The 56,933-nt window shown below is 74.5% G+C and carries 48 protein-coding genes, 1 tRNA gene and 1 pseudogene (2 of these 50 running past the window's edge); 29 read left to right on the top strand and 21 right to left on the bottom strand.

The genetic code is table 11. From position 1 onward, the window contains the following. A protein-coding gene (locus ACFQH9_RS18145; RefSeq protein WP_379567326.1) for a cation:proton antiporter crosses the window boundary here: on the bottom strand, positions 1-857 show its 5' portion. 337 nt of this gene lie to the left of the window's left edge; the window shows 857 of its 1,194 coding nt (coding positions 1-857); its start codon is at positions 855-857; the stop codon falls past the left edge of the window. A 3-nt stretch (positions 858-860) separates the two neighbouring features. Further along, positions 861-1,343 (bottom strand): cation:proton antiporter regulatory subunit, encoded by a 483-nt coding sequence (locus tag ACFQH9_RS18140; protein WP_379567325.1) that lies wholly within the window; start codon positions 1,341-1,343, stop codon positions 861-863. Between the two features lie 44 nt (positions 1,344-1,387). On the opposite strand from ACFQH9_RS18140, the pseudogene ACFQH9_RS18135 reads away from it, so the two are divergent. The 5 genes and pseudogenes from ACFQH9_RS18135 to ACFQH9_RS18115 form a co-directional block, all read left to right on the top strand. Then, positions 1,388-1,537: pseudogene (locus tag ACFQH9_RS18135) on the top strand (helix-turn-helix domain-containing protein); the annotation flags it as partial. A gap of 47 nt (positions 1,538-1,584) precedes the next feature. Further along, the gene (locus tag ACFQH9_RS18130; RefSeq protein WP_379567324.1) at positions 1,585-1,716 is read left to right on the top strand and encodes a hypothetical protein; all 132 of its coding nucleotides are present in this window, start codon (positions 1,585-1,587) and stop codon (positions 1,714-1,716) included. Between the two features lie 94 nt (positions 1,717-1,810). Then, entirely contained in the window at positions 1,811-3,601 is a 1,791-nt protein-coding gene (gene metG / locus ACFQH9_RS18125) for a methionine--tRNA ligase (protein WP_379567323.1), read from the top strand. Between the two features lie 87 nt (positions 3,602-3,688). Continuing rightward, positions 3,689-4,561: a TatD family hydrolase gene (locus ACFQH9_RS18120; RefSeq protein ID WP_379567322.1), complete on the top strand. Its 873-nt coding sequence runs from the start codon at positions 3,689-3,691 to the stop codon at positions 4,559-4,561. Between the two features lie 197 nt (positions 4,562-4,758). Beyond that, positions 4,759-6,882, top strand: a complete 2,124-nt coding sequence (locus tag ACFQH9_RS18115) for a transglycosylase family protein (protein WP_379567321.1) — start codon at positions 4,759-4,761, stop codon at positions 6,880-6,882. 90 nt (positions 6,883-6,972) lie between these two features. Here ACFQH9_RS18115 and ACFQH9_RS18110 read toward each other — a convergent pair whose 3' ends face one another. Together ACFQH9_RS18110 and ACFQH9_RS18105 are read right to left on the bottom strand one after the other, a co-directional pair. Further along, the gene (locus tag ACFQH9_RS18110) at positions 6,973-7,629 is read right to left on the bottom strand and encodes an HAD-IA family hydrolase (protein WP_379567320.1); all 657 of its coding nucleotides are present in this window, start codon (positions 7,627-7,629) and stop codon (positions 6,973-6,975) included. Positions 7,630-7,641: 12 nt separating this feature from the next. Further along, positions 7,642-8,340 (bottom strand): VOC family protein, encoded by a 699-nt coding sequence (locus ACFQH9_RS18105; protein ID WP_379567319.1) that lies wholly within the window; start codon positions 8,338-8,340, stop codon positions 7,642-7,644. 54 nt (positions 8,341-8,394) lie between these two features. Here ACFQH9_RS18105 and rsmA point away from each other — a divergent pair, with 54 nt between their 5' ends. From rsmA to ACFQH9_RS18085, 4 genes are all read left to right on the top strand, one after another. Continuing rightward, positions 8,395-9,252: a 16S rRNA (adenine(1518)-N(6)/adenine(1519)-N(6))-dimethyltransferase RsmA gene (rsmA, locus tag ACFQH9_RS18100; RefSeq protein ID WP_379567318.1), complete on the top strand. Its 858-nt coding sequence runs from the start codon at positions 8,395-8,397 to the stop codon at positions 9,250-9,252. A 66-nt stretch (positions 9,253-9,318) separates the two neighbouring features. Further along, entirely contained in the window at positions 9,319-10,797 is a 1,479-nt protein-coding gene (locus ACFQH9_RS18095; protein WP_379567317.1) for a DHA2 family efflux MFS transporter permease subunit, read from the top strand. Between the two features lie 9 nt (positions 10,798-10,806). Beyond that, positions 10,807-11,781: a 4-(cytidine 5'-diphospho)-2-C-methyl-D-erythritol kinase gene (locus ACFQH9_RS18090; protein WP_379567316.1), complete on the top strand. Its 975-nt coding sequence runs from the start codon at positions 10,807-10,809 to the stop codon at positions 11,779-11,781. Positions 11,782-11,791: 10 nt separating this feature from the next. Further along, entirely contained in the window at positions 11,792-13,579 is a 1,788-nt protein-coding gene (locus tag ACFQH9_RS18085; RefSeq protein WP_379567315.1) for an ABC-F family ATP-binding cassette domain-containing protein, read from the top strand. A 111-nt stretch (positions 13,580-13,690) separates the two neighbouring features. On the opposite strand, the gene ACFQH9_RS18080 is transcribed toward ACFQH9_RS18085, so the two are convergent. Then, positions 13,691-15,241, bottom strand: a complete 1,551-nt coding sequence (locus ACFQH9_RS18080; protein ID WP_379567314.1) for an MFS transporter — start codon at positions 15,239-15,241, stop codon at positions 13,691-13,693. Between the two features lie 306 nt (positions 15,242-15,547). Here ACFQH9_RS18080 and ACFQH9_RS18075 point away from each other — a divergent pair, with 306 nt between their 5' ends. Then, the gene (locus tag ACFQH9_RS18075; RefSeq protein ID WP_379567313.1) at positions 15,548-16,510 is read left to right on the top strand and encodes an ATP-binding cassette domain-containing protein; all 963 of its coding nucleotides are present in this window, start codon (positions 15,548-15,550) and stop codon (positions 16,508-16,510) included. Further along, a complete protein-coding gene (locus tag ACFQH9_RS18070; protein ID WP_379567312.1) occupies positions 16,507-17,337 on the top strand; it encodes an ABC transporter permease in 831 nt (276 codons plus the stop codon). Before ACFQH9_RS18075 ends, ACFQH9_RS18070 begins: the two co-directional genes overlap by 4 nt. On the opposite strand, the gene ACFQH9_RS18065 is transcribed toward ACFQH9_RS18070, so the two are convergent. Together ACFQH9_RS18065 and ACFQH9_RS18060 are read right to left on the bottom strand one after the other, a co-directional pair. After that, on the bottom strand, positions 17,319-20,450 hold the full coding sequence (locus tag ACFQH9_RS18065) for an AfsR/SARP family transcriptional regulator (RefSeq protein WP_465269534.1): 3,132 nt from the start codon (positions 20,448-20,450) through the stop codon (positions 17,319-17,321). The genes ACFQH9_RS18070 and ACFQH9_RS18065 overlap by 19 nt on opposite strands. A 107-nt stretch (positions 20,451-20,557) precedes the next feature. Beyond that, positions 20,558-21,913 (bottom strand): dipeptidase, encoded by a 1,356-nt coding sequence (locus ACFQH9_RS18060; RefSeq protein WP_379567310.1) that lies wholly within the window; start codon positions 21,911-21,913, stop codon positions 20,558-20,560. A gap of 244 nt (positions 21,914-22,157) precedes the next feature. On the opposite strand from ACFQH9_RS18060, the gene ACFQH9_RS18055 reads away from it, so the two are divergent. Beyond that, complete coding sequence (locus ACFQH9_RS18055) at positions 22,158-23,825, top strand: fatty acyl-AMP ligase (RefSeq protein WP_379567309.1); 1,668 nt, start codon at positions 22,158-22,160, stop codon at positions 23,823-23,825. 92 nt (positions 23,826-23,917) lie between these two features. Here the strand turns inward: ACFQH9_RS18055 and pth are convergent, their stop codons facing one another. The 3 genes from pth to ACFQH9_RS18040 all read right to left on the bottom strand — a co-directional run bounded on the left by pth (position 23,918) and on the right by ACFQH9_RS18040 (position 25,899). Further along, positions 23,918-24,514 carry an aminoacyl-tRNA hydrolase gene (gene pth / locus ACFQH9_RS18050; RefSeq protein ID WP_379567308.1) on the bottom strand — a complete coding sequence of 199 codons (597 nt, stop codon included), beginning with the start codon at positions 24,512-24,514 and terminating at the stop codon, positions 23,918-23,920. A gap of 3 nt (positions 24,515-24,517) precedes the next feature. Next, a complete protein-coding gene (locus tag ACFQH9_RS18045) occupies positions 24,518-25,183 on the bottom strand; it encodes a 50S ribosomal protein L25/general stress protein Ctc (RefSeq protein WP_379567307.1) in 666 nt (221 codons plus the stop codon). Positions 25,184-25,497: 314 nt separating this feature from the next. After that, complete coding sequence (locus ACFQH9_RS18040; protein WP_379567306.1) at positions 25,498-25,899, bottom strand: VOC family protein; 402 nt, start codon at positions 25,897-25,899, stop codon at positions 25,498-25,500. A gap of 73 nt (positions 25,900-25,972) precedes the next feature. On the opposite strand from ACFQH9_RS18040, the gene ACFQH9_RS18035 reads away from it, so the two are divergent. Then, on the top strand, positions 25,973-26,620 hold the full coding sequence (locus tag ACFQH9_RS18035) for a PadR family transcriptional regulator (protein ID WP_379567305.1): 648 nt from the start codon (positions 25,973-25,975) through the stop codon (positions 26,618-26,620). Positions 26,621-26,743: 123 nt separating this feature from the next. Here the strand turns inward: ACFQH9_RS18035 and ACFQH9_RS18030 are convergent, their stop codons facing one another. Continuing rightward, a complete protein-coding gene (locus tag ACFQH9_RS18030) occupies positions 26,744-27,715 on the bottom strand; it encodes a ribose-phosphate diphosphokinase (RefSeq protein ID WP_379567393.1) in 972 nt (323 codons plus the stop codon). A 5-nt stretch (positions 27,716-27,720) separates the two neighbouring features. After that, positions 27,721-29,217: a bifunctional UDP-N-acetylglucosamine diphosphorylase/glucosamine-1-phosphate N-acetyltransferase GlmU gene (glmU, locus tag ACFQH9_RS18025; RefSeq protein WP_379567304.1), complete on the bottom strand. Its 1,497-nt coding sequence runs from the start codon at positions 29,215-29,217 to the stop codon at positions 27,721-27,723. A gap of 146 nt (positions 29,218-29,363) precedes the next feature. On the opposite strand from glmU, the gene ACFQH9_RS18020 reads away from it, so the two are divergent. Both ACFQH9_RS18020 and ACFQH9_RS18015 read left to right on the top strand, forming a co-directional pair. Continuing rightward, complete coding sequence (locus ACFQH9_RS18020) at positions 29,364-29,837, top strand: L,D-transpeptidase (protein WP_379567303.1); 474 nt, start codon at positions 29,364-29,366, stop codon at positions 29,835-29,837. Positions 29,838-29,951: 114 nt separating this feature from the next. Continuing rightward, positions 29,952-30,389 carry an OsmC family peroxiredoxin gene (locus tag ACFQH9_RS18015; protein ID WP_379567302.1) on the top strand — a complete coding sequence of 146 codons (438 nt, stop codon included), beginning with the start codon at positions 29,952-29,954 and terminating at the stop codon, positions 30,387-30,389. A gap of 239 nt (positions 30,390-30,628) precedes the next feature. Here ACFQH9_RS18015 and ACFQH9_RS18010 read toward each other — a convergent pair. Further along, a tRNA-Gln gene (locus ACFQH9_RS18010) sits at positions 30,629-30,699 on the bottom strand. Between the two features lie 159 nt (positions 30,700-30,858). Between ACFQH9_RS18010 and ACFQH9_RS18005 the strand changes: the two genes are divergently transcribed. The 7 genes from ACFQH9_RS18005 to ACFQH9_RS17975 all read left to right on the top strand — a co-directional run bounded on the left by ACFQH9_RS18005 (position 30,859) and on the right by ACFQH9_RS17975 (position 41,999). Next, positions 30,859-31,530, top strand: coding sequence for a PIG-L deacetylase family protein (locus ACFQH9_RS18005; RefSeq protein WP_379567301.1), 672 nt, complete (start codon positions 30,859-30,861; stop codon positions 31,528-31,530). An 11-nt stretch (positions 31,531-31,541) separates the two neighbouring features. Next, positions 31,542-31,811 carry a DUF2277 domain-containing protein gene (locus tag ACFQH9_RS18000; protein WP_379567300.1) on the top strand — a complete coding sequence of 90 codons (270 nt, stop codon included), beginning with the start codon at positions 31,542-31,544 and terminating at the stop codon, positions 31,809-31,811. A gap of 139 nt (positions 31,812-31,950) precedes the next feature. Beyond that, a complete protein-coding gene (locus tag ACFQH9_RS17995; protein WP_379567299.1) occupies positions 31,951-35,328 on the top strand; it encodes a S41 family peptidase in 3,378 nt (1,125 codons plus the stop codon). 157 nt (positions 35,329-35,485) lie between these two features. Next, entirely contained in the window at positions 35,486-39,088 is a 3,603-nt protein-coding gene (gene mfd, locus ACFQH9_RS17990) for a transcription-repair coupling factor (RefSeq protein ID WP_379567298.1), read from the top strand. Between the two features lie 78 nt (positions 39,089-39,166). Beyond that, positions 39,167-40,276, top strand: a complete 1,110-nt coding sequence (locus tag ACFQH9_RS17985; protein ID WP_379567297.1) for a sensor histidine kinase — start codon at positions 39,167-39,169, stop codon at positions 40,274-40,276. Continuing rightward, positions 40,273-41,379 carry a hypothetical protein gene (locus ACFQH9_RS17980; protein WP_379567296.1) on the top strand — a complete coding sequence of 369 codons (1,107 nt, stop codon included), beginning with the start codon at positions 40,273-40,275 and terminating at the stop codon, positions 41,377-41,379. Before ACFQH9_RS17985 ends, ACFQH9_RS17980 begins: the two co-directional genes overlap by 4 nt. Further along, positions 41,361-41,999 (top strand): response regulator, encoded by a 639-nt coding sequence (locus ACFQH9_RS17975; RefSeq protein WP_379567295.1) that lies wholly within the window; start codon positions 41,361-41,363, stop codon positions 41,997-41,999. Before ACFQH9_RS17980 ends, ACFQH9_RS17975 begins: the two co-directional genes overlap by 19 nt. On the opposite strand, the gene ACFQH9_RS17970 is transcribed toward ACFQH9_RS17975, so the two are convergent. Further along, positions 41,996-42,724 (bottom strand): VOC family protein, encoded by a 729-nt coding sequence (locus ACFQH9_RS17970; protein WP_379567294.1) that lies wholly within the window; start codon positions 42,722-42,724, stop codon positions 41,996-41,998. The genes ACFQH9_RS17975 and ACFQH9_RS17970 overlap by 4 nt on opposite strands. A gap of 284 nt (positions 42,725-43,008) precedes the next feature. On the opposite strand from ACFQH9_RS17970, the gene ACFQH9_RS17965 reads away from it, so the two are divergent. Beyond that, entirely contained in the window at positions 43,009-43,635 is a 627-nt protein-coding gene (locus ACFQH9_RS17965) for an RDD family protein (protein ID WP_379567293.1), read from the top strand. Positions 43,636-44,094: 459 nt separating this feature from the next. Here ACFQH9_RS17965 and ACFQH9_RS17960 read toward each other — a convergent pair whose 3' ends face one another. Beyond that, a complete protein-coding gene (locus tag ACFQH9_RS17960) occupies positions 44,095-44,334 on the bottom strand; it encodes a hypothetical protein (RefSeq protein ID WP_379567292.1) in 240 nt (79 codons plus the stop codon). A 268-nt stretch (positions 44,335-44,602) separates the two neighbouring features. Between ACFQH9_RS17960 and ACFQH9_RS17955 the strand changes: the two genes are divergently transcribed. Both ACFQH9_RS17955 and ACFQH9_RS17950 read left to right on the top strand, forming a co-directional pair. Then, positions 44,603-45,514 (top strand): hypothetical protein, encoded by a 912-nt coding sequence (locus tag ACFQH9_RS17955; protein WP_379567291.1) that lies wholly within the window; start codon positions 44,603-44,605, stop codon positions 45,512-45,514. A gap of 34 nt (positions 45,515-45,548) precedes the next feature. Then, positions 45,549-46,460 (top strand): nucleoside triphosphate pyrophosphohydrolase, encoded by a 912-nt coding sequence (locus ACFQH9_RS17950; RefSeq protein ID WP_379567290.1) that lies wholly within the window; start codon positions 45,549-45,551, stop codon positions 46,458-46,460. Positions 46,461-46,488: 28 nt separating this feature from the next. Here the strand turns inward: ACFQH9_RS17950 and ACFQH9_RS17945 are convergent, their stop codons facing one another. From ACFQH9_RS17945 to ACFQH9_RS17925, 5 genes are all read right to left on the bottom strand, one after another. After that, positions 46,489-47,940 carry a hypothetical protein gene (locus ACFQH9_RS17945; protein ID WP_379567289.1) on the bottom strand — a complete coding sequence of 484 codons (1,452 nt, stop codon included), beginning with the start codon at positions 47,938-47,940 and terminating at the stop codon, positions 46,489-46,491. Positions 47,941-48,224: 284 nt separating this feature from the next. Continuing rightward, positions 48,225-49,448: an iron uptake transporter deferrochelatase/peroxidase subunit gene (gene efeB / locus ACFQH9_RS17940; protein WP_379567392.1), complete on the bottom strand. Its 1,224-nt coding sequence runs from the start codon at positions 49,446-49,448 to the stop codon at positions 48,225-48,227. Positions 49,449-49,540: 92 nt separating this feature from the next. After that, positions 49,541-50,686: an iron uptake system protein EfeO gene (gene efeO, locus ACFQH9_RS17935; RefSeq protein WP_379567288.1), complete on the bottom strand. Its 1,146-nt coding sequence runs from the start codon at positions 50,684-50,686 to the stop codon at positions 49,541-49,543. A 20-nt stretch (positions 50,687-50,706) separates the two neighbouring features. After that, the gene (gene efeU, locus ACFQH9_RS17930) at positions 50,707-51,531 is read right to left on the bottom strand and encodes an iron uptake transporter permease EfeU (RefSeq protein WP_379567287.1); all 825 of its coding nucleotides are present in this window, start codon (positions 51,529-51,531) and stop codon (positions 50,707-50,709) included. A 202-nt stretch (positions 51,532-51,733) separates the two neighbouring features. Further along, the gene (locus ACFQH9_RS17925; RefSeq protein ID WP_379567286.1) at positions 51,734-52,144 is read right to left on the bottom strand and encodes a tetratricopeptide repeat protein; all 411 of its coding nucleotides are present in this window, start codon (positions 52,142-52,144) and stop codon (positions 51,734-51,736) included. A 176-nt stretch (positions 52,145-52,320) separates the two neighbouring features. Between ACFQH9_RS17925 and eno the strand changes: the two genes are divergently transcribed. The 3 genes from eno to ACFQH9_RS17910 are packed head-to-tail and all read left to right on the top strand — an operon-like array spanning position 52,321 to position 54,621. Further along, complete coding sequence (gene eno, locus ACFQH9_RS17920) at positions 52,321-53,610, top strand: phosphopyruvate hydratase (protein ID WP_379567285.1); 1,290 nt, start codon at positions 52,321-52,323, stop codon at positions 53,608-53,610. A gap of 4 nt (positions 53,611-53,614) precedes the next feature. Continuing rightward, on the top strand, positions 53,615-54,142 hold the full coding sequence (locus ACFQH9_RS17915) for an FtsB family cell division protein (RefSeq protein ID WP_379567284.1): 528 nt from the start codon (positions 53,615-53,617) through the stop codon (positions 54,140-54,142). Beyond that, complete coding sequence (locus ACFQH9_RS17910; protein WP_379567283.1) at positions 54,139-54,621, top strand: DUF501 domain-containing protein; 483 nt, start codon at positions 54,139-54,141, stop codon at positions 54,619-54,621. Before ACFQH9_RS17915 ends, ACFQH9_RS17910 begins: the two co-directional genes overlap by 4 nt. A gap of 13 nt (positions 54,622-54,634) precedes the next feature. On the opposite strand, the gene ACFQH9_RS17905 is transcribed toward ACFQH9_RS17910, so the two are convergent. Further along, the gene (locus tag ACFQH9_RS17905) at positions 54,635-56,242 is read right to left on the bottom strand and encodes an acyl-CoA dehydrogenase family protein (protein WP_379567282.1); all 1,608 of its coding nucleotides are present in this window, start codon (positions 56,240-56,242) and stop codon (positions 54,635-54,637) included. A gap of 107 nt (positions 56,243-56,349) precedes the next feature. Between ACFQH9_RS17905 and ACFQH9_RS17900 the strand changes: the two genes are divergently transcribed. After that, positions 56,350-56,933: the 5' portion of a Ppx/GppA phosphatase family protein gene (locus tag ACFQH9_RS17900; RefSeq protein ID WP_379567281.1), read on the top strand. 361 nt of this gene lie beyond the right edge of the window; 584 of the gene's 945 nt are visible here — the first part of the coding sequence; it begins with the start codon at positions 56,350-56,352; the stop codon falls past the right edge of the window.

Genomic DNA, 56,933 nt, shown 5'->3' with positions numbered 1-56,933 from the left:
GCCCGCGGGTCGGTGTTCAGCCCGAACACCACGAAGAACACCGCGGCGAACAGGTCCCGCAGCGGCTCCAGCAGCCGGGTGGCGTTGTGCGCGGTGGACCCGGAGATCGCGATGCCGAGCAGGAACGCCCCGACCGCGGCCGAGACCTGCAGCGCCGAGGCGAGCCCCGCGACGAGGAGCGCGGCGCCCAGCACCTTGAGCAGGAAGACCTCGCGGTCCGGGCTGTCGACGACGGCCGAGACGTAGCGGCCCCAGCGCAGCGCCACCAGCAGCACGACGGCGATCACCGCGAGCGAGATGCCGACGGCCTCGAGCCCGCCGACGAACGTCACGCCGATCAGCAGGGCGGTGAGGATCGGCAGGTAGACCGCCATGACCAGGTCCTCGAACACGAGGATGGACAGCACGACCGGGGTCTCCCGGTTACCGAGCCGGCCCAGGTCGGACAGCACCTTCGCGACGATCCCGGACGACGAGATGTACGTGACGCCGCCCATCACCATCGCCCCGACCGGCCCCCAGCCGAGGATCAGCGCCACCGCCACGCCGGGCGCGGCGTTCAGCACGATGTCGAGCACGCCGCCCGTCCAGGAGCGTCTGAGCCCGGTCATCAGCTCGGCGGCCGAGTACTCCAGGCCCAGCAGCAACAGCAGCAGGACGACGCCGACCTCGCTCGCCAGCGACGTGAACTCGCCGATGTCGCCGAGCGGGAAGATCCCGCCGGTGCCGAAGCAGAGCCCGCCGACCAGGTAGAGCGGAATGGGCGACAGCCCGATCCGGCCCGCCAGGCGTCCGAGCAGGCCGAGCCCGAAGAAGACGGCGCCGAGCTCGATCAGTTCGAGCGCGGTGTGGTCCACGGGCTATCCGTTCTTGAGGATCTTGACGGCGTTGTCGAGCCCCTCGGACGTGCCGACGGTGACCAGCAGGTCCCCGGCGGTCAGGGTGTGGTCGGGCGTGGGGGACGGGTGCGCCTGGCCGGCTCGCATCACCGCGACCACCGAGACGCCCGTCCGGGTGCGCAGGGCGGTGTCGCCCAGCGTCCGGCCGTCGTACGGACTGTTCTCCAGCACCGGGATCTGCCGGGTGTGGATGCCGGGAAGGTCCCGGTGCTCCTCGTTGAGCTGCGCGACCAGCTGCGGCGCGCCGAGCAGGTTGGCCAGGGCGGACGCCTCCTCGGCGGTGAGCGGCAGCTCGGCGAGGCAGGCGTCCGGATCGTCGGACTTGGAGAGGATCAGCTCGATCTGGCCGTCGCGGTGGGTGACGACACCGACGCGACGGCCGTTGCGCAGGGCGAAGTCCTTGCGCACGCCGATCCCGGGCAGGGGAGTGACCTCCACGTTCACCCTTCCACGTTAATACGGACGATCGTGACGTCCGACCGTGGAGGATCGATCGGCGGCGCCCGCGAGCCTCGGAGCTGTTCTGCGGCTACCCGCTGCGCACCTACGCGGCGACGCGGGGCTGGTCGCCCGCGGAGATCGACGCCGCCGCGGACCGGTTGCGGGCCCGCGGGCTGGTCGAGGACGGCCGGCTGACCGAGCACGGGCTGTCCCACACGCCGAGCTCGAGCGCCGCACGGACGCGATGCAGCAGTCGCTGGTCGACGCGATCGGCGGCGAGCTCGACACCCCGACCAAGCAGCTCGGCGCCTGGTCCGACGCCCTGGTCGCGGCCGGCGCCGCGCCGCCCGACCCGGCCGAGCGGTTCGCGGGCTGATCGACGCCCGTCCGGCGACGGGGTCGCCCGCCGGCGTCGATCACCTGCCGTGGGCGGCGGGAACCCGGTTCGTGGTCGGGCCTACGCTGGTCACATGAGCTCCTCCGTGCTGACCGCCGTGGCGTGGCCGTACGCCAACGGTCCGCGGCACATCGGCCACGTCTCCGGCTTCGGTGTGCCCTCCGACGTCTTCTCGCGCTTCCGCCGGATGACGGGCGACCGGGTCCTCATGGTCAGCGGCACGGACGAGCACGGCACCCCGATCCAGGTGCAGGCCGACGCCGAGGGGCTCACCCCGCGGCAGCTCGCGGACAAGTACAACAAGGTCATCACCGAGGACCTGCAGGGTCTCGGGCTGTCCTACGACCTGTTCACCCGGACCACGACGTCGAACCACTACGACGTCACTCAGCAGATGTTCCTGTCGCTGTACAAGAACGGGTACATCGTCCCGAAGACGCAGATGGGCGCGATCAGCCCGTCGACCGGGCGCACGCTGCCGGACCGCTACGTCGAGGGCACCTGCCCCATCTGCGGGTACGACGGCGCGCGCGGCGACCAGTGCGACAACTGCGGCAACCAGCTCGACCCCGCGGACCTGATCGACCCGCGCTCGCGGATCAACGGCGAGACGCCGAAGTTCGTCGAGACCGAGCACTTCTTCCTCGACCTGCCCGCCTTCGCCGAGTCGCTGGGCCGGTGGCTGTCCACGCGCACGGACTGGCGGCCGAACGTGCTCAAGTTCAGCGCCAACCTCATCGAGGACCTCAAGCCGCGGGCGATCACCCGCGACCTCGACTGGGGTGTCCCGGTGCCGCTCGACGGCTGGCGGGACAACCCGCTGAAGAAGATCTACGTCTGGTTCGACGCCGTCATCGGCTACCTCTCGGCCTCCGTCGAGTGGGCGCGCCGCGGCTCCGACCCGGACGCCTGGCAGCAGTGGTGGACCGACCCGGCCGCCCAGGGCTACTACTTCATGGGCAAGGACAACATCACCTTCCACTCGGTGATGTGGCCGGCGATCCTGCTGGGGCACAACGGCGAGGGCGACCGCGGCGGCGAGCCCGGCACCTTCGGCACGCTGAACCTGCCCAGCGAGATCGTGTCGTCGGAGTACCTCACGATGAGCGGGTCGAAGTTCTCGACCTCGCGCGGCACCGTGATCTACGTCGGGGACTTCCTGAAGGAGTTCGGGCCGGACGCGCTGCGGTACTTCATCGCCGTCGCCGGGCCGGAGAACCAGGACACGGACTTCACCTGGGAGGAGTTCGTCCGCCGGATCAACTTCGAGCTGGCCAACGAGTGGGGCAACCTCGTCAACCGCTCGGTCTCGATGGCGCACAAGAACGTGGGCGCGATCCCGAAGCCCACGGCGCCCACCGAGGCGGACGCGACGCTGCTCGCGACCTCGAGGGCCGGGTTCGACGTCGTGGGCGGCCTGCTGCGGCGCAACCGCTTCAAGCAGGCCGTCACCGAGGCCATGCGGGTGGTCGGCGCGGCGAACAAGTACCTCTCCGACCAGGAGCCGTGGAAGCGCAAGGACGACCCGGACCGCCGGGACACGATCCTGCACACCGCGCTGCAGGTGGTGTCCGACGCGAACACCCTGCTCACCCCGTTCCTCCCGCACGCCGCGCAGAAGGTGCACGAGGCGCTGGGCGGCGAGGGCGTGTGGGCCGCGCAGCCGGAGATCCGCGAGGTCGAGGACCTGGGCGACGGCCCGGCCTACTCCGTCCTGACCGGGGACTACACCGAGCAGCAGGCGACCTGGGAGTCGCGGCCGATCGAGGTCGGCCGCCCGCTGACCAAGCCCACGCCGCTGTTCACCAAGCTCGCCCCCGAGCTCGCCGAGACCGGCCCGGAGTGGGCCCCGATCCAGAAGTGACCGGTCCCATGATCGCAGTACGGAACCATGCCGGACTCGGTAACGGTGTTGTGCGCCGTTGTGGTTCCCTGATGCGGGTGGACGCGGATGGCTAGGCGCGAGCGACCCGACCCGCCGGAGCCGCTGGGCGCGCCGACCGTCGACGCCCACACCCACCTCGACGCCTGCGGCTGCGAGACCGCGGAGGACGTCGCCGCCGCCCTGGACCGGGCCGCCGCGGTCGGCGTCACCCGCGCGGTGACGGTGGCCGACGACCTCGCCGCCGCCCGGTGGGCCGTGCAGGCCGCGCACTGGGACGAGCGGCTCGTCGCGGCCGTCGCGCTGCACCCGACCCGCACCGCCGCCGTCACGGACTCCGAGTTCGCCGAGATCGAGCGGCTGGCGGGCGATCCGCGCGTGGTGGCCGTCGGCGAGACCGGGCTGGACTACTACTGGGACTACTCCCCGCCCGAGGCCCAGCAGGCCTCCTTCCGGTGGCACATCGACCTCGCGAAGCGGCTCGGCAAGCCGCTGATGATCCACGACCGGGACGCGCACGCGGACGTGCTGCGCCTCCTGCGCGAGGAGGGGGCACCGGGGACCGTGGTCTTCCACTGCTTCTCCGGCGACGCCGCGATGGCGCGGGAGTGCGCCGAGGCCGGTTACGTTCTGTCGTTCGCCGGGCCGGTGACCTTCCGCAACGCCGCCGCCCTGCGCGAGGCGGCGGCGATCCCCGACGACGACCACCTGCTCGTCGAGACGGACGCCCCGTTCCTCACCCCGCACCCGCACCGCGGCCGGGCGAACGAGCCCTACTGTCTACCATGGACGGTGCGTGGCCTCGCCGAAGTCCGTGGCGTGCAGGCGGATGAGCTCGCCGGGATCACCGACCGGAACGCCGAGCGGGTCTTCGGGCTCGCCCACGTGCCGTCCGTCACGACCGTGACGTCGCCCGACGGTCGGGCACCGCGCTCGGCGTAGCGGACACACCGTTCGGCGCTGCCGCACGCGTCGGGGTCGAGGCGGGCGGGCACGGTCCGTTACGGTTCCGTGATCGCCCAGCCGGGAGGGGTCCGCTCCCCAGCACCGGTGCGGCGACGAGTGACCGGGCGTTCCCCGACGCCCCCGCCCCGGTCACCGTCGCACGCCACCCCCTGCCCGGTCCGACGAGCGTCTGGATGCCAGTGGTCGACGTATCTGCGCGCGCGCGCCGGCGCGCGGTCCGGGTCCGCCTGGGCCTCGAGTCGCTGGAGCACGCCGAGCGGCCGGTCGCGGCGGACGGATCCCTGGACCGGTCCGGCCCGGTCCGTTCCGGTCCCTGGCTGGAGTACGACGACGGGGGCGACGAGCAGCCGGCGGAGGACCTGCGCGGGTACGCGGACTCGGGCGCTCCGGCCTCGGAGTACGTGCCGGGCTCGTGGTGGACCGAGGCCGAGCAGCTCGGGACCGACGGGCCCGAGACGTACCGCTCCGCGAAGGACGGGCCCGCCGAGTACCGGGCCGGCGGCGCCTGGCTCGACCGGTCCGAGGAGCCGTGGGCGGGCGACGAGGACCGCGGTGAGGGCGTCCGGGCCGAGCCCTTCACCGCCCCCTTCGCCGCGGTCGCGCCGGTCGAGGTGCCCGCGGGGCCGGGCGCCCTGGACACCGTGCCCGCCGGGGGCGGCTGGTTCGACGAGGCGCCGACCGGCGGCATGCCGCGCATCGACCGGTCCGGCGTCGCGTTCCCGGAGCGCGAAGGCGCGACGGGCCGGATCGACACCGGCGGGTTCGTCGCGCTCGAGGAGACGGGCCGGCTCGACTCCGGCCGGTTCCCGGCACTCGACGACACCGGGCGGATCGACTCGGGCCGGTTCACGGCGGTGGAGGACACGGGCCGGGTCGACTCGGGGCGGTTCGCCGCTCTCGACCACACGACCCGGCTGGATTCGGGCGGCTTCGCTTCGGTCGAGGACACGGGGCGCCTGGACTCGGGCAGGGTCGCCGTCGTCGCTCAGGCCGCACCCGTGACCGAGCCGGTCGACGAGCCCGCGACGGAGGCCTTCGCCGTCGTCGCACCGCCGACGCCCGCCGAACCCGACGCGCGGCCCGAGGCCCCGGCCGTCCCCCCACCGGCCGTCCCCCCGCCGACCCGCGCCGCCGCGACGACCACGACCCGCCGCCCGGCCCCGCCCGCGCGCAGCACCGGGCGCAGGTCCGGCGTCGGGACCCGCGCGGTCGCCGTCGCCGCGCTGCTCACCCTCACCGCGGGCAGTGCGACCGCGCTGGCGATGGACAAGGCCGTGACGGTGACCGTCGACGGCCAGGACCGCGTCCTGCACACCTACGCCGACGACGTCGCCGAGGTCCTCGCCGCGGCCGGCATCGCCGCGAACCCGCAGGACCGCGTGGAGCCCGCGCCCGCCACCGAGATCGCCGACGGCGACCAGGTGATCGTCAACCGGGCCCGGATGCTGACGCTCACCGAGGGTGGGCAGACCCGCAACGTCTGGACCACGGCGTCGTCGGTCGACGAGGCGCTGAAGGGCCTGGGCGTGGACGTCCGGCCGATCCAGATGTCGCTCGCGCCGAACACCCCGATCCCGATGGGCGGGCTGAACGTGCGCATCGAGGTGCCGCGCACCGTCAGCCTCGCGGACGGCACCCACCCGCCCGAGCAGGTCACCACCAGCGCCGGCACCGTCGCCGGGCTGCTCGCGGAGAAGGGCATCACCCTCGGCCCGGACGACGTCTCGGTCCCCAGCAGCGACAGCCAGCTCACGGACGGCCTGCAGATCCACCTGGTGCGCAACGGCGTCGGCGAGGTCGTCGAGGTGCGTCGGACCGACCCGCCGGTGCAGGAGGTCGAGGACCCCGAGCTGCCGCGGGGCCAGCGCCAGGTCGTCGACCCGGGCGCGCCGGGCGAGCAGACCGCGATCATGCGGGTGCACGTGCAGAACGGCAGGGAGGTCCGCCGCGAGCAGATCCGGGCGGGCGCCAGCACGCCGCCGCGGCCGCGGATCGTGAAGGTCGGCACCAACGACGAGAAGCCGCAGGCCCCGGCGATCAGCGACGGCGCGACCTGGGACCGGCTGGCGCAGTGCGAGGCCGGCGGGAACTGGGCGATCAACACCGGCAACGGCTACTACGGCGGCGTCCAGTTCGACGCCTCCACCTGGCGCGCCTACGGCGGCACCCAGTACGCGCCGCTGCCGCACCAGGCCAGCCGCGAGGAGCAGATCGCCGTCGCGAGCAAGGTGCGGGACGACCGGGGCGGCTACGGCGCCTGGCCCGCCTGCGCCCGCAAGCTCGGCCTGCCCCGCTGACGCATGAGGCTTCGGACTCCCGCGCCGCCAGAGGAGTGAGCGGCACCTGCGCTCACTCCTGGTGAGCGGAAGTGCTGTTCGCCTCGTGGCTCAGAGCGTGCCCGGGGCCAGCTCGAGCGCCTCCTCCAGGTCCCGCAGCGCCTGCTCCTCGCTCGTCACCTTGATCGCGCGCATGCCCAGCGCGGCGGCGGGCTTGCAGTTGATGCCGAGGTCGTCGAGGTAGACGCACTGCTCCGGCTCGACGCCCAGCCCGGTGCAGGCCATCGTGTAGATCCGCGGGTCGGGCTTGCGCACGCCGACCTTGCTGCTCTCCACCACGTGGTCGAACCGGGCCATCACGGCGGCCACCGCGTCGGCCCGCTCGGCGGTCGGCGACATCTGCGCGCCGAGGCCGGCGGGCACGTTGTTCGTGATGCACCCCAGCCGGTGGCCGCGCTCCTTGAGCAGGTCGATCGCCGCGACCACCCGCGGGCGGACGTCCCCGGCCAGCAGGGCGAGGACGTCGGCGCCGCGCAGCTCGTGGCCCAGGGCCAGGGCCTCCTCGGCGAACAGGGTGTCGAAGTGCTCGGCGTCGATCTCCGCGCGCTCGAACAGGGCCCAGGCGTTGCCGTCCGGGTTGGTCGCGTTGATCCGGCGCACGAGGTCGCGCGGCAGCCCGCGCTCGGCCTCGAGCCGGTTGAACGCCTCGAAGGGCGACGAGGTGATGACGCCGCCGAAGTCGAAGACGACGGCCGGGAGGTCGGACATGATGCGACTGTATTACGTCGTCGGCCGGCGCAGAACGAACCGGACACCGCCGAGGTCGAGGTCACGGTCCTCCCGCGCATCGAGCAGGACCGTCGCGACACCGTCGGTGCCGGGCCGGAAGGCGATCCGCGCGTCGTCGAGCAGCAGGGAGCCGTCGCGGAGCGGGGCGCCGGTCGCGGCCGCCCAGCGCTCGGCGAGGGCCGCCGGATCCGTCCCGTGCACCTCGAGCCCGGCCAGGTCGGTGACGACGTCCGTGCGGACGTGCTCGCGCCACGGCCCCTCCACGACGGTGAAGTCCTCGGGCGGGTCCGAGACGTCGAGCGAGAGCAGGGCGGCGCCGGTGTCGGCGGGATGCAGGTGCAGGGCGGCCCACCGGCCGCGGGCCTGCGGGCGGTCGAACTCCGCGACCACCCGGATGCCGTGCCGCTCGAGCCGCGGGCGGTGCTCCTCCAGGTCCGTCGCCTGGAAGATCACCATGTAGACACCCTGGCCGGCCCGCTCCAGCCGGCGGGCGGCCGAGGTCCCCTCGCGCACCGGCGCGCAGACCTCGAGGAACCGGTCCGGGCCCACCGGGTAGATCGCGCTGGACACGCCGAACCCCTCGAGCTCGGGGTCGAACGCGCAGCGGGAGAGGCCGAGATCGCGGGTGATCCGGGCGTCGAGGCCCTCCGGGTCGTCGGTGAGCAGGGTCAGCCAGCGCAGCCTGAGCACGATCGCAGTGTGCCCGGGTCCGCTCGCGGGCGTGCGGTCCCGGATGATGGACGGGTGAGCGCGCCCGACCCCGTCACCTCCCGCCTGCTGGGCCCCGCGGAGGTCCGCGCGCTCGCGGAGCGGTTCGGGATCCGGCCGACCAAGCGGTTGGGCCAGAACTTCGTGCACGACCCGAACACGGTGCGGCGGATCGTCAAGGCCGCGGACCTGGGACCCGACGACGTCGTGGTCGAGGTCGGGCCCGGCCTCGGCTCGCTGACCCTGGCCCTGCTCCCCGCGGTCGCCCACGTCCACGCCGTCGAGATCGACCCCGCCTTGGCCGCCGCGCTGCCCGGCACGGTCGGGGAGTTCGCGCCGGCGCTCGCCGACCGGCTGACCGTCACCAACCTCGACGCGATGAAGGTCGAGGCGCTGGACCCGGCGCCCACCGCCGTCGTCGCGAACCTGCCCTACAACGTCGGCGTCCCCGTGTTGCTGCACCTGCTCGCCGCCCTGCCGACCCTGCGGAAGGGACTGGTCATGGTGCAGCAGGAGGTCGTGGACCGGCTGGCCGCGAGCCCGGGCGGCAAGGTCTACGGGGTGCCCAGCGTCAAGCTCGCCTGGTTCGCCGACGCCCGCCGCGCCGGCCCGGTGCCGCGGGCGGTGTTCTGGCCGGTGCCCAACGTCGACTCGGGGTTGCTCTCCCTCACCCGCCGGGATCCGCCGCCGGGCGACCGTGCCGCGGTGTTCGCCCTGGTCGACGCCGCCTTCGCCCAGCGCCGCAAGGCCCTGCGCCCCGCCCTCGCCGGGTGGGCGGGCTCGGCCGCGGCCGCCGAGGAGGCCCTGCGTGCCGCGGGGATCGATCCCCTGGCCCGCGCCGAGACGCTCGGGATCGAGGACTTCGCCCGGCTCGCCGCCCACCGCCCCCGGTAACCGTCGCGCGTCCTGTCGGGGGTGCGGCCTACGCTTTCACGGCGTACCGATCCCGCGAGGAGACCCATGGCCGTCAGCGAGACCGACACCCGCTCCGGGGCCCCGCCCGCCACCAGCCCCTGGCCGGCGCTGTGGGCCCTGGTGCTGGGCTTCTTCATGATCCTGGTGGACTCCACGATCGTCTCCGTGGCCACGCCCGCCATCCAGGCCGACTTCGGGGCGAGCGTCGACGGCGTGGTGTGGGTGACCAGCGCCTACCTGCTCGCCTACGCGGTGCCCCTGCTCATCACCGGCCGGCTGGGGGACCGGTTCGGCCCGCGGCGGGTCTATCTCGTCGGGCTCGCGATCTTCACGCTCGCCTCGCTGTGGTGCGGGCTCACCCGCACGATCGAGATGCTGGTCGTGGCGCGGGTGCTCCAGGGGCTCGGCGCCTCGTTCATGACCCCGCAGACCATGGCCGTGATCACCCGCACCTTCCCGGCCGACCAGCGGGGCCGGGCGATGAGCCTGTGGGGCGCGGTCGCCGGCGTCGCCACCCTGGTCGGGCCCATCCTCGGCGGCGTCCTGGTCGACGGGCTGGGCTGGGAGTGGATCTTCTTCGTCAACGTGCCGGTCGGCGTCGTCGGGTTCGTGATGGCGATGAGGCTGGTCCCCGAGCTGCCCACGCACGTGCACCGGTTCGACGTGCTGGGCGTCGTGCTCAGCGCGATCGGCATGTTCCTGCTGGTCTTCGGCATCCAGGAGGGCCAGGCCTACGACTGGGGGCCGGGCGTCTGGGCGCTCATCGTGTCCGGGCTGGTGGTGCTGGCGGGCTTCGTGTTCTGGCAGTCGCGCAACCGGGCCGAGCCGCTGATGTCGCTCGGCCTGTTCCGGGACCGCAACTTCAGCCTGTCGAACGTGGCGATCACGACCGTCGGGTTCGCCGTCACGGCCATGTCCTTCCCGATCATGTTCTACGCGCAGGGCGTGCTCGGGCTCTCGCCCACCCGCTCGGCCCTGCTGCTGATCCCCATGGCGGTGTTCTCCGGTGTGCTCGCGCCGTGGGTCGGCCGGCTCACCGACCGGGCGCACCCGCGCTGGATCGCCGGGTTCGGCATGGCGGCCTGGGCCGCGTCGCTCGTCTGGCTGGCCGCGGTCATGGAGCCCGGTTCCGCGATCTGGCGGCTGCTGCTGCCGATCGCGCTGCTCGGCGTGGGCAACGCGTTCGTGTGGGGCCCGGTCGCCACCACCGCCAACCGCAACCTGCCGCCGGCGCAGGCCGGGGCGGGCGCCGGCGTCTACAACACCACCCGCCAGGTCGGCGCGGTGCTGGGCAGCGCCGGGATCGCGGTGCTCATGGAGTCCCGGCTCGCGGCGAACCTCGGCGGCGGCGGGGACGCCCCGGCGGGGGAGAGCATCGCCGCGGTGCCGCCCGCCCTGCACGGGCCCTTCACCACGGCCATGGCCCAGGCCCTGCTGCTGCCGGCCGGAGTACTGGTGATCGGCCTGGTGGCCGTGCTCACCTTCACCGTCAGCCTCAGGTCACCGGTCCGCCGCGGTCAGTAGGGTTGGGTGGTGCTCTCCGCCGTTCGACCGCCGGTCACCGTCCGGGTGCCCGCGAAGATCAACCTCCACCTGGCGGTGGGCGGCGTGCGCGCGGACGGCTACCACGACCTGGTGACGGTCTTCCACGCCGTGAGCCTGTTCGACGAGATCGCCGTCTCGGCGAGCGACCAGCCGGGCCTCGAGGTGTACGGCGAGGGGGTCTCCGAGGTCCCGGTCGACGACACGAACCTGGCCTGGCGGGCCGTCGAGCTGCTGGCCCAGCGCTCCGGCCACGACCCGGACGTGCGCGTCGTGCTGCGCAAGGGCATCCCGGTCGCCGGCGGCATGGCCGGCGGGAGCGCCGACGCCGCGGGAACGCTGGTCGCGCTCTCCGCGTTGTGGAAGCTGGACCTGAACCGGGACGAGCTGTCGTCCATGGCGGCCGAGCTGGGCAGCGACGTCACCTTCGCCCTGCACGGCGGCACGGCGCTGGGCACCGGGCGCGGCGAGCGGATCGTCCCGGTCCTGTCGCGGCACCCGATGCACTGGGTCGTCGCGCTCGCCCGGCGCGGGCTCTCGACACCGACGGTGTTCGCGGAGCTGGACCGGCTGCGCGGCGACGAGGAGCCGCCGGAGCGCCCGGTCGAGCCGGTGCTCGGCGCGCTCGCCCAGGGCGATCCGCGCCAGCTCGCCCTGTCGCTGGGCAACGACCTGCAGGCCGCGGCGGTGAGCCTCGCCCCCGACCTGCGCCGTACCCTGAGGGCAGGGGTCAGCGCGGGCGCGCTGGCCGGGATCGTCTCCGGCTCGGGCCCCACCTGCGCGTTCCTCTGCTCCGACGCCGAGTCGGCGGTCGAGGTCGCCGCGGAGCTCGCCGGCGTCGGCGTCTGCCGCACCGTCCGCGTCGCGCACGGTCCCGTTCCCGGGGCCCGCGTGGTCGACGCGGACGAGCCCCCACCCGTACCGCCCGCCCCGAGCGGGTCGCCCTGGCCGCCGGCCCGGGCCTGAGAGAGGACAGATGGCCGGACAGAACCTGGTCAACCTGGAGAACGTCTCCGCACACGTCCCCGGCGACGCCTCGCGCGTGCTGCTCGACGGCGTGTCCCTCGGCGTCGAGCGCGGCGAGCGGGTCGGTGTCGTCGGCCTCAACGGCGGCGGCAAGACCACCCTGCTCGAGGTGCTCGCCGGGCGCCGCGCGCCGGACGGCGGGCGGGTGTCCCGCCTCGGCGGCCTGAAGCTCGCCTACCTCACGCAGGGGGACGACTTCCCGGCCGGCGCCCGCGTCCGGGACGTCGTGCTCGCCGACTACGCCGCCGACCACGAGTGGGCCGCGGACCCCAAGGCGCGCGACGTCCTGGGCGGGCTCGGCCTGCGCGATCTGGAGCGCACCGTCGACGGGCTGTCCGGCGGTGAGAAGCGCCGCGTCGCGCTGGCCCGCGCGCTGCTCGGCGAGCCGGACCTGGTCGTGCTCGACGAGCCCACCAACCACCTCGACGTCGAGGGCGTCAGCTGGCTGGCCGAGCACCTGCTGTCCCGGCGCTGCGGGGTCGTGGTCGTGACGCACGACCGCTGGTTCCTCGACGCCGTCTGCACCCGGACCTGGGAGGTCGCGAACGGCCGCGTCGAGAGCTACCTCGGCGGCTACCAGGACTGGGTGTTCGCGCGGGCCGAGCGCGCCCGCCAGGCCGACGCGGCGGAGATGCGCCGGCGCAACCTGGCCCGCAAGGAGCTGGCCTGGCTGCGGCGCGGCCCGCCCGCCCGGACGTCGAAGCCGCGGTACCGGATCGAGGCCGCCGAGGCTCTGATCGCGGACGTGCCGCCGCCGCGCAACACCGTCGAGCTGCTGAACTTCGCGACGAACCGGCTCGGCCGCACCGTCCTCGAGCTCGAGGACGCCACGGTGAGGATCGGCGACCGGACGCTGCTGGACCGCCAGACCTGGCGGCTCGGCCCGGGCGACCGGATCGGGATCGTCGGCGTCAACGGCTCGGGCAAGACCACGCTGCTCCGGTCGCTGACCGGCGAGCGCCCGCTCGACGGCGGCAAGCGGATCGAGGGCAAGACGGTGCAGCTCGCGCAGCTCACCCAGGACCTCGGTGACCTGCCGAAGGACATGCGGGTGCTGGAGGCGGTCGAGGCCGTCGCCAAGTACGTCCGGTTCGGCAAGGAGGAGATGACGGCCTCGCAGGTGGCCGAGCGGCTGGGCTTCCCGCCCGCCCGGCAGTGGACGCCGGTGGGCCGGCTCTCCGGTGGCGAGCGGCGCCGGCTGCAGCTCACCCGGCTGCTCATGGCCGAGCCCAACGTGCTGCTGCTGGACGAGCCGACGAACGACCTCGACGTCGACACCCTGACCAACCTCGAGGACCTGCTCGACGGCTGGCCGGGCACGCTGGTGGTGGTCAGCCACGACCGGTACCTCACCGAGCGGGTGTGCGACACCGTCGTGGCCCTGTTCGGTGACGGGAAGATCACGCACCTGCCCGGCGGGATCGAGGAGTACCTGCGCCGCCGGGCGGCGGCCGGGACCCCCACCGAGGCCCCGCAGGCCGCGTCGGCCCCGGCGCCCAAGGCGGCCTCGACGGTCAGCGCGGCCGAGCAGCGCGCCGCCCGCAAGGAGGCCGCGCGGCTGGAGCGGAAGATGGAGCAGCTCACCAAGCGCGAGGAGCAGCTGCACGCGAAGCTCGCGGAGGCGGCGACGGACCCGCAGAAGCTGATGGAGCTCTCCGCGGAGCTGAAGTCCGTCGAGACCGAGCGCGAGGCCGTCGAGCTGGAGTGGCTGGAGGCCGCGGAGCGGGCCGAAGCCTGACCCGCACTAGGGTTCCACAACGCGCTCCAGCAGCGTCTTGACGCGCAACATGGTTCCATAACGCGCTCTCAGACGGTGTTTCCGCGCGTTATGGAACCATACTGCGACTCGTCAGCCGCGGAGGGCCGCCAGCTCCTCGGCCCGCCGCCGCTCGTGCTCGGCGAGGTCGGCGCGGGCCTTCTTCACGCTCCACCGGCCCCGCAGCAGCGGGACGGTGGCGGCCAGCGCCACCGCGAAGACGACCGCGATCCACATCCACAGCCGCCACTGGTCCCCGGTGATCGCGGCGGCGTGCTGGATCTCGCCCAGCTTCGCCGCGAGGTCCGCCGGGATCGGCTGCCCGGCGGCCTGCAGCCGGTGCGCCTCCGCCACGTACGGCTCGGCCGCGACCAGGGTGTTCGCCGAGGTCACGACGTGCGGCACGATCAGGAACGACAGGAACACGACCACGCGGATGATCCACGCCCAGATCGCGAGGCCCGTCGCGGTGAGGGCCGGGTTGCGCGCCTCGACGGTCTCGGTGAAGGCCGCGTACCAGGGCACGGCGAACCCGGCCCAGGAGGTGGCCAGCACGGCCATGATGATCGCGAGCGTGAGGTAGCTCGGCTTCCCGCCGACCAGGGTGATCAGCACGATCTGCATGGCGATGCACAGCACCGCACCCGCGAGGATCCACGGCTTGCGCACCAGGAAGCGGTCGACGAGCCCGCCGTAGGTCAGCGAGAGCAGCACGTTGAACGCCCACGCCCACGCGATCACGCTGTTCGACTCGGCGAGGTCGAAGCCCCAGACGGTCGTGAACAGCACGGGCGCGAAGCCGACGATCGTGTAGTAGAAGAGCAGCGCGACCGAGAAGCCGATCGCCGGGACCACGACGTCGACCTTCATCAGCTGCCGCCACGGGTGCGCCAGGTTCACGGCCACCTCGCCCCGGGCGGCGCGAGCCTCGAGCAGCTCGCGGTCCGCCTCGGACACCGCGGCCTGGTCGCGCAGCGCCGGGTTCAGCTCCTTCATCCAGACCAGCGCGATCAGCGACACGACGATCCCGATGATGCCGGCGATGCGGAACTGGCTCTGCCAGCTCACCAGCGAGCCCAGCGTGAGCGCTGCGACCGCGGAGGCGAGCAGCGAGCCGGCCGGCGGCGCGACGTTCCAGAAGCCCATCGCCCGGGCGCGGCCCATCTGCGGGCTGAAGTCGCGGACCAGCGCCGGCGTGGCCACCAGCAGCATGCCCTCCATGATCGCGACGACCGTGGAGAGGACCATGAAGGTCCACTTGTCCTGGACCTGCGTGATGGCGAACGCCGTGATCGCGCCGACCACCAGCATCCCGTAGACCACGATGTTCGCCCGGCCCAGCCGGTCGGCGAGCCCGGCGGCCAGGGAGCCGAAGGCGCCCAACAGGTTCGCCACCGCGAGCCCGGTCGTGAGGAACAGGAAGGACATGCCGAGCTGCTGGGAGACCAGGGTCGAGACGGCGCCCAGCGTGTACTGCTCGTAGTAGATGACGACCGTGGCGAGCACGGCGAGCACGAGGCGGCCGTAGCGCTCGCCACCGGTGGGATAGCGGTCGAGCCTGCGGTCGATCAGGAAGGCCCAGCGGCGGCGCTCGGACGCCTCCGTTCCGGTTCCGGGCAGGGTGGAGCGTACGGTCGAATCCACAGTGGAGGTCCTCGTTCCCTCGGCGGCGCTGCATCCCGGGAGCGGAGACGGGCGGGTACCCATCTGCCGAACGATCGTTAAGCGGGACCGTAATCGCGGTCACAGCGATGGTCAACGGCCGGTTGCGGAGCCCCGTCGGCGAAACCGGACGTCACGGCACGAACCCGGTCGGTCACGGCCGGAGATACGCCGATCGGCGCAGCGGCCAGGGACGGGCAGCCACGCTGACAGCCCCCGCGGCCGGCTGACACGGCGCGGCGGTCCGCTGTCAGCCGGATGCCAGCGCCGCCGCCGACTCTGGTGGCCATGAACGAACCGGCCATCCGCGTCGAGGGTCTGGTGAAGACCTTCGGCGCCACCACCGCCCTCGCCGGCGTCGACCTGGAGGTCCGGCGCGGCAGCGTGCTGGGCCTGCTCGGGCCGAACGGCTCCGGCAAGACCACCACCGTCCGCGTCCTGTCCACCCTGCTGCGCCCGGACGGCGGCCGGGCCACCGTGCTGGGTCACGACGTCCTGGCCGACGCCCCGGCCGTCCGGCTCCGCATCGGCCTCACCGGTCAGTACGCCGCGGTCGACGACGCCCTGTCCGGCGTCGAGAACCTGCGGCTGATCGGGCGGCTGCTGGACCTGTCCCGGCGCGACGCCCGCCGCCGCACCGACGAGCTGATCGAGCGGTTCGGCCTGGCCGAGGCCGCCGGCCGCCGCGTCAAGACCTACTCGGGCGGGATGCGCCGGCGGCTCGACCTGGCGGCGAGCCTGGTCGGCCGGCCGGACGTGCTGTTCCTCGACGAGCCGACCACGGGCCTGGACCCGCGGCACCGCAACGAGGTGTGGGAGCACGTGCGCGGCCTGGCCGCCGAGGGGACGACCGTCCTGCTCACCACCCAGTACCTGGAGGAGGCCGACCAGCTGGCCGAGGACCTCGTGGTCCTCGACCGCGGGCGGGTGATCGCGAGCGGCACCCCGGCCTCGCTCAAGGCCGAGGTCGGCGGGCAGTTGCTGCACGTGCGGCCGCTGCACCGCGCCGACGTCGGCGCCGTCGCCACGCTGCTCGGCGAGCTGACGCCGGAGACGCCCGCGATCGACCCGACCGGTGAGCTGACCGTCTCGGGCTCCTCCGCGCTGCTGCACCGGCTCGGCGCCCGGCTCGACGACGCCGGTGTCACCGTCGCCGAGCTCGGCCTGCGGCTGCCCAGCCTCGACGACGTGTTCCTGACCCTGACCGGCCGCCCCGCCGAGGCCGGCCCCGCGACCGAGGAGGCCGCATGACCACCACCGCCACCGCTCCCACGCCCACCACCGTCCCCGGACCCCCGCCACGCACCGGGGCCCGCCACGGGCCGTCGACGCTGCGGCACGGCACCACCCTGGCCTGGCGCGGCCTGGTGAAGACGGTCCACTCGCCCGAGGCGCTGATCGACGTCACGCTCCAGCCGGTCATCTTCCTGCTGCTGTTCGTGTACGTCTTCGGCGGCGCGATCGCCGGCAACACCTCCGCGTACCTGCAGTTCGCGCTGCCCGGCGTGCTGGTGCAGACCGTGATCTTCGCCTCCGCGGGCACCGGCACCGGCCTGGCCGACGACCTGCACACCGGGATCTTCGACCGCTTCCGGAGCCTGCCGGTCTCCCGGGCCGCCCCGCTGCTCGGCGCGATCGGCGCGGACCTGGCCCGCTACGCCACGTCCGGCGTGATCATGCTGGGCTTCGGCGCGATCCTCGGCTTCCGGACCTCCGCGGGCCCGGCGGCGATCGTGGCCGCGCTGCTACTGGTCATGGCCTTCGCGTTCGCGCTGTGCTGGGTGTTCACCGCACTGGCGATGGTGGTCAGGGACCCGCGGTCCGTCCAGGGGCTCGGCGCGCTGATCTCGCTGCCGCTCACCTTCGGCAGCAACGTGTTCGTGCCGGCGTCGACCATGCCCGGCTGGCTGCAGGGCTGGGTCGACGTCAACCCGGTGTCGAAGACCGCCGACGCCGTGCGGGGGCTCCTGCTCGGCGGCCCGGTCGCGGGACCGGCCGGCACCGCGCTGCTGTGGGCGGCGGGCATCACGCTGGTGTTCGCGCCGATCGCGGTGACGCTCTACCGCCGCAGGACCTGATCCCGGAGCAGGTCCAGCCCGGCCTGCGGCGGGAGGCCCGCGGCCTCCCGCCGCGGGGCGTCCGCCCCCGGGCCCAGGGCCTGCAGCAGCGCGACGACGGCGGGGTCCCCCCGGTCCAGGACGCCGCGGCGGGACTCGGCCACGCCGAGCGCCCGGGCGGCCCCGTCGCGGTCCCCGCGGGCCATGGCCAGCCGGGCGACGGTCTCGGCCACCATCCCGACCACCGGCCCGTCCCGGCTCGCCTCCCCGGCGTCGACGGCCTCGGTCAGCAGCTCCGCCGCGCGCCCGGTGTCGCCCGCGGCCAGCTCGACCAGTGCGCGCTGGGCGTAGAGGTGCGCCCTCCGCTGCGGTACGGCGATCCCGCCGCCCGCCGCCGGGTCGATCGCCGCGAGCCGGGCGCGCGCCGCGGTCAGGTCGCCCTCCAGGCGGTCCAGCTCCGCGAGCGAGACCTTCACCATCTCCGGCGAGGCGTACTCGGAGCCGTCCAGCATCCCCAGCGCCTCGGTGTAGAGCTTGCGGGCCAGCGCGTGGTCGCCGACGCGCGCCGCGAGGCCGCCGCGGCGGACGAGGTACTGGGGCAGGTCGTCGTCGTTGGCGAGCTCGGTGGCGAGCGCGATGGCCTCCTCGAACGCGGCCGCCGCGGCGTCCGCGTCGCCCGCCCAGGCCTCCAGCTCGCCGAGCGTGGTCAGCGTCATCCCCAGCCCGAACCGGTCCCCGACCTGCGTGAACAGCGCGTGCGCGGCCCGGACCAGTTCGTGTTCCAGATCGATCAGGCCGGCGTTCTCGGCCAGCGTCGCGCGGATCTCCAGGGCGAACGCCCGGACCCACGGGTCCGGGTGCGTGGTGCTGACCGGCGCCAGCGGTTCCTGGTCCTGGACCGCGAACGCGGCGCTCATCGGCCCGATCAGGTCGAGCGCGGGATGCCGGGGCTGCGGGACCTGCTCGGCCTGCGCGGTGGCGCGCGTGATGTGCCGCCGGGCCTCCACCATCGCCCCGCGGCCGAGCGCCTCGATCGCCCGGAACGCGGTCACCCGGGCGACCACCGCGATCGGGGCGGGATCGGGCGGGAGGTCGCCGACCGCCCGCACCCAGCGCATCGACTCCTCGGTGGCGCCGCGGATCAGCCACGCCCAGAACATGCCGGCGACCAGCCGGTACGCGGTCGCGGAGTCCCGCTCGGCGACGGCCCGGCGCAGCGCCCCGGTGATGTTGCCCGCCTCCGCGCGCAGCACCTCGAGCCAGCGCAGCTGCTCGCGGCCGCGCAGCTCCGGCTCGGCCCGCTCCACGAGGGTGACCGTCCAGGCCGCGTGCCGCGCGGCCGTCGCGTGCTCCTCGCCGGCGACGACGAGCCGCTCCCGCGCGTACTCGCGGATCGTCTCCAGCATCCGGTACCGGGTCGGCGCCCCTGGTTGCGGCACGGCCACGACCAGCGACTTGTCGACGAGCGCGGCCAGCGTGCCGAAGGGGTCGTCCAGACCCTCGCCGCAGACCTGGTCCGCCGCGTCGGCCGTGGCCCCGCCGGAGAAGACCGCGAGCCGGCGGGCGAGGACGCGTTCGGGCTCGTCGAGCAGGTCCCAGCTCCAGTCGACGACCGCGCGCAGGGTCTGGTGTCGGGGCAGCACGGTCCGGGAGCCGGTGGTGAGCAGCCGGAAGCGGTCGTCGAGCCGCGCGAGGATCTCCTCGGGGCTCAGCGCCCGCAGCCGGGCGGCCGCGAGCTCGATCGGCAGCGGCTGGCCGTCGAGCCTCCGGCAGATCTCCGTGATCGCCGTCGCGTGCGCCCCGGCGTCGAACCCGGGCGCGACGGCCTCGGCCCGGTCGGCGAACAGGCGGGTGGCCGCGGCCTCGTCGAGCGCCTCGACGGGGTGCAGCCGTTCCCCGGGCACGGCCAGCGGCTCGCGGCTGGTCGCGACGATCCGCACCGCCGGGCAGCGGTCGAGCAGCCCACCCGCCAGCGCCGCGACCGCATCGACCAGGTGCTCGCAGTTGTCCAGGACCAGCACGAGATCGCGGCGGCCCACGGCGGCTACCAACCGCTCCGTCGCGTCGGGATGCTCCTCCTGGCGGATCACCAGCTCCGGGCCGCCGACGGCGGTGAGCACCGTCTCCGCGAGCTGGTCGGAGCCGGTCAACGGGGCGAGCTCGGCGACCGACCCCTCCGGGCACGCCTCGCGGGCGAGCCGCGTCTTGCCCGCGCCGCCGGGGCCCACCAGCGTGACGAGCCGCGCGGTCCCGAGCAGCTCCCGCAGCCGTCCGACGTCCGCCTCCCGGCCGACGAAGCTCGTGAGCGGGCGGGGAGCGGTGGGGCGGGCCGGGCGCGGCGGGGGAGCCGTGGGGGCCGGCACGCCACGGAGGACCTCGAGTCGCGCGCGGTCCAGCTCCGGGCCCGGATCGACGCCGAGCTCCTCGACGAGGCGGCCGCGGGTGCGGTCGAGGACGGCGAGGGCGTCCGCCTGGCGGCCGGTCGCGTGCAGCACCCGCGCCAGGGCCGCCGCGGCGCTCTCGCGCAACGGCTGTTCGGTGAGCAGGCCGGTCAGCGCCTCGAGCGACGCCGCGGGCCGGCCGAGGGCGAGGTCCAGCTCGGCGGCCCGCTCGACGGCNAGCAGGCCGGTCAGCGCCTCGAGCGACGCCGCGGGCCGGCCGAGGGCGACGAGCAGCGCGGCGGCCCGCTCGACGGCCGCCGCCCGCTGCTCGTCCAGCTGCGCCGCGGCCGCCTCGGCGAACGGGAGGCGCCGGACGTCGGCCAGGGCGGGCCCGCGCCACAGGGCCAGGGCCGCGCCGACGAGCTCGCGCGCCGCGGTGGGGTCGGGTTCCTCACGGGCCTCGGCGAGCCGGCGCGCGGCCTGCCCGGCGTCGACCCCCTCGGGCGCGACCTCGAGCCGGTAGCCGCCGGGCACCGTCGCGACGAGATCGGCGCCGAGCGCGCGGCGCAGCCGGGACACCAGGGCCTGCAGGGCGTTCGCGGCGTCGTCGGGCGGGTCGGCGCCCCACAGGTCGTCGACCAGGGTGCCGACGGTGACGGTGCGCCCGGGGGCGAGCGCGAGCCGGGCGAGCAGCCCGCGCAGCCGCAGGCCGCCGGGAGCGATGTCGGCGCCGGTCGCGGCCCACGCCGCCACCGGTCCCAGGACCCCGATCCGCACGCGGTCAGTCTGCCGCGGACCGGATCACGACGCTAGCGATATATCGCCGAATGTCGCCGCGAGGGCACCGCCCGGGGCGGCCGTCAGCGGCGCAGCTCGTTGAGCAGGAACGCCTCGGCCCGCGCGCCCGTGGCGAACATCGACAGCGAGAGGCTCTCGTCGATGCCGTGCCAGCGGCTCGCCGGGTCGCCCACGCCGGTGACCAGCACCGCGGCGCCGGGGAAGGTGCGGGCGAACTCGGCGATGAACGGGATGCTGCCGCCGATGCCCATCTCGACGGTCGCGGTGCCGAACGCCTCGGAGAAGGCGCGCTTGGCCGCGTCGTACGCGCCGCCGGTGGCGTCGAGGCTGAAGGGCTCGGCCACGCCCGACCCGGGCTCGACCGTGACCTGCGCGCCCCACGGCACGTGTGCCCGCAGGTGCTCGGCGAGCTTCTCCCGCGCGGCCAGGGCGTCCTCGCCGGGGGCGAGCCGCATGCTGACCATCGCGCGGGCGCGCGGGAGCAGCACGTTCGCGGCCTGGGCGACCGAGGGCGCGTCGATCCCGAGGACGGCGATGGCCGGTTTGTGGTAGATCCGCTCGGCCAGCGTGCCGGTCCCGAGGAGCTCGACGCCCTCCACCAGTCCCGCCTCGGCGCGCCACTCCGCCTCGGGGATGTCCAGTGCGGCGGCGTCCGTGCCCAAGTTCGCGTGCAGGCCGGGGACGGCGACCTCGCCCTTCTCGTCGTGCAGGCTCGCGAGGGCGTGGGTCAGCGCGGTGAGCGCGTCGCCGACCGGCCCGCCGAACACGCCGGAGTGCAACGGGCGCTCCAGCATGGACACCTCGACCACGACGTCGACCAGCCCGCGCAGGCTCGTGGTCAGCGCCGGGACGTCGACGGCCGGGTTGGCGGCGTCGGCGATCACGATGACGTCCGCGGCGAGCAGCTCGTGGTGCTCGCGCAGCAGCTGCGGGAGCGTGGGCGAGCCGGACTCCTCCTCGCCCTCGATGAACAGCGTGACCCCGACGGGCGGCTTCCCCTCGTACGCGCGCAGCACCGCGACGTGGGTCATCACGCCCGCCTTGTCGTCCGCGGCTCCGCGGCCGTAGAGCCGGCCCGCCCGCTCGGTGGGCTCGAAGGGCGGGCTGGTCCAGTGCTCGTCGCCGCCGGTGGGCTGGACGTCGTGGTGCGCGTAGAGCAGCACCGTCGGCTGCCCCTCGGGAGCGGGCCACTGCGCGACGACGGCCGGCGCGCCGCCTTCCGCGCGCAGGATCTGCAGGTTCGCGGGGTTCAGTGCGCCCGCCAGCTCCGCGACCGCCGCGGCGCTCGCCTCGGTGTCGGCGGCGTGCGCCGGGTCGGCCCAGATGCTGGGGATGCGGACCAGCCGCTCGAGGTCGGCGCGCGCGCCCGGGATCACGGCCTCGACGGCCGCGGCGATCGAGTCACGGGTGGAAGCCACGGCCCGACCCTACGCCCGGGCCCGCTCCCACGTCGTGGATCCATACTGCGGTCAGGTCGGCGGTCGTGACGCGTTGTGGATCCATCGTGCGCTCCGGTCGGCGGTGTTGAGGCGTTGTGGATCCATAACGCGTCCGGGCGAGGCTTCTCGGCGCGTTGTGGATCCCCAGCGCGCCGGGGGCGATCTCCCGGGCGCGGTGTGGATCCGTGCCGCGACTCCCGGTGCGGGCCTTAGGCTGCGCAGCATGTCCCGGTTCCTCGCGACGTTGCTGGAGTCCGCCGCCGACACCTCCCGCGGCATGACGACCGGCGAGCCCGCCGCCCCCGTCCGTCGACCGTGGAGCGAGGTGCACCGGACCGCGCGCGGGATCGCCGACGCCCTGCGCCGCCCCGAGCGGGACACCCCCGCCCTCACCCGCGGCGGCGCCGTCGGGGTGCTGGCGGGCGACCCGGCGTCGATCGCCCCGCTCGCGCAGGCGGTGTGGCTCACCGGCGGCAGCGTCACGATGCTGCACCAGCCCACCGCGCGCACCGATCTGATGCACTGGGCCGAGGACACCGTCGCCGTGCTGCGGATGATCGACGCGAGCATGGTCCTGCTCGGCGCCCCCTTCGACGGGCTCGCCCCGGTCCTCACCGAGCGCGGCATCCCGTTCCGGCTGGTCGACTCGCTGCAGGGCGACCCCGACGCCGTCACCCCCGACGCCGACGCCGCCGCCGAGGACGACACCGCCCTGCTCCAGCTCACCAGTGGCTCCACCGCGGAGCCGAAGGCCGTGCGGATCACACACCGCAACCTGCACGCGAACATCAGCGCGATGCGCGAGGCCGCGCGCCTCGACGTCGAGCAGGACGTGATGGTCTCGTGGCTGCCCCTCTTCCACGACATGGGCATGGTCGGGTTCCTGACGATCCCGATGGTCACCGCGCTCGAGCTCGTCACCGTCACGCCGGTCGACTTCCTGTCCCGGCCGCTGCTGTGGGCCGAGCTGATCTCGAAGTACCGCGGCACCGTCACCGCCGCGCCGAACTTCGCCTACGCCGTGCTCGCCCGGCAGCTCGCGCGGGCGGACCAGGAACTGGACCTCTCCACGCTGCGGATCGCGCTCAACGGCGCCGAGCCGGTCGACCCCGCGGCCGTCGGGGCGTTCGTGGACGCGGGGGCGCGGTTCGGGCTGCGGCCCGAGTCGGTGCTGTGCGCGTACGGGATGGCGGAGACGGCGCTCGGGGTGGCCTTCGCGCCCGTCGAGACCGGGCTGGCCGTCGACGAGATCGACGCCGAGGCCCTCGAGTCCGGCCGCCGCGCCGAGCCCGCCGGCGAGGGCCCGAGGCGCTCGTTCCCGCTGCTCGGGCCGCCCCTGCCGGGGATCGAGGCGCGCGTGGTCGGGGAGTCCGGCGAGGTGCTCGGCACCCGCGGGGTCGGCGTGATCCAGCTGCGCGGCGAGTCCGTGACACCGGGCTACCTGACGGTGAAGGGGCCCGTGGTCACCCAGGACACCGAGGGCTGGTTCGACACCGGCGACGAGGGCTACCTCGTCGAGGACGGCCAGGTCGTCGTGTGCGGGCGGCGCAAGGACGTGATCATCATGGGCGGGCGCAACATCTACCCGACCGACATCGAGCGGGCCGCCGCCGAGGCCGACGGCGTGCGGGCGGGCAACGTCGTGGCGGTGCGGTTGTTCGCGGGGGAGGGGCAGCGGCGCGAGTCGTTCGCCGTGGCGGTCGAGGCCCGCAAGGCCGACGACGAGACCGAGGCCGCCCTGATCCGCAAGGACGTCACCGCGCGGGTGGTGTCGGCGGTCGGCGTGCGCCCGGCGCGGGTGGAGGTCCTGCCGCCCGGCAGCCTGCCCAAGACGCCCTCGGGCAAGCTGCGCCGCGCCGCCACCGCCGACCTCCTCGAGGCCCGCGCCTGAGCGTCTCCCGCCCCGCGACGGAGCGAACGGCGCTCTCGCTCGTCAGATGTGAACGAGAGTGCCGCTCGCTCAGCGGGAGCCGGAGCCGTCGCTCAGCCGGAGAGGGCGTGGAAGCGGTTCTGCGCCGGCTCGAGGCCCTGCTCCAGCAGCGCCTCGGCGGCGTCGGCGGCCAGGTCGACCGCGAGGTCGAGCTCCTTGCGCTCGGTCCCGGAGAACCGTTTGAGCACGAAGTCCGCCGGGTCCTGACGGCCGGGCGGGCGGCCGATGCCGAACCGCACCCGCAGGTAGTCCTTGGTGCCGAGCGAGCGGCTGATCGAGCGCAGGCCGTTGTGCCCGCCCTCGCCGCCGCCCCGCTTCAGCCGGATCACCCCGAAGCCGAGGTCGAGGTCGTCGTGCACCACGACGAGCTCCTCGGGCGGGACGGAGAAGTACCGGACCAGCCCGGCGACGGGACCGCCGGACTCGTTCATGTACGTCCGCGGCTTGGCCAGCACGACCTTGCGGCCCGCGAGCCGGCCCTCGGCGATCTCGGCGTTGGACCGCTTGTGCAGCGAGAACCGCGCGCCGGCCCGCCCGGCCAGCAGCTCGACGACGCCGAACCCCACGTTGTGCCGGGTGTCGGCGTAGCCGGGCCCGGGGTTCCCGAGCCCGACCACCAGCGCCGTGCCGGCAGACGGTGCCGGCGCCACCGGTCAGCTCTCGGCGGAGCCGGACTCGCCCTCGGCCGAGGCCTCGGGCTCGTCGGACGGGGTCTCGGGGGCCTCCTCGACCACACCGGCACCCTCGGTGTCCTGGGTGGCCTCCAGGTCCTCGGCGGTCGGTGCGGCGACCACGTTGACGACCAGGGCCTCGGCGTCGGTGCGCAGCTCCGAGCCTTGGGGCAGGGTGACCTGGCCCGCGGCGAACTGGGTGCCGACCTCGGCGCCCTCGATCGAGATCTCGACGTGCTCGGGGATGGTCAGGGCGTCCGCCTCGACCTCGATCGTGTTCAGCTCCTGAGTGACCAGGGTGTCGGGGCCGGCCTCGCCGGTGACGACGACCGGGACCTCGACGACGACCTTCTCGCCCCGCTTCACGACCAGGAGGTCGACGTGCTCGATGTACGGGCGGATCGGGTGGAAGGTGACGGTCTTGGTCAGCGCCAGCTGGCTGGTGCCGGCGACGTCGAGCTCGAGCACGGCGTTGCGGCCCTGCTCGCGGACGACGGCGGCGAACTCCAGCGACGGCAGCGCGAGGTGCTGCGGGTCGGTGCCGTGCCCGTACAGCACGGCCGGGATCTTGCCCGCCTTGCGGGTGCGCCGCGCGGCGCCCTTGCCGAACTCGGTCCGGGTCTCGGCGGCGATCTTGGACTGGGCCACGGTGGGTCTCTCTCCTCGTGCAGCTGATCTCGAGCGCGCGGCGAGGAGGCGGCGGACACGCCGACCCACGTCGATGACGGCGGGCTCGTCGAACGACCCGCCCTCGCCGCGGAACCGTCGACAAGGGTACGCCCGGCCGCTTCGCGGCCCGCCGGAGGGGTCCGCGGAACGCGCCGACACGGCCGCGGCCAGCGCCGGAGGGGAGACGAAACCCATCCCGGCGCCGACGAAGGGATGTCCGAGGCCGAACTCGCGGGTCAGGCGGTGCCGATCGTGTTCCCGTCACAGGTCCGGGTCATGGCCGGTCCTTCGGCTCAGGGGTGGTTCGGCCGGTAGAACATCTCGAGCTGGAAGCGGTCCGGATCCTTGAAGGTCAGGACCGAGCCGTAGACCTCGTCGACGACGGGCGAGTGGGCGACCCCCTTGTCGCGGAACCAGGCCGACCACTCGTCGAGCTCCTCGCGGCTGTCCACCTTGAGCCCCAGGTGGTCGCCACCCGTGCGGGTGGGATCGAACTCCTCGCCCCGGTTGGCGCCGTGCTGCTGCAGACACAGCACCATCCCGTTGCGCGGGTGCACGAGGATCCACTCTTCGTACTCCGCGGTGCGCGACTCCTCGAACTGCTCGAAGCCCAGCACCTCGCGGTACCAGTCCCGGCTCGTGTCCCTGTCGCGGACCGACAGCGACACGTGCGACACCCCGGCGAACTCCGGCACGACACCCTCCCCCCGGCGTCTATACTGACAATGGCAGTATCCGACGGCTGCGGACGAGCGTCAAGGGAGTGGGATGAAGGGCCTGTCGACCACCTCGTACGCGATCCTGGGGCTCCTCGCGATCCGGCCCTGGACGACCTACGAGCTGGCCAAGCAGATGGAGGTCAGCCTGCGGAACTTCTGGCCGCGGGCCGAGCGCCGGCTCTACGAGGAACCCCGGAAGCTCGTCGACCACGGCCTGGCCTCGGTCACCCGGGAGAGGGTCGGCAGCCGGCCGCGCTCGGTCTACCGGATCACCCCGGCGGGCCGGGACGCCCTGCGCGCCTGGCTCGCGGAGCCGGGCGCCCTCGCGTCACTCGAGTTCGAGGCGCTGGTGAAGGTGTTCTTCGCCGAGCAGGGCGGGAAGGACGTCCTGGTCGCCAACCTGCGGCGGGTCCTGGACGGTACGCGCGAGCGGGTGGCGCGGGACGCCGACTGGGCGGACCACTACCTGCGCACCGGCGGCCAGTTCCCGGAGCGCCTCCCCGTCATCAGCCTGGTGGGGGTGCTCCAGGCGGAGCTGAACAGGACCGTCGCGGACTGGGCGAGATGGGCGCTGGACACGATCGACGAATGGCCCGAGGACCTGACCGAGGCGTCGCCGGCGCGGGGCGCCCTGGAACGAGTGCGCCGGCACGGGGAGTTCCAGGGCGAGGAGGGGGCGGACGGGCGCGCCAGGTGACGAGGGGTGCGGCCGGGGCGCCGTCGGTACCCGGCGGCCGTCCGCGTGCGGCGGGAGGGCTGTCGCCCGACGGCGGACGGGCAGGTGCGTGCCCGTCCGCCGCGGACAGCGCGGACGTCGCGGCTAGGCGTTGCCGTCGAACAGGCTGGTGACCGAGCCGTCGTCGAAGACCTGGTGGATCGCCTCGGCCAGCAGCGGGGCGATCGGGAGCACGGTCATGGTGGGGAACCGCTTCTCGTCCGGGATCGGCAGGGTGTCGGTGAAGATCACCTCGCGGGCCCCGCAGGAGGACAGCCGCTCGACGGCCGGCCCGGAGAGCACACCGTGGGTCGCGGCGACGACGACGTCCCGCGCGCCCTCCTTGAGCAGCACCTCGACCGTCTTCGCCACCGTGCCACCGGTGTCGATCATGTCGTCGATGACCACGCAGGTCCGGCCCTGGATCTCGCCGACCACGCGGTTCGCCACGGCCTCGTTGGGCTTGAGCGGGTCGCGGGTCTTGTGGATGAACGCCAGCGGGGTGCCGCCGAGCGAGTCCGCCCACCGCTCCGCCAGCCGCACCCGGCCGGAGTCCGGCGACACGACGGCGAGATCGGCGTCCGAGTAGTGCTGCCGGATGTGCTCGGCGAGCACCGGCAGCGCGAAGAGATGGTCGACCGGGCCGTCGAAGAAGCCCTGGATCTGGGCGGTGTGCAGGTCGACGGTCATGATCCGGTCCGCGCCCGCGGTCTTGAACATGTCCGCGACCAGGCGGGCCGAGATCGGCTCACGGCCGCGGTGCTTCTTGTCCTGCCGCGCGTAGCCCCAGAACGGCATGACCACGGTGATCCGCTTGGCCGAGGCGCGCTTGAGCGCGTCGACCATGATCAGCTGCTCCATGATCGCGTCGTTGATCGGCGCGCTGTGCGCCTGCAGGACGAACGCGTCGCACCCGCGGACGGACTCCTCGAACCGCACGAAGATCTCGCCGTTCGCGAAGGAGTACGCCGACTGCGGCGTGACGGTGACGTCGAGCTCCTTGGCGACCTGCTCGGCCAGCTCCGGGTGCGCCCTTCCCGAGAAGAACATCAGGTTCTTCTTGGGCTGACCCGACATCGCACTCACTGCGCTGTGCCTCCTCGGCCGCTCTCGGCCGCGCCCCGGGCGGCCGTGTCGCTGGCCCGCTCGGCGGCCTCGGCCGCCGGCGAGCCGGGTCGCTTCCGTACGACCCATCCGTCGATGGTGCGCTGTGGCCCGGACGACACCGCCAGCGCCCCCGGGGGAACGTCCTCGCGGACGACCGTGCCGGCGCCCGTGTAGGCGCCGTCGCCGACGGTCACCGGTGCGATGAACATCGTGTCCGACCCGGTCCGCACGTGCGAGCCGATGGTGGTCCGGTGCTTGCCGACGCCGTCGTAGTTGACGAAGACCGACGAGGCGCCGATGTTGCTCTGCTCGCCGATCGTGGCGTCGCCCACGTAGGTGAGGTGCGGCACCTTGGAGCCGCGGCCGATCTCGGCGTTCTTCACCTCGACGAAGGTACCGATCTTGCCGTCGGCGCCGAGCCGGGCACCCGGTCGCAGGTAGGCGAAGGGGCCCACCGAGGCGCCGGGACCGATCCACGACGACGAGCCGTGCGTGCGCACCACCGTGGCGCCCTCGCCGATCTCGACGTCCGTGAGCGTGGTGTCCGGGCCGACCACCGCCGCGTCGCCCACGGTGGTCTGCCCGCGCAGCTGCGTGCCGGGCTCGACGACCACGTCCCGGCCGAGCCGGACCTGGACGTCGACCCAGGTGGTGGCCGGGTCGACGACGGTGACCCCGGCCAGCATCCAGCGCTCGAGCACCCGGCGGTTGAGCTCCGCGCGGACCGCGGCGAGCTGCACGCGGTCGTTGACGCCCGCGACCAGCCAGGGGTCGTCCACGCGCACCGCCTCCACGCGCAGGCCGTCCGCGACCGCGAGCGCCACGAGGTCGGTGAGGTAGAGCTCGCCCTGGGCGTTCTCCGTGTCGAGCCGGCCGAGCCCGGCGGTCAGGAACGCGGCGTCGAAGGCGTACACCCCGGAGTTGATCTCCGTGAGCGCCCGTTGCTCCTCGGTCGCGTCCTTCTGCTCCACGATCCGCAGCACCGAGCCCGTGGCGTCGCGCACGATCCGGCCGTACCCGCTGGGGTCGGCGAGGTCGGTGGTGAGCAGCGTGACCGCGGCGCCGGCGTTCTCGTGCGTGCGCAGGACCTCGGCGAACGTCGTGGCGTCGAGCAGCGGCACGTCCCCGTAGGTCACCAGCACGGTGCCGGTGAGCCCCCCGGGCAGGGCCGCGAGACCGCAGCGCACGGCGTCGCCCGTGCCGTTCTGCTGCTCCTGCACGGCGGGCAGGACCCGGCGCGCCACCTCGTCGCCGATGCGCTCCAGCGCGGCCCCGACCTGCTCGCGGGCGTGCCCCACGACGACGGCGAGGTGCTCGGGCTCGAGCTCGGCGACGGCGTGCACGGCGTGCCCGAGCAGGCTCCGGCCGCCGATCTCGTGCAGCACCTTCGGGGTCGCGGACCGCATCCGGGTCCCCTCTCCCGCGGCCAGCACCACGGCGGCGGCGGGGCGGGCGGAACGGCGGTCGGGCATGGGCGCTCCTCGCGATGGTCGGGTCCCCGATGCGGGGCGAATCCTACGCGGGCCTGTCGGGCCCCTCGTTCCCCTCGTTACCTCCGCCGGCTCCGGTCGTTGTGCTGCTGCCGGGTCGAACGGGATGAAAGGTGCCGAGCGGACACATGGGAAGGCACAGCAGGGCTCGTTCGCCGCGGGTGCGCAGCGCCGTCACCGCCGGGCTGGTCGGGGTCGGGACGCTCGCCGCCGGTCAGGGGCAGGCCGCCGCCGGGGCCCCGCCCGTCGAGGGGACGCCGTGCACGGCCGCGGCGCGCGCGTGCGTGGACCTCGCCGGCAAGAAGGCCTGGCTGATCGACGACGGGCGCGTGGTCCGCGGCCCCGTCGCCACGAGCCCCGGCGGCCCCGGCCACGAGACGCCGCGGGGCGACTTCCGGGTGGAGTGGAAGAACGACACGCACCGCAGCAAGGAGTTCAACGACGCGCCGATGCCCTTCGCGGTGTTCTTCGCCGAGGGCGGGATCGCGTTCCACGAGGGCAACCTGCAGACGCCGTCGGCGGGCTGCGTCCGGCTGGCGAACGAGGACGCCCGCGCCTTCTACGACTTCCTGCAGGTCGGCGACGCCGTCCAGGTGCGCTGAACCCGCCGCTCGTCGTGCCGACCCGACCGGTCGGCGAACCCGGCGCCGAGGGCCGTGTATCCGGCCCCGCGCCGTGGGTTCCTCCGGACGGACGAACGTCGACGGGAGGTCCGAATGCCCACTCGCACCGCACGGACGGCCTGGAACGGGAGCCTCGAGCAGGGTTCCGGCCAGGTCGAGCTGACCAGCAGCAAGGTCGGCACGTACGACGTCAGCTTCCCGAAGCGCGCGGCGGAGGAGGCGGGCGGCACCACCAGCCCCGAGGAGCTCGTCGCGGCGGCCCACTCGGCCTGCTACGCGATGCAGCTCTCGGCGTTGATCGGCCAGGAGGGCGCCACCCCCGAGTCGCTCGACGTGCGGGCCGACGTCTCGCTCGGTCCGGACCAGGGCGGCGGGTTCCGGATCACGGGTATCGCGCTCACCGTCCGCGGTGAGGTCCCGGGCATGGACGCCGCCGCCTTCGAGAAGGCGGCGCAGGCCGCCAAGGACGGCTGCCCGGTCAGCAAGGCGCTGACGGGCACCACGATCACGCTCGACGCCGCGCTGGACTGAGCGCGCCGCCGAGCGGGAGGGACGAGGCATGCGCACGACCACGAGCCCGGGGTGCACGGGGAACGGGCGGCCCCAGCCGCCGACCCTGCCGAAGCCCGCCGCCGGCCGGTAGGCCGCGACGACCGCGAAGGGCGGCCCGCCGCGATCCGGCGGGCCGCCCTTCCGCGTGTCCGGGGCCGGTGGCGCCTCGCCGTGCCCTGCACGCGCCGGGTCGTCCCGCCGAGGGCGCGGGTCCACTGCTCCGCCGCCAGGATTCGAACCTGGACCATCGGAACCAAAATCCGAGGTGCTGCCGTTACACCACGGCGGACAGGCCTTCATCCTGTCACGGGGGTCCGGATCGCCCCGCCCAGGTTCTCGTCGTCCAGGTTGAGGAGAAGGGCACGCGCGCCCTACCGGTCGCGCGTCGCAACGGGGAAGCTGGGAGGACCACCGACCCGAGGCGGAGAACGGAGCGTGGACCGCGCCCATGCTGAGCCTGCTGCCCGAACGTCTGGACAGGATGGTCCTGCTCGGTGCCCACTGCGACGACATCGCGGTCGGAGCCGGCGGCGCCCTGCTGGAGCTGTCCCGGGCACATCCCGGGGTCCACGTCACCGCGCTGGTGCTCACCGGCGGCGGGTCGCTGCGCGAGGAGGAGGAGCGGGCGGCGCTGGCGGCCTTCTGCCCGGGCGCCAAGCTCGAGGTGATCGTGCACGACCTGCCCGACGGCCGGCTGCCGCTCCGGGTCGAGCGCATCACCCAGGCGATGGAGGAGGTGCGGGGCCTGGGCGAACCGGACCTCGTGCTGGGCCCGTCGCCGCACGACCTCCGGCCGGACCACCGTGCCGTCGCGCGGATCGTCCCGACTGTGTTCCGCGATCACCTGGCGCTGGGCTACGAGCTGCTGAAGTGGGAGGGCGACCTGGCCCAGCCGACGGCGTTCCTGCCGCTCGCGGAACCGGTGCTGCGGGAGAAGATCGCGAAGCTGCACGAGCACTACGGCAGCCAGCGCGACCGCACCTGGTTCGACGCCGAGACCTTCGCCGGGCTCGCCCGGGTGCGCGGCGTCCAGTGCCACGCCCGCTACGCCGAGGCCTTCCACACGGGGAAGATCGTGCTCGGGGTGGCTCCCCTGACCGGCGTCGACCCGATCGACTGAAGGAAGAGCGCATGTGCCGCAACATCCGCACCCTGCACAACTTCGAGCCGCCCGCCACCAGCGCGGAGGTGGAGGCCGCCGCGTTGCAGTACGTCCGCAAGATCAGCGGGTCGACGAGGCCGTCGCAGGCCAACCAGGAGGCGTTCGACCGGGCGGTGGCGGAGATCGCGCACGTCACCCGGCACCTGCTCGACGAGCTCGTGACCACGGCCCCGCCGAAGGACCGTGAGGTCGAGGCGGCCAAGGCCCGCGCCCGGGCGCAGGAGCGCTACGCGCGCTGAGCGTCGGGCCACGCGGACCGGACGACGAGGGGCGCCCGTCGGGTGGGGCGGGGACACCCCTGAGCTGCGCCTTCCCGGGCACGTGCCCGCCCGGCCGCCGTCGCACGGTCCTGTCGGACCCGGCGGATACGGTGGCGCCGTGCCCCGCAGTTACCTCCGCTTCCCCCACCTCGCCGGCGACACGGTCGTGTTCGTCGCCGAGGACGACGTCTGGACCGCCCCGCTCGCCGGGGGCCGCGCCACCCGCCTGACCGCCGACGACGTGCCGGCCGCGCGGCCGCGGTTCTCGCCGGACGGCGCGCTGGTGGCCTGGACGTCGTGGAAGGACGGGGCGCCGGAGGTCCGGGTCGCCGACGCGGAGGGCGGCGCGGCCCGCCGGATCACCTTCTGGGGCGACATGCGGACCCGGCTGGCGGGCTGGACCGCCGACGGGCAGGTCCTCGCGGTCTCCGCGATCGGGGAGCACACCGGCGCCAACACCTGGGCCTACGCCGTTCCCGCGGGGGGCGGGCGACCGCGGCGGCTCGACTACGGGCCGGTCTCGGCCGTCGCGCAGGGCGACCCGGGAGTGCTCGTCGGCCGCACGATGGCCAGGGACATGGCCTGGTGGAAGCGCTATCGCGGCGGCACCGCCGGCACGCTGTGGTGGGACCCCGAGGGCCGCGGCGAGTTCCGCCGCATCCTCGCCGGGCTCGCGGGCCAGCTCGACGCGCCGATGCTGGTGGGCGACCGGATCGCCTTCCTCTCCGACCACGAGGGCTGGGGCAACCTCTACTCGGTCGACCGCGCCACGCTCGGGGACCTGCGCCGGCACACCGACCACGGCAGCGAGGGCTCCCCGGCCTTCTACGCCCGGCACGCGGCCACGGACGGCACGCGGGTGGTCTACGAGTCCGCGGGCGAGCTGTACCTGCTCGAGTCGCCCGAGGCCGAGCCGCAGCGCATCCCCGTGCGCCTCGGCGGCCCGCGGACCAACCGGGAGCCGCACCGCATCACCACCGCCCGCTGGGTCGGCGGCGCGTACCCGGACCGGACGGGGCGCGCGAGCGTCGTCGGCGTCCGCGGCACGGTGCACCGCCTCACGCACCGGGACGGCCCGGCACGCACGCTGCTCGCCGAGCCCGGCGTGCGCGCGCGGATGGCCCAGCCCCTCGGCGAGGACCGCGCGATCTGGGTCGACGACGCCACCGGCGAGGACGCCGTCGCGATCTCGCCGCTGGACCCGCACGCCGACGGTGCCGCCGAGCTCGTCCGGTACGGCTCCGGCGAGCTCGGTCGGGTGCTGGAGCTGGAGCCCTCCCCGGACGGCGCGCTGGCCGCGCTCGCCACCCACGACGGCCGGCTGCTCCTGCTCGACACCGCCACCGGCGCCCTGCGCGAACCGGCCCGCGGCGCGGCGGGGGAGATCGCCGGGCTGACCTTCTCGCCGGACAGCCGCTGGCTGGCCTACGAGGACCCGGTGGAGCCCGAGCTGAGCCGGATCATGCTGGTGCAGCTCGCGCACGACGATCACCCGGACACGCTCGTCGCGGTCACCGAGCCGCGGTTCGTCGACACCGACCCGGTGTTCACCGGGGACGGGAAGTACCTGGCGTTCCTGTCGCGGCGCAGCTTCGACCCGATCTACGACGAGCACTCCTTCGACCTGACCTTCCCGGCCTCCTGGCGCCCGTTCCTGGTGCCGCTGGCCGCGCGCACGCCGTCGCCCTTCGGGGCGGGGCCCGACGGCCGCCCGGTGTCGGCGGCCGACGAGGAGCCGGAGGACCTCCCGGCCCCGGAGAGCAGCGACGAGGCCGAGGCCGCCGAGAAGGCCGCCGAGAAGGCCGCCGGGAAGGCGCTCGAGCAGGCCGCCGAGGAGGGGGCGGAGAACGCGCCGAAGGGTACGAAGAAGGAGGACGCCCCGCCGGAGACGGTGGTCGACGTCGAGGGCCTGACCTCGCGCGTCGTCCCGATCCCGGTCCCGGAGGGCCGCTACCGCGCGCTCGGCGCCGCCAAGGACTGCCTGCTGTGGCTGTGGGTGCCGGTCACCGGCGTGCTCGGCGAGGGCCGGCACGGCGGCGAAGAGCCGCGCCCGGTCCTGGAGCGCTACGACCTCAAGCGGCGCAAGGTGGACACCATCGCCGACCCGGCGGACGGCTACGCGGTCAGCGGGGACGGCAACCGCCTCGTCGTGCGGGAGGGCCGCACGCTGCGGGTGCTGCGCCCGGACCGGTCGGGGTCGTCGGCGCCGTCGGAGGGCGACGCGGACGAGTTCGAGATCGACGTCCGGCGGATCTCGGTGACGATCGACCCGGCCGCCGAGTGGCGCCAGATGTTCGACGAGGCGGGCCGGCTGATGCGGGACCACTTCTGGATCGAGGACATGGCCGGCGTCGACTGGGCGGCCGAGCTGGAGCGGTACCGGCCGCTGGTCGACGCGGTGGGCAGCGCGGACGACCTGGTCGACCTGCTCTACGAGGTGCAGGGCGAGCTGGGCTCGTCGCACGCCTACGTCGTCGGGCGGGGCGCGGGCGGGGACCGGACGGGGCGGCCCGGCCTGCTGGGTGCGGACCTCGAGCCGGACGGGAACGGCGGCTGGCGGATCGCCCGCGTGCTCCCGCCCGAGACCTCGGCGCCCAGCGCGCGCAGCCCGCTGTCCGACCCGGGCGTCGACGTCCGGGCCGGGGACGTGCTGCTCGAGGTGGGCGGCCGGCCGGTCGACCCGGAGCTCGGCCCGGCACCGCTGCTCGTGGGCACCGCGGGCACGTTGACCGAGCTGACCGTCCGCACCGCCGCCGGCGAGCTCCGGCGGGTGGTCGTGATGCCGCTGAGCAGCGAGCTCGACCTGCGTTACCACGACTGGGTCGCCGGCCGCCGGGCGTTCGTGGCGGACCGGTCCGAGGGCCGGCTCGGCTACCTGCACGTGCCGGACATGGTCGCGTCGGGCTGGGCGCAGCTGCACCGCGACTTCGCCCGGGAGGCCCGGCGGGACGGGCTGGTGCTCGACGTCCGCGGCAACTCCGGCGGCCACACCTCCCAGCTGGTGATCGAGAAGCTGGCGCGCAAGGTGATCGGCTGGGACGTCGTGCGGCACCGCGCGCCCGCCACCTACCCGGAGGGGGCGCCCCGCGGGCCGCTCGTCGCGGTCGTCGACGAGCACGCGGGTTCGGACGGCGACATCGTGACGGCCGCGTTCAAGCGGATGGGCCTGGGTCCGGTCGTCGGCGTCCGGACCTGGGGCGGCGTGATCGGCATCGACAGCCGGTACTCGCTGGTCGACGGCACCCGCGTCACCCAGCCCCGGTACTCGTTCTGGTTCGACGACCTGCACTGGTCGGTGGAGAACCACGGCGTGGACCCGGACGTCGAGGTGGTCGTGACGCCCCAGGACTGGGTGGCGGGCCGGGACCCGCAGCTGGAGACGGCGGTGCGGATCGCGCTGGAGGCGTTGGAGACCACCCCGCCGGTGGGCCCGCCGGATCCCTCGACCCGCCCGAGCCGGGCCAAGCCGGCCCTGCCGCCACGCCCCGGGACGTGAACGGACGGCGCTCCCGCTCCNGATGTGAGCGAGAGCCCCGTCCGCTCGTCCGCGGACGGGGTCCGGGAGACGGGTCGGCGGGAAGAAGACGGGCGGGCGTATCGTCGGAATCAACAACCCCCGTCCGGGCACCCGACCCGGGCAGGGGTCTGTCCGCATGCTCTCGAGGAGTCCCGTGGCCGCACCCCTGTCCGGTCTGCTCACCGCCGCCCTCTCCGACCCCGGCCTGCGCGCGGTGCTCGACGCCGCCCGCGCGGTCGACCCGCGCACGGCCGACACCCCGGCCGTCCGCGCGGAGGGGCCGAGCGCGCTGCGGCCGTTCCTGGCCGCCGGGCTGGCCGAGGAGGGCACGGTCCTGGCCGTGACCGCCACCGACCGCGAGGCCGAGGAGCTGGCCGCCGCCGCGACCGAGCTGATCGACCCGGCCGCGGTGGCGGTGCTGCCGAGCTGGGAGACGCTGCCGCACGAGCGGCTCTCGCCGCGCCCCGACACCGTCGGGCGCCGGCTCACCCTGTTCCGCGCGCTGGGCTCCGCCGCGCCGCCGCGGCTCGTCGCCACCGCCGCGCGCAGCCTGATCCAGCCGGTCGCGCCCGGGCTGGGCACGCTCGACCCGATCACGCTGCGCGTCGGCGTCGAGTACGAGTTCGAGCAGCTGCTGGAGCGGCTGGTCGAGCTGGCGTACACGCGGGTCGAGATGGTCACCGCGCGCGGCGAGTTCGCCGTCCGCGGCGGCATCCTCGATCTCTTCGTGCCGACCGCCGACCACCCGGTCCGCATCGAGTTCTGGGGCGACGAGGTCTCGGAGCTGCGCGCCTTCTCGGTCGCCGACCAGCGCTCGATGGAGGAGCCGGCGGTCACCGAGGTCGTCGCGCCCGCCTGCCGCGAGCTGCTGCTCACCGGCCCGGTCCGCGAGAAGGCCGCCGCGCTCGCCCGCGAGCACGAGAACAACCCGCAGCTGCGCGAGCTGCTCGAGCACCTCGCCCAGGGCATCCCGGCCGAGGGCATGGAGTCGCTGATCCCCGCCCTCGTCGGCGCAGCCGACCATGAGCACGGTGGCGGGGAGCTGCAGCTGCTCACGGACCTGCTGCCCGCGCACTCCCGGGTGCTGATCGCCGACCCCGAGCGCATCCGCACGCGGGCCGCGGACCTCGTCCGCACCGGACAGGAGTTCCTGGAGGCCTCCTGGCTGGCCGCGGGCACCGGCGGCACCGCCCCGATCGACGTCGGCGCCTCGGCCTACCGCGACCTCACCGGGGTCCTGGAGCACGCCACCGCCACCGGCCGGCCCGTCGTCAGCCTGTCCCCGCTGCTCTCCGGGGCCGACGACGCCGTGGTCCCGGGCATGCACGAGATCGAGTCCTATCGGGGCGACACCGACCGCGCGCTCGTCGACCTGCGCGGCCACACCGCCGCCGGTGGCGCCGCGGTGCTCGTCGTGGCCGGGCAGGGCACCGCGCAGCGCACCCTGGAGCAGCTCGGCGAGGCCGAGGTGCCGGCGACGCTGCTCGAGGACCTGACCGAGGCCCCGGAGAAGGGCCTGGTCACGGTCACCTGCGGGCGGATCTCCGACGGCTTCACCGCGCCGGAGATCGGCCTGGTGCTGCTGTCCGAGGCGGACCTGACCGGCACCCGCGCCGGCCTGGACACGACGACGCGGAAGATGCCCGCCCGCCGGCGCGACGCCGTGGACCTCGCCGCGCTGCAGCCCGGCGACTACGTGGTGCACAACCAGCACGGCATCGGCCGGTTCGTCGAGATGCGCGAGCGCACCGTGCAGGGCGCCACGCGCGAGTACCTGGTGCTGGAGTACGCCTCCAGCAAGCGCGGCCAGCCCGCGGACCGGCTGTTCGTGCCGACGGACGCGCTCGACGAGATCAGCCGGTACGTCGGTGGCGAGCAGCCCTCGCTGAACAAGCTCGGCGGCGCGGACTGGGCCAAGACCAAGGGCCGCGCCCGCAAGGCCGTCCGGGACATCGCGGCCGGCCTCGTGCAGCTCTACGCGGCGCGGCAGTCGTCGCCCGGGCACGCCTTCGCGCCCGACACGCCCTGGCAGCGCGAGCTCGAGGACGCCTTCCCGTACACCGAGACGCCGGACCAGCTCGCGGCGATCGACGAGGTCAAGCGGGACATGGAGCGCCCCGTGCCGATGGACCGGGTGATCTCCGGCGACGTCGGCTTCGGCAAGACCGAGATCGCCGTCCGGGCGGCGTTCAAGGCGGTGCAGGACGGCAAGCAGGTCGCCGTGCTGGTGCCGACCACGCTGCTGGCGACCCAGCACCTGCAGACCTTCTCCGACCGCATGCGCGCCTTCCCGGTCACCGTGAAGGGCCTGTCCCGGTTCACCGACCCGGGCGAGGCCAAGGAGACGATCGAGGGGCTGGCCGCGGGGACCGTCGACGTCGTCGTCGGGACGCACCGGCTGCTGCAGACCGGGGTCCGCTGGAAGGACCTCGGCCTCGTGATCGTCGACGAGGAGCAGCGATTCGGCGTGGAGCACAAGGAGCACATCACCGCGCTGCGCACCCACGTCGACGTGCTCACCCTGTCCGCGACCCCGATCCCGCGCACGCTGGAGATGAGCCTCGCCGGCATCCGCGAGATGTCCACGATCACCACCCCGCCGGAGGACCGGCACCCCACGCTGACCTACGTCGGCGCCCACGACGACAAGCAGGTCGCCGCCGCGATCCGGCGCGAGCTGCTGCGCGACGGCCAGGTCTTCTACGTGCACAACCGGGTCACCTCGATCGACCGGGCGGCGAAGCGGATCCAGGAGCTCGTGCCCGAGGCGCGGATCGGCGTCGCGCACGGGCAGATGAACGAGGACGTGCTCGAGCGGACCGTCAACGCGTTCTGGCACCGGGAGTTCGACGTCCTGGTCTGCACGACGATCGTCGAGAACGGCCTGGACATCTCCAACGCCAACACGCTGATCGTCGAGCGGTCGGACACGCTGGGCCTGTCCCAGCTGCACCAGCTGCGCGGGCGCGTCGGGCGTGGGCGCGAGCGCGGGTACGCGTACTTCCTGTTCCCGCCGGAGCACCCGCTCACCGAGACCGCGCACGACCGGCTGGCCACGATCGCCCAGCACTCCGAGCTGGGCTCGGGCGCGGCCGTCGCGATGAAGGACCTGGAGATCCGCGGCGCGGGCAACATCCTCGGTGCGGAGCAGTCCGGGCACATCGCCGGCGTCGGCTTCGACCTGTACATCCGGCTGGTCGGGGAGGCCGTCGCGGCCTTCCGGAAGCAGGCCGGCAGCGAGGGCGGCGAGGAGCCGGAGCCGCTGGCCGAGGTGCGGGTCGACCTGCCGGTCGACGCGCACGTCCCGCACGACTACGTCGACGGTGAGCGGCTGCGCCTGGAGGCCTACCGCAAGATCGCCGAGGCGGTGGACGAGGCGGGCCTGGCGGCGATCGTCGAGGAGCTGAGGGACCGCTACGGCGAGCCGCCGCAGCCGGTGCTCAACCTGCTCGCGGTCGCACGCTTCCGGCAGCTGTGCCGCGAGCTGGGCATCGCCGAGGTGGCCGTCGCGGGGACCCAGATCCGGATCGGCCCGGTCGAGCTGGCCGAGTCGAGGCAGATGCGGTTCAAGCGGATGCACCCCAAGGGGCAGTACAAGCCGGCGGCGCGGCTCGTCACCGTGCCCAAGCCGGCCGCGGGCAACCGGATCGGCGGGGCGCCGCTGCGCGACATCGAGCTGCTGGACTGGCTGACCGCCCTGGTCAAGGAGCTGGCCGCGCCGGTCCCGGTGAACGCCTGAGGGAACGCTCGACAGTCGTCCGACCCCTGAGCAGCGGGATGTAACGGCGTGGTCGCGCGCTGCGACCAGCCTCCCGACATGTCGACCGCGGCCCTCCTCGACCGGTTCGCCCTGCGCTACGCGGCGGGCGCCCGGGCCCTCGTGGGGATGCTGACGGCGGTGGCCGCGCCGTTCGCCGACCCGCCGGCCGGGCCGGTGGTCACCGGCGCGGTCGCGGCCGCGCTGTTCGGGTGGAGCGTCGCCTACCTGTTCCTGATGCGCACCCGGCCGCGGACCTGGGTGTGGGTCGCCGACGTCGCGGCCATGTGCGCGCTGTGCCTGGCGCAGCCGCTGGTCGTGGACCCGGTGCTGCTCCTGCACATGCTGGGGTGGGTGTCGCCGGTCGCGTCGGTCGCGGTCGTGGCGCTGCAGTGGCACGTGCGGCCGCGGCCGGGTGCGGTCGCGGCACTCGCGGTGTGCGTGGCCTTCGTGGCCGGGGCCGCCCTCGCGCCCGGGATCACCCTGGCCCAGGGGCTGGCCGTCGGCGGGATCTGGACCGCCGTCGAGGCCGCGCTGTCCCGGCTGGTGTGGCGGCTCGTGCACCGCGGCGGCGAACTGGCCGACGAACGGATGGCGTGCCGGTTCGCGGCCCAGCGCGAGGCCGAGCTGGCCCGGGCGCGGCGGGCGGAGCAGCGCGCGCACTGGGCGACGGTCCACGACACCGCCGCCAGCACGCTGCTCATGGTCGGACTGGGCGGGGTCGGCGGCCGGGAACCGTGGCTGCGCGAGCAGGTGGCCCGGGACGTCGCGGCGCTGGACGGCGCCCCCACGCCCGGCGGGTGCCTGCAGGACGTGGTCCGGCGGATCGCGGAGGCCGCGCGGATCCCCGTGGACCTCGGCTCCGACGGCGACCTGTGGCTGCCGGGCGACGCGGCGGGCGCGCTGGGCGGTGCCCTGGCCGAGGCCCTGGAGAACGTCGCCCGGCACGCGGGCACCGGGCGCGCCCGGGTCGCCGCCGTCGTCGACGCGGGCCGGGCCCGGGTGACCGTGGGCGACGACGGGTGCGGGTTCGACCCGGCGCGGGTGTCCGCCGGTCGGTTCGGGCTGGCCCTGTCGGTGACCGAGCGGATGGCGGGGGCCGGCGGCCGGGCCGTCGTCACCTCGGCGCCGGGGAGGGGCACAGCGGTGCGGCTGGAGTGGCCCCGGTGAGCGCCGACCTCGACGGCGAGTTGTCCGCCCGGCTGCTCCGCGGCCTGCGCATCGCCCAGACCGTGATCACGCTGGTGATCCTCTTCGGGCTGAACCTGCCGAACCTGCTCGCCGGCGCGGCGGCATACCACCCGGCGTGGGTGGCGCCCGTCGGCTGGGCCGTGCTCGTCGCCGTCGCGGTCGTCGACGCCGTGCTCGTGGCCCGGCACCGCTTCTGGGGGCGGGCGCGGCCGCCGGTGGCCCTGGGCGTGCTCGCGCTCGCGGTCCTGATGCCGCTGGCCCTCGATCCCGCGCAGCTTGGCGGCCCGCCGCACCTGACCCTCGGCGTGGTCGGCTGGATCTGGGTGCTGCTGTTCGCCGGCGCCCGGCTGCGCGGGCTCGTCGCGCTGATCCTGGCGCACCTGCTGATCGTGCTCGGCCTGCTCGTCGCGACGGGCCGGACCGACCGCGTCACGCTGGTCGCGTTCGGGATCTCGGCGGTGGGCGTCACCTCCTTCCAGCTGGCCATCGCGCTCGCCGGGTCCGCGCTGCGCCCGGTCGCCCGGCAAGCGGTGGAGGCCGCCGAGTCGGAGGCGCGGGCCCGCACGGCCGAGGCGGTCGCGCGCGCGGTGCACGCGGACCGGGAGGCCCGGTACGCGGAGCTGCGGGCGGTGGCGCTCCCGCTGCTGCGGGGGATCGGCGACGGCACGCTGGCCCCGTCCGACGCCGAGGTGCAGCAGGCGGCGGCCCGCGCGGCAGCGCGACTGCGCCGGATGTTCGCCGAGGAGGGCGACGCCGACGACGCCCTGGCCGCCGAGCTCGCCGCGTTGATCGACATCGCGGAGCGGCGCGGCGTGGTGGTCCGGTACTCGGAGCGGGGACCGCGGCCCGTCCCGCCCCCCGACGCCGCCGGGGCACTGCTCGTCTCGGCGGAGGCGGCCCTGCACGCCGCCCGGGCGGCGGCGCGGGTCACCCTCGCCGGCGTCGGCGGGGCGGTGGTGGTCGGGGTGGTGACGGACGGCGCTGCGCGGGTACCGCTGCCGGACGTCGCGGACGTGGGTACGAGCACCGTCGAGGCCGGGGGTGCGACATGGGTGGAGGCGAGATGGGCCCCTCGATCGTGATCGTCGACGATCACCCGGCGATCGTCGACGGTGTGCGGTCCTGGTGCGCCCGCGCCGACCCGGAGATCCGGGTGCTGGCCTCCGGGCCGCGGGTCGAGGTGGCGCTCGACGAGCCGGAGGCCGAGGCCGTGGTGTTCGACCTGCAGCTCGCGCCCGGTGCGCCCGCGTTCGGCGACCTGACCCGGCTCGTCGACGCCGGCCGCCGCGTCGTCGTCTACTCGCAGCACGCCGACAGCGACACCGCCCTGCGCTGCCTGGAGCTCGGCGCGGCGACCTACCTGACCAAGGCCGAGGGGCCGGAGCACCTGATCCCGGCGCTGTACGCGGTGGTCGAGGACCGGCCGTACACGCCGCCGGTGCTGGGCGGGGCGATGGCCGCGGACCGCCGGCCGGGTCGTCCGGTGCTGTCGGAGCGCGAGCGCGAGGTCCTGCTGGCCTGGTTCGAGAGCGACTCCAAGCAGCTGGTGGCCGAGCGCTTCCACCTGTCGGTGAAGACCGTGGACACCTACATCGGCCGGGTGCGGATTAAGTACGCCGATGCCGGCCGTCCGGCCACCACCAAGGCCGCGCTGGTCGCCCGCGCCCTGCAGGACGGGCTGATCGACCTCGCCGGTCTCTAGCCGGTGACCCCCGGCCGGAGGACGCAGAACTCGCCGCCCCACGGGTCCGCCAGGACGACCCAGGAGACCTCCGGCCCCTGACCGACGTCCGCCCGGGTCGCGCCGCGCGTCTCCAGCTCCGCCACCGCCGCGGCCTGGTCGCCGACCGGGTCGACGTCGAGGTGCACCCGGTCCTTCCCCGTCTTCGGCGCCGTCGCGGGCAGGAACTCCACCCACGGCAGGCCGGGCGGCGGGCGCAGGCCGGCCACGGTGCCGTCGTCGCGGCCGACGGGCAGGCCGACCGCCGCGGACCAGAACGCCGCGGCCGCCGAGGGCTCCGGCACGTCGACGACGATCGCGGCCACCGCGCCCGCGTCGGCGTACTCCGGACGGGGCTCGAGCACGCAGAACTCGTTGCCCTCGGGATCGGCGAGCACCACCCACGGGACCGCGTGCTGGCCGACGTCGGCGGGCCGGGCACCCAGCCGCACCGCCCGTTCGACCAGCTCCAGCTGGTGCCCCGGCGACGTGCTCGCGAGATCGAGGTGGATCCGGTTCTTCCCGCGCCGCGGCTGCGCGCCCGTCCCGAAGACCAGGTCGAAGATCCACGGGGCGTGCGGGGAGCGGACGTCCACCTCGTCGTCCGTCTCCTGCGCGACCGGCCAGTCCAGCAGCTCGGCCCAGAACCGGGCCAGGCGCCGCGGATCCTCGCCGTCGATCACGACGTTGGCCAGCCGGTGCGTCATCGCCGCAGCGTACGGGCCGGATCGGCGCGCTGCAGGGAACGCCGCGGGCCCGGCACCTGCGGGGCGGTGGACCGCAGGCACCGGGCGGCTACGACGGTAGGCGAGGGGCGGTACGGGGCGGGTCCGGCGATCACCCGACACCGGTCCGGGTGCTGGTCACACCGTGTGCTAACGCGGGCCGGAGGCCGGTCGAGTGCGCACTGAACCGCCGATGCCGGCGCCCCCGGCGCCGACGTCGACGCCGGCCCGAGTGCCGTGCCGACCTTTCGCCGACCGGAGGACCCGTGACCGTCACCCCGCCGCCCCACACGCCGCACCCCGGGCAGCCTCACCCGCCGCAGCACCCGCAGCAGGCCCGTGGACGGTACGCACCGCAGTACTCCCCGTACGCCCCGCAGTACACCGCGCCGTACGCCCCGCAGTACCCGGCGCAGTACCCGCAGCACCCGGCGCAGTACGCCGCGCCGTACGGGCAGTACCCGCCGCAGCCGGTGCTGCCGCGGCCCGACTACACGTCATGGGGTAGTCGGGTGGGCTCCGCGCTCGTCGACGGGCTGATCCCGGGCGTCGTCGCCTCGCTCGGGTTGGTCGGCCTCGCGTTCTCGAGCGACGCCGGTGTCGTCCTCGGGATAGCCGTCGTCTTCTCCCTGGCCGCGTTCGTCCTTGCGCTGTGGAACAGCTGCTACCGGCAGGGCCGGACCGGGCAGAGCCTCGGCAAGCAGCTGATGGGGACCCGGCTCGTCCGCGCCCGCGACGGCGGCACGCTCGGCTTCTGGGCGACGCTCGCGCGCCAGCTCGCGCACGTCCTCGACTCGGCGCCGCTCTACCTCGGCTACCTCTGGCCGCTGTGGGACGACCGCCGCCAGACCTTCGCCGACAAGGTCTGTGACACGGTGGTCGTGAGGATCTGACCAGCAGGAACTGATCCTCCTCGGCCCCGCCGCCGAGCAAGCCGCCGAGCAGAAGACGGGCCATGTCGGGGATCAGGCGCCCGCGCTCGAAATCTCTTCGATCTCACTCCGAGTTGCTCGTTCGACAGGAATTCGAGCGTGATCGGCCGTGGTCCACTGCGCCGCGTGTCTGCGGGGCACGGGTGGTGGTGGCGCCTGTGACCCCGGACGACCGCGACGGCACCGTCAGCGCGTCCGGCAGGCTCCCCACGCCTCCTGCGACGCTGCCGAGGCGCCCGGCTCCGTCAGCGCCCGCCGCTGGGGCTTCTCCTCCGCCGCGACGCGGTCGCGCTGCTCGCGCGATCGGTAGGGCGGCAACGACTCCTTCGGTGCTCGTCGCCGCCGGCCCGACGCGAGGGCGTCTCGAGGTCCGTACGGGTCTCCGAACCCACGCCCTCTCTTCATCACCTGCCCATTCCGCTACGGAAGTAGATTGTTCGCCCGATCGGTGATGACACTCCTGCGCACCAGCTCGGCCGACGCCATCTGTGCGACCGTTGCATCCAGGCAGGCAGCCAGGGCGTCGCCGTGCTGAACGGCCATCGCTCGGTCCCGGTAACTGCTCTCGACCTTCTCCAGGTCGCTCCAGTCGAGGCTGGAGAGGAATTGAGCGAGGGCGTCGGCTGTCGATTCGACCGGGGGAGCGGACGTATCAGTCATGCCGACGAATCGCTCCAGGTGAGGAGAGCGTTACCCCAGGCGCACAACGTTCGGCGCCGCCGGCTCCGGCGTGCCGGGCTGGTCCGCGACGTCGCCGAAGATGGACCATCAGCCCTCATGCCTGGTGAAGGGAACGCGGGCCCGATGCACAGGTCGGTGGTCCCCCGGTCCACCTCGCCGACAAGGTCTGCGCCACGGTGGTGGTCCGGGTGGGGTGAGAGCGGGGAGGGTGATCTGCCGCACGTGCGGGCGTGAGAAGGTGGCGGCCGTGCGGAGCATCGGAGGTTCGGGCCGGATCGGCCGGGTGATCGTCGCCGCGTGCGCGGTCGCCGCGGTCGCCGCGGGGTGCGGCAGCGGCCCCAGCCAGGTCGGGTCGGCGGTGATCGTCGCGGACCGGTCGGTGGGCCTCGCCGAGGTGCAGGGCCGCATCGACACCGCCCTGGCCCACAAGGCGGAGCTCACGGCGCAGGGCACCGGTGAGATCGCCGACGCGGACGTCGCGCGGTACGTCGTGAGCACGCAGGTCAGCCACGAGCTGATCACCGCGGCCGCGGCGCGCGACGGGCTCGCCGTCGGCGAGGACCGGGTCGACGCCCTGCTCGCCGATCCCTCGGCCCTGCAGCTCGACCGCAGCCTGTTCGAGGGGGCCGCCCTGCGCGAGCGGGCCCGGGACCGGTTGCTCGCGATCGCGCTGGCCGAGAAGTACGTCGACGGGCTCGCCGTCACCGCCGACCTCGTCGCCGCGACCTCGCAGGCCGACGCCGAGGAGAAGGCCCGTGCCGTCGCCGCGGGCGGCGAGCGGGCCCGCGCCCTGCTGGCCGACCCGCGCACCGCCCAGGCCGGGCAGACCTACCGGGCCGCGACCGACCCCGACAGCGCCACCACGGTGCTGTTCGGCACCCCGGCCGGGCAGACCGTGGCGTTCCAGCCCTCGCCGGGGCAGGGCGTCTGGCTCGTGCTGCACGTGACGGACCGCGTCACGAACGCGCCGGCCCAGGGCCCGTCCGCGGCGACATCGATCGACCAGGACACGCTGGCGTCGATCGGGGAGCGGCTGACCCAGCCCGACGCGGGCGCGGTGCAGGTCAACCCGCGGTTCGGGGTGTGGGACCCCGTGCGCATGCGGGTGGTCGCCGAGGGCCAGCAGTCCGGCAGCATCATCGGGCCGGCCGGGGGCTGAGCCAGGCCGTTCCGCCTCGGGGGAGACTGGGGGCGTGGCTCCCACGGTGATCGTCCTGTCCCGGCGGCTCGGCGCCGTCCTGCCGGCCGCGGCGCTGCCCGCGCTGCGGGCCGCCTCCGCCGTGTACGCGGACTCCTCCGTGCCCGAGGAGGTCGTGCGGGCGGCCGGGGCGGAGCCCGTCCGTGGCGATCTTCCCGACGACGCCGTGCTGCTGACCTGCGAGCCGCGGGCGGGTGCCGTGGCGGTGCCCGAGCCCGAGGGGGCCGCACTGCTCGACGCCGTCGCCGTCATGGACCGGCTGCGCTCGCCGGGAGGCTGCCCGTGGGACGCCGAGCAGACCCACGAGTCGCTGCTGCAGTACCTCGTGGAGGAGTGCTACGAGCTGTACCAGGCGATCGAGGACGGCGACCGCGCCGACATGCGGGAGGAGTTGGGCGACGTCCTGCTCCAGGTGCTGTTCCACGCCCGGGTGGCGCAGGAGGCGGCCGAGGGCGCCTTCGACGTCGACGCGGTGGCCGAGGGGCTGGTGGCCAAGCTCGTCGGGCGGCACCCGCACGTGTTCGCCGGGTCCGAGCGGATCGAGACCGCGACCGCGCAGGAGGGACGGTGGGAGGAGCTCAAGCGCGCGGAGAAGCAGCGCAGCTCCTCCGTCGACGGGGTGCCGCTGGGCCAGCCGGCCGTCGCACTCGCCGCGAAGCTGGTCTCCCGGACCGCCCGGGCCGGGCTGCCCGCGGACCTGCTGCCCGCCGGGGACGGGGTGGGCGAGGAGCTGTTCCGGCAGGTCGCGCAGGCCAAGCTGGCGGGCGCCGACCCGGAGGCGGCGCTGCGCACCGCCGCCCGCGCCTTCGCCGACCGGGTGCGCGCCGCGGAGTCGGCCGCCGCCGCGGAGGGGGAGGACCCGCACTCCCTCGACCCGGAGTCCTGGCGCCGCGCCTGGCCCGCCTGAGCGACGGACCGGCGCGGCCGCACCGGGGTCAGCCCCGGGCGCCGTCGACCTTCGGCGGCCCGACGTGCACCAGGTCCTGGCACCCGAGGTTCTGCCACGAGGTCGCGAGCCGCTGCGTGAGGAAGCCGAACAGGGTCCTGGCCGCTGCCGGGTCCGGCGAGGCCGCCGCCTGCAGGAAGGCGCGGTCGCGGGCCAGCCGATCCGGGGCCACGGCGGCCAGGTTGCGGCAGTAGGCCGCACCGTCGCCGGCGTCGCCGGCACCGAGCGGGGCCATGTCCACCCCGGCCCGGTACAGGTCCGTCTTCTCGGTGCTCGCGCGGTCGCCGACCTTCGCCATCGGGTCGTTCAGCGGCACGGTCGCGACGGGCGCGGGCTGGTCGGCGGCGGCCTGCAGCTCGTTCAGCGCGAGCGAGGAGGTCGGCGTGCCTCCCGCGGTGAGGTCCGGGGCGGTGAACGGCGTGCAACCGATCGCGGGGTCGACCGCACTCGCCAGCAACCCGTTGTCCGACGCGTTCGTCAGCACCGTGCCGCCGAGGCCGGCGTTCGCCGGGGTGTCCTGCGCGATCCGGCCGTCCCGGGTGGCGCGGTACCGGGTGACGAGGTTGTCGCTCTGGTCCTGGTCGACCATGCCGAAGTCGCGGGTCGTGGGGCAGGGCAGTCCGTCGCGGCCGGTGCCGAGCGCCGGGACCTTCAGCGTGCCGGCCTTGATCGCGGTGTTCGCCGCGGCGAAGAACGCGGGGCCGTTGCAGTGCGCGAACTGGCCGAACGGCGAGCCCGGCAGGCCGTCCACACAGGCCTGCCGGTCGGCGGACGAGGTACGCAGGGTCAGCGTGTCGCCCTGGAACCCGAACCAGACGCCGACCACGGCGTTCGCCGGCAGGGTCACCGGGACGGGCGCGGCCGCGGGTTGCGAGCCCTCGTCGACCACCAGCGGGTGGTACACGGAGAGCTTCCCGGTCGCCGGGTCGAGGATCGTCGCCTCGACGAAGGCCGACTGGGCGTCGTTCGCCTCGTGGCAGGCCCCGCCGTCGCCGGTGCCGCGTAGCAGGTAGGGCGTGGCGAGGCCTGCGGCGGTGAGCGGGGCGGGCGGCACGGTCAGCGTGCAGTTCGGGTTGGGGGTGTTCTGCTGCTGCCCGGCGTTCTGCTTCTGCGTGCCGTTCTGGTTCTGGTTCCGTGTGGCGTTCTGCTGCTGTGTGGCGTTCTGCTGCTGTGCGGCGGTCCGGCCACCGGCCTTCCGGCCGTCCGCCGAGCCGGGCTGCGGAGTGCCCCTGCCCTCGTCGGCGGTAGCGGCCGGGGCGGGCGCGGGCCGCGTCCGCTCCGCTGTCGCTGCGGCCGTGGCCGCCGTGCCCGCCGACCGGCCCGCCGCGAAGGCGGGGGTGACCACCGCGCCGACCGTGATCGTGGCGAACGCGAGGAGGACCAGCAGCAGCGCGGGCCTGCGGGAGCGGTGTGCGCGCTCCGCGGAGTGTCGTGAACCCATCCGGGAACCTCTCGTCCTGCGGGCCCCGTCCGAGAACACCGGCCGGGCGCCGACGCGCGGTGCCGACCCGGTCCGGGCCGTGGGGGAGCGACCGCGCGACGGGACCACGCTAGGACCTGTTGCGCGGTGAAACGGAGCGGTCTGAGAGGTGGGGTTGCGCGGCCGCGACGAACAGTCGTCCGTCAGCGACGACACGCCGAGCTACGGCGCCCCCGGTCGCACCGGTTACTCCGCTCGGCCGTCGCGACTCTCAGTTCGGACAGCGCGCTCGAAGCCGGGACGTTCTAGAAGAGGCCCTGGCCCCAGTACTCCCCGTCCCGCACCCCGGGCGGGACGGCGAAGACCGCGGAGCCGTTGTGCTCCAGGTACTCCATCATCTTGTCCTTGTTCGCCAGCGCCCGCTGGATCGGCACGAACTGGGTGTGCGGGTCGCGGACGAAGGCCAGGAAGAACAGTCCGGCGTCGAGGTGCCCCGAGCCGTCCGAGCCGTCGACGAAGTTGTAGCCGCGGCGCAACATCTTCGCGCCGTTCTGCGTCTCCGCCGCCGCCAGCCGGATGTGCGCGTCGACCGGGATGGCCGGCCGGCCGTCGGCGCCCTTCGCCGAGAGGTCGGCGACGTCGAACTCCTTGTGCCCGCTCAGCGGGTTGCCCTCGCCCTTGCTGCGCCCGACGATCTGCTCCTGCTCGTCGAGCGAGGTGCGGTCCCAGGTCTCGATGTGCATCCGGATCCGCCGGGCGACCAGGTACGACCCGCCGACCATCCAGTCCGGCCCGTCGCCCTGCTGGACCCACACGTGGGTGTCGAGCTCGGCGGGCTCCTCGGCCTTGAGGTTGTTGGTGCCGTCCTTGAAGCCGAAGAGGTTGCGTGGGGTGTCCTGCGCGGTCGAGGTCGACGACGTGCGGCCGAACCCGAGCTGCGACCACCTGACCGAGGCGGTGCCGAAGCCCATCCGTACGAGGTTGCGGATCGCGTGCACGGCGACCTGCGGGTCGTCGGCGCAGGCCTGCAGGCAGATGTCGCCGCCGGACCGCGCGGGGTCGAGGTCGTCGCCGGTGAACGACGGCAGCGGGGCCAGCCCGGCCGGCATCCGGTCCTGCAGGCCCAGCTTCTCGAAGAACGACGCCCCGAACCCGACGGTCAGGGTGAGCGACGCGGCCGGGAGCCCGAGGGCCTCGCCGGTGTCGGTCGGCGGGGCGTACTTGTTCAGCCCGACCGCGCCGTTCTCCGTGACCTCCTGGCCGGCCGTCATCCGTTCGGCCGCGGTGGTCCACTTCTGCAGCGTGCGCCGGACCTCGGCCCGGTCGGTGGTGGTCAGGTCCAGCGCGACGAAGTGCAGCCGGTCCTGGGCCGGGGTGACGATCCCGGCCTGGTGCGTGTCCCGGAACGGGACGACGCCCGGCCGTTCCGGGTTGCCGCCGGAGGCCCCGGCGGCGTAGCCGACCGCGGCCCCGGCGCCGGCCAGGGCGACACCGGCCCCCGCGTACCCGAAGAGCCTGCGCCGGGACAGCCCGCCTCCGCCGCTCCCGTCGGCGGGCGGGTCGGTGGGCGGCGGCTCGACGGGCGGGCTCTCCGGGGCCGAGGACGGGGGCCGGGTCGCACTCACGACGTGACGACCCCCGCGACCTGGGAGACGGGCTCGCCGAGGGCGTCGACGGCGTCGGACATCTTCTTGGTGTCCTCCGGGGTCAGCTGGGTGTAGGGCACGAACCCGCCGTCCGGCGTGCGGTAGTTCTCGAGCAGCTTCTCCACGTCGGCGAAGCGCTGGTCGAGGGTCGGGCCCAGGTTCGGGTCCTTCTCGTCGATCACCGGGCGCAGCGCGGCGACGGAGGCCTGGCTGCCCTCGACGTTGGCCTTGAAGTCCCAGAGGTCCGTGTGCGAGTAGCGGTCCTCCTCACCGGTGATCTTGCCGGTGGCGACCTCGTCGAGCAGCTCCTTGGCGCCGTTGGCGAGCTGGACCGGGGTGAACTGGACGGTCCTCACGCGGTTCTGCAGGTCGAGGATGTCCGCGTCGAGCTGGTCCGCGATCTGCGCCGAGTCGGGCTGCAGGCCGTCGACCCACAGGTCCTTCTCCAGGCGGTGGTAACCGGTGAAGCCGACACCCGCCTCGCGCTCGTCGTCCTCACGGCCGTCCATCTTCGGGTCGAGGTCGCCGAAGGACTCCGCGACCGGCTCGATCCGCTCCCAGTAGGTCCGCGCGACCGGGAACAGGGCCTTGGCCTGGTCGACGTTCCCCGCCTTGACGGCGTCGGTGAACTCCTTGTTCTTGGCGACCAGGGCCTCGATCTGGGAGTTGACGTAGCGGGTGTAGCCGCCCGTGGCCTCGGCGAGCTTCGCGTCCGTGTCGGTGGAGCGCTGGGCCGCGCCGGTGACGGTGAAGGGGGCGCGGATGCCGTCGCCGACCATGCCGGGCTTGCAGGCGGTGGTGTAGGTGCCGCCGTCGGGCACCTCGACGAGAAGGTCGCGGGACAGGCCGGGGCCGATGTTCTCGACCTCGCCCAGGATCCGGTCGCCCGTGCCGTAGAGGTAGAACTCGGTCACCTTCGTGCCCGTGTTCTTCACGGTGAAGGAGATGTTGCCGGCGGGGGCCTCGCTGGCGGAGACCTCGCAGGCGGTGTCGCTCGCGGTCACCGAGATCGGCCCGCCGCCGCCCTGGGCGGCCGGGGGTCGGGCCGTGCTGGTGCAACCGGCGAGCAGCAGGGCGGTGCCGGCCGCGACCACGGCGACGGCAGAGGTCCTGCGGGACATGGGCGTTCTCCTCGGTGATGTCACGCGGCGGCGACGGTGGTGGACCGCGTGCGCTGGGGCAACAGGAACAGCGTCAGGACGACGGCGACGTAGAGACACCACACGACCGCCTCGAGCACGGTGGTCTGCGGGGAGAAGTTGAGGACGCCCTTGAGCAGGGTGCCGTACCACGAGTCCGGCGGGATCGCGGCGCTCACGTCGAAGGCCAGGGTGGTGAGGCCGGGCAGGATCCCGGCCTCCTGCAGGTCGTGCACGCCGTAGGCGAGGATCCCGGCGGCCACGAAGATCAGGAAGAACCCGGTGACGGTGAAGAACTTCGCGAGGTTGATCCGCATGGCGCCGCGGTAGATCGCGTAGGCGACGAGCACGGCGAGTGCGATGCCGATCAGGAAGCCGACCAGCGGCCGGACGGTCTCCCCGGCGGCCTGCGCGGCGGCGAAGAAGAACACGGCGGTCTCGAGGCCCTCGCGTCCCACGGCCAGGGTGGCCATGACGACCACGGCGATCGGGCCCATCCTGATCGCGGCCTCGAGCCTGCCCTCGAGGTCGGCCTTCATCGCCCGGGCGTTCGAGCGCATCCAGAAGATCATCCAGGTGACGAACCCGACCGCGACGATGGAGAGCGACCCGCCGAGGGTCTCGGAGGCCTCGAAGGTGAGCGCCTGCTCGGCGAGGGTGAGGCCGAGGGTGACGCCGACGCTGACCAGGACCGCGAACGCGACGCCCGCCCAGACCTTCGGCAGCTCGCGCCGGCGGTCGGTGCGGATCAGGAAGGCCACGAGGATGCTGACGACCAGTGAGGCCTCGAGACCCTCGCGGAGCCCGATCAGGGCATTGCCCAGCACCGTCCTGCTCTCCTCTGCTTCGGCGTGCCTCCCATGAGGTGAGGCTCAGTGGACCGAGGTGAGGCTAGCTTCTCGAACGGGGGCGCGGGTAGGGCCCTGTGGGGCGCCTGACCAGGACGTATGTCCGGTTCGCGCGACCTGTCCGGAAATAGCGCGCAAGCGTCAGGGACGGAGCGCGCGGGCCGTGACGGGTTGCACCGGGCTATTCGGTGATGCGGGCGATCCGCGCGCGCACCTCGCCCAGCGCCTCCTGGTACTCCGGGCGCGGGTCCATCACCGTGGCCATCTGCAGCTGCCCCTTCGCCTCGCCCAGCCGGCCCTGCCGCTGCAGCGCCTTGCCGAGCGCGAAGCGCGCGTAGTGGTCGGCCGGGTCGAGCTCGAGCACCCGGACGAAGGCCTCCTCGGCCTTGCCGAGCTGGGCGGAGTCGAGGTAGGCGCGGCCCGCGAGCAGGTGGACCGACGCGTCGTTGGGTTGGCTCTCGAGGGCCGGGAGCAGGGCCTGCAGCGCGTCGAGCGGCCGGCGGTCGGCCAGGAGCAGCTCCGCGCGGCGGAACCCCTCGAAGACGCGGTTGCGGGCGCGCGGACCGGGTCCCGGTGCAGGCTGGCTCGTCATGGTCATTCCTACGGTAGGCCGCGCAGGGGCGTTCCGCGAGGTCTTGACATGTGACGACCGGTGCGCCCCGGGGCGTGACGTGCGCGGCTCGGCGGCGGTTCGGCGCCCTGATCACGGGCCCGGTCGTTACCCTGACGCCCGAGTTCCGGCGAGCCGGAGAGAACAGGAGCTATTGGGTGGCTGTCATCGAGCAGGTCGGCGCGCGCGAGATCCTCGACTCGCGGGGCAACCCCACGGTCGAGGTCGAGGTCGCGCTGGACGACGGGACGCTGGAGCGCGCCGCGGTCCCCTCCGGGGCCTCGACGGGCGAGCACGAGGCCGTCGAGCTCCGCGACGGGGACCCGAAGCGGTACGGCGGCAAGGGTGTCGAGAAGGCCGTCACGGCGGTGCTGGACGAGATCGGTCCGGAGCTGACCGGGATGGACGCGGTGGACCAGCGCCTGGTCGACCAGCGCCTGGTCGACCTGGACGGCACCCCGGACAAGTCGCGCCTGGGCGCCAACGCGCTGCTCGGCGTGTCGCTGGCGGTGGCCAAGGCGGCGGCGGAGTCGGCCGGGCTGGAGCTGTACCGCTACGTCGGCGGCCCGAACGCGCACGTGCTCCCGGTGCCGATGATGAACATCCTCAACGGCGGCGCGCACGCGGACACCTCGGTCGACGTGCAGGAGTTCATGGTCGCGCCGATCGGCGCGGAGTCCTTCCGCGAGTCGCTGCGCTGGGGCGCGGAGGTCTACCACGCGCTCAAGTCGGTGCTGAAGGAGAAGGGCCTGGCCACCGGGCTCGGCGACGAGGGCGGTTTCGCGCCGGACGTCGCCGGCGGCACCAAGGGCGCGCTGGAGCTGATCTCCACGGCGATCGGCAAGGCCGGCTTCAGCCTGGGCACGGACGTCGTGCTGGCGCTCGACGTGGCGGCCACCGAGTTCTTCTCCGACGGCGTGTACCGCTACGAGGGCAAGGAGCTGTCCTCGGCGGACCTGGCGAAGGTGTGGGCCGAGCTCGTCGACGCCTTCCCGCTGGTCTCGATCGAGGACCCGCTGGCCGAGGACGACTGGGACGGCTGGGTCTCGCTGACCGAGTCGCTCGGCGACAAGGTCCAGCTGGTGGGCGACGACCTGTTCGTCACCAACCCGGAGCGGCTCGAGGACGGCATCGACCGCGGCGCCGCCAACGCGCTGCTGGTCAAGGTCAACCAGATCGGCACGCTGTCCGAGACGCTCGACGCGGTCACGCTGGCGCACAACAACGGCTACCGCTGCATGATGAGCCACCGCTCGGGCGAGACCGAGGACGTGACCATCGCCGATCTCGCCGTCGCCACCGGCTGCGGCCAGATCAAGACCGGCGCGCCCGCGCGGTCCGAGCGGGTCGCCAAGTACAACCAGCTGCTCCGCATCGAGGAGGGCCTGGGCGACGCCGCGCGCTACGCCGGCGAGCTGGCCTTCCCGCGGTACACCCCGAGCGCCTGACGGCGTGGCGGGTGAGGCGCGGGCCCGCGAGCGGGCCGCCACCCGGGCGGACCGGGGCGGGGCGGGGCAGGCCCGTCCCGCGCCCGGCGGGCGGCGCGTGCGCGAGCCCCGGCTCACCCGCACCCGCAGCCGGGCGGGGACGGTCGTCGCCCGCACGAGCGGGCTGCTCGGGCTGTCCTCGACCCGGCGGGCGGCGATCCTCGCGATCGTGGTCTGCGTGCTGGCGCTGACCGTGGCCGTGCCGCTGCGCAACTACGTCGCGCAGCGGCAGGACCTGGCCGCGGTGCAGGAGCAGCAGCGGGCGCTGGCGGCCGAGGTCGCCGAGCTGGAGGAGCGGAAGGCGCGGCTGTCGAACCCGGACGAGGTCGCGGCCGAGGCGCGCTCGCGCCTGGGGTACGTCCGGCCCGGCGAGGTGCCCTACGTGGTGCAGCTGCCGGACACGCCGTCGGCGGCCGAGGCCGAGGCCGCGCGCAAGGGCACGCCCTGGTACCGGACCCTGTGGAGCGACGTGACCGAAGGAGCCCCCCGATGAGCGACACGATCTCCGAGCAGGACCGGGAGACCGTCGCCGCCCAGCTGGGCCGGCCGCCGCGCGGGATGCGGGCGGTCGCCGCCCGCTGCCCGTCGGGCCACCCCAACGTCGTGCAGACCTCGCCGAGGCTGCCCGACGGCACCCCGTTCCCGACGCTCTACTACCTCACGTGCCCGCGGCTGGCCTCGCGCATCGGCACCCTCGAGGCCTCCGGGCTGATGAAGGAGATGACCGCGCGGCTGGCGGAGGATCCGGAGCTGGCGGAGCGCTACCGGCGGGCACACGAGTCCTACCTGGCCGAGCGGGACGCGATCGAGCCGCTCGGCACGGAGGTCAGTGCCGGCGGGATGCCCGGCCGCGTGAAGTGCCTGCACGTGCACGTCGCCCACGCGCTGGCCAAGGGGCCGGGGGTGAACCCGTTCGGCGACGAGGCGCTGGCGTTGCTCGGCGACTGGTGGACCGGCACCGACTGCGCCTGAGTCCGGCCCGGCCTCAGACGCCGGGGGTGACGCGCTCCAGCAGCGGCTTCGCGGGGACGCCCTCGGGCAGGGTGCCGGCGGTGCGCCAGGGACCGTCGGGCTGCAGGCGGCCGGCGAGGAAGGCGTCGGAGACCGCGGCCGGGGCGGTGCGCAGCAGCAGCGAGCCCTGCAGGCACAGCGCGAGCAGCTCGGCGAGCCGGCGGGCCCGCCGCGGCTCGGGGGCCCGGAACTCCGCGCGGAGCCGGTCCACGGCCCGGTCGAACCGCACGTCCGCGCCCCGGGCGAGGGCGATCTCGTCGAGCACCGCGTCGACCGAGCCCGGCTCGCGCGCGACGGCCCGCAGCACGTCGAGCGCGGTGACGTTCCCCGAGCCCTCCCAGATCGAGTTCAGCGGGCTCTCCCGGTAGAGCCGCGGCATCGGCGACTCCTCGACGTAACCGTTGCCGCCCAGACACTCCAACGCCTCCGCGACGACCGCCGGGGTGCGCTTGCAGACCAGGTACTTCGCCGCCGGCAGCGCCAGCCGCAGGAACGCCGTCTCGCCCCGCTCGACGGCCCCGGCCAGCCGGATCGCGAGCGTGGTCGCGGCCTCGGACTCGACGGCCAGTTCGCCCACCACGGCCTGCATCAGCGGCTGGTCCGCCAGCAGCGCGCCGAAGGCCGAGCGGTGCGCCACGTGGTGCGCGGCCTCGGACAGGGCCGCGCGGACCGTGCCGGCCGCGCCGAGCACGCAGTCCAGGCGGGTCATCGAGACCATCTCGATGATCGTCGCGACGCCGCGGCCCTCGTCGCCCACCCGCCAGCCGACGGCGTTCTGGTACTCCAGCTCGGCCGAGGCGTTGGAGCGGTTGCCGAGCTTGTCCTTGAGCCGCTGGATGCGCAGCCCGTTGCGGGTGCCGTCGGGCAGCACGCGGGGCAGGACGAAGCAGGTCAGCCCGCCCGGCGCCTGCGCGAGGGTGAGGAACAGGTCGTTCATCGGCGCCGAGGTGAACCACTTGTGGCCCACCAGCGAGTACGTGCCGTGCGCGTCCGGGGTCGCGCGGGTGGTGCCGGCGCGGACGTCCGAGCCGCCCTGCTTCTCGGTCATCGACATGCCGGCGAGCAGCCCGGGCTTGGTGTGCGGGGTCTCCAGCCCGGGCGAGTACACCCGCGCGGCGAGCCGCTCCTCGAACCGCAGCTCGCCGTGGCGCAGTGCCGGCACCGCGGCGTAGGTCATCGAGATCGGGCAGCAGTGTCCCTGCTCCAGGGTGCTGACCAGGTAGAACCCGGCGGCCCGGGCGAGGTGCGAGCCGTCCGCCCAGGGGGTCGCGTGCAGCCCGTTCTCCACGGACAGTCTCATGAGCGCGTGCCAGGACGGGTGGAAGTCCACCTCGTCGACGCGGTGACCGTAGCGGTCGTGGGTGCGCAGCACGGGCTCGTACTCGTTGGCCAGCCGCGCGTGCTCCCGGTACTCCGCCGACCCGACGGCCAGGGCGAGGGCCTTCAGGTCCGGCGCCGCGCCCTCCCGGCGCAGCGCGTCGGCCAGGCCGGGGTCGCACTCGAGCGGGTCGAACCCGTCGAGCGGCGGAACCTGGTTCACGACGGTGTGAGTGCCCAGCTCGGTGCCCGGTGCCACGCTCATTACCGGAGGGTAACCCGCCGGCGGGCGGATCGGGACCGTCGCGACGCCCGGAGCGCCCCGGCTGCCGATACGGTGACGGGGACCGACCCCGACCCACAGGAGCGCGCATGTCCCGGGTGGCCGCCATCGACTGCGGGACCAACTCGATCCGCCTGCTGATCGCCGACGTCACCGAGACCTTCGACGGCACCAAGGACCTGCGCGACCTGCACCGGGAGATGCGCATCGTGCGGCTCGGCAAGGGCGTCGACGCGACCCGCCGGCTCGACCCGGAGGCGCTCGAGCGCACCCGCGCGGCGCTCGTCGACTACACGGCGGCGATCCGCCGCAAGGGCGTCGAGCGCGTCCGCATGGTCGCCACCTCCGCCACCCGGGACGCCACGAACCGTGAGGACTTCTTCGGCATGGTCCGCGACGTGCTCGGGGTCGAGGCCGAGGTGATCAGCGGCGACGAGGAGGCGCGGCTGTCCTTCCAGGGCGCGGTCGGCGACCTCGACCCGGACGACGGCCCGTTCGTGGTCGCGGACGTCGGCGGCGGCTCGACCGAGCTGGTGGTCGGCACCCCGGCCGACGGCGTGGTCGCGGCCCGCTCGGTCGACGTCGGCAGCGTCCGGCTCACCGAGCGCTGCCTGCCCGGCGACCCGCCCGCCGAGGCCGACGTCGCCAACGCCCGCAAGGTCGCCCGGGAGAT

The sequence above is a fragment of the Pseudonocardia lutea genome, from assembly GCF_042658055.1.
In the GTDB taxonomy this organism is placed as follows: Bacteria; Actinomycetota; Actinomycetes; order Mycobacteriales; family Pseudonocardiaceae; genus Pseudonocardia; species Pseudonocardia lutea.
Note: the sequence above shows the minus strand (reverse complement) of the source record. Positions and strands in the feature narration are given on the sequence as shown.

Coding starts and splice junctions, on each gene's coding strand:
- ACFQH9_RS18095 (WP_379567317.1), top strand. CDS start 9,319: ATGGCCGTCAGCGAGACCGACACCCGCTCCGGGGCCCCGCCCGCCACC.
- ACFQH9_RS18120 (WP_379567322.1), top strand. CDS start 3,689: ATGGCTAGGCGCGAGCGACCCGACCCGCCGGAGCCGCTGGGCGCGCCG.
- ACFQH9_RS18085 (WP_379567315.1), top strand. CDS start 11,792: ATGGCCGGACAGAACCTGGTCAACCTGGAGAACGTCTCCGCACACGTC.
- ACFQH9_RS18075 (WP_379567313.1), top strand. CDS start 15,548: ATGAACGAACCGGCCATCCGCGTCGAGGGTCTGGTGAAGACCTTCGGC.
- mfd (WP_379567298.1), top strand. CDS start 35,486: ATGCTCTCGAGGAGTCCCGTGGCCGCACCCCTGTCCGGTCTGCTCACC.
- ACFQH9_RS18035 (WP_379567305.1), top strand. CDS start 25,973: ATGAAGGGCCTGTCGACCACCTCGTACGCGATCCTGGGGCTCCTCGCG.
- ACFQH9_RS18005 (WP_379567301.1), top strand. CDS start 30,859: ATGCTGAGCCTGCTGCCCGAACGTCTGGACAGGATGGTCCTGCTCGGT.
- ACFQH9_RS17985 (WP_379567297.1), top strand. CDS start 39,167: ATGTCGACCGCGGCCCTCCTCGACCGGTTCGCCCTGCGCTACGCGGCG.
- ACFQH9_RS18070 (WP_379567312.1), top strand. CDS start 16,507: ATGACCACCACCGCCACCGCTCCCACGCCCACCACCGTCCCCGGACCC.
- ACFQH9_RS17910 (WP_379567283.1), top strand. CDS start 54,139: ATGAGCGACACGATCTCCGAGCAGGACCGGGAGACCGTCGCCGCCCAG.
- metG (WP_379567323.1), top strand. CDS start 1,811: ATGAGCTCCTCCGTGCTGACCGCCGTGGCGTGGCCGTACGCCAACGGT.
- ACFQH9_RS18015 (WP_379567302.1), top strand. CDS start 29,952: ATGCCCACTCGCACCGCACGGACGGCCTGGAACGGGAGCCTCGAGCAG.
- ACFQH9_RS17905 (WP_379567282.1), bottom strand. CDS start 56,242: ATGAGCGTGGCACCGGGCACCGAGCTGGGCACTCACACCGTCGTGAAC.
- ACFQH9_RS18000 (WP_379567300.1), top strand. CDS start 31,542: ATGTGCCGCAACATCCGCACCCTGCACAACTTCGAGCCGCCCGCCACC.
- ACFQH9_RS18055 (WP_379567309.1), top strand. CDS start 22,158: ATGTCCCGGTTCCTCGCGACGTTGCTGGAGTCCGCCGCCGACACCTCC.
- ACFQH9_RS17945 (WP_379567289.1), bottom strand. CDS start 47,940: ATGGGTTCACGACACTCCGCGGAGCGCGCACACCGCTCCCGCAGGCCC.
- ACFQH9_RS17970 (WP_379567294.1), bottom strand. CDS start 42,724: ATGACGCACCGGCTGGCCAACGTCGTGATCGACGGCGAGGATCCGCGG.
- ACFQH9_RS18130 (WP_379567324.1), top strand. CDS start 1,585: ATGCAGCAGTCGCTGGTCGACGCGATCGGCGGCGAGCTCGACACCCCG.
- ACFQH9_RS17925 (WP_379567286.1), bottom strand. CDS start 52,144: ATGACGAGCCAGCCTGCACCGGGACCCGGTCCGCGCGCCCGCAACCGC.
- ACFQH9_RS18115 (WP_379567321.1), top strand. CDS start 4,759: ATGCCAGTGGTCGACGTATCTGCGCGCGCGCGCCGGCGCGCGGTCCGG.
- ACFQH9_RS18020 (WP_379567303.1), top strand. CDS start 29,364: ATGGGAAGGCACAGCAGGGCTCGTTCGCCGCGGGTGCGCAGCGCCGTC.
- ACFQH9_RS18030 (WP_379567393.1), bottom strand. CDS start 27,715: ATGTCGGGTCAGCCCAAGAAGAACCTGATGTTCTTCTCGGGAAGGGCG.
- efeO (WP_379567288.1), bottom strand. CDS start 50,686: ATGTCCCGCAGGACCTCTGCCGTCGCCGTGGTCGCGGCCGGCACCGCC.
- ACFQH9_RS17975 (WP_379567295.1), top strand. CDS start 41,361: ATGGGCCCCTCGATCGTGATCGTCGACGATCACCCGGCGATCGTCGAC.
- glmU (WP_379567304.1), bottom strand. CDS start 29,217: ATGCCCGACCGCCGTTCCGCCCGCCCCGCCGCCGCCGTGGTGCTGGCC.
- ACFQH9_RS18110 (WP_379567320.1), bottom strand. CDS start 7,629: ATGTCCGACCTCCCGGCCGTCGTCTTCGACTTCGGCGGCGTCATCACC.
- ACFQH9_RS17960 (WP_379567292.1), bottom strand. CDS start 44,334: ATGACTGATACGTCCGCTCCCCCGGTCGAATCGACAGCCGACGCCCTC.